Below are 56,054 nucleotides of genomic sequence, written 5' to 3'. Positions count from 1 at the left end.
CCAAGGTCATGCACGATATCGCCCAGCGCGCCATGCACCTGCACGGTGCCATTGGCGTCAGCACCGATCTGCCGTTCGTGGACATGATGAACTACGCCCAGGTCATGGCCATCGCGGACGGCCCCACCGAGGTCCACAAGATCACCCTCGCCAAGGAGATCCTGAAGACCTACGAGCCCGGCGATCCGGTGTACCCGAGCGGCTACCGCCCGGCGCTGCGGGAGAAGGCGCGGGAACTGGTGGCGCAGCGGCTCGAACACACCGTCGGGAACCTGTGAGCGCATCCCGCTGACCGAACCCCGTCGACCGAAGTCCGCCGATCGAAGCCCGTCGACCGAACCCCGCCGACCGAAGCCCGCCGACGGGAACGGCTGGCGGACAAGGGTTCCCGTCGGCGGGACCGGTCACGCCACCGGTGCGTGCTCGGCGGTCCCGGTGATATTGCGGGCCATGCCGCCGAAGATCACCGCGTGGAACGGGGCGATGGACCGCCAGTAGAGCTGTCCGGCGAACCCGTGCGGTTCGAAGACGGCGCGCTGCCGGTACACCGCACCGCCGCCGGCCCCCGGTGCGACCGACAGCTCCAGCCAGGCGCGACCGGGCACCCGCATCTCGGCGCGCAGTCGCAACAGCCGCGGACGCTCGATGTGCTCGACCCGCCACCAGTCCAGGGCCTCGCCGGGGCGCAGCCGATGCGGGTCGCGACGGCCGCGGCGCAGCCCCACCCCGCCCGCGAGCCGGTCGATCCAGCCGCGCAGCGACCACGCCAGCGGGAACGAATACCATCCGTTCTCGCCGCCGATCGCCTCGATCACCGCCCAGACCCGGTCGGGGTCGGCGGTGGTGGCGAGTTCGCGCACATCCGTGTACACGGTGCCGCCGGACCACTCCGGATCGGTGGGTAGCGGATCGGACGGCGCACCGGCATCCGACCAGCGGGTGGGCACGTCGAGATCCTTGATGCGGGCCAGCGCCAGTTCGACGGCACGGCGATAGCCGGTCGAGCCCTCCGGCGGCGGGGGGATGTGCTCGTCGATGGCGGTGTCACGGCACACCACGTCATTGATCAGCGACTCCATCAGCGGGACGGCGATGGAGCGGGGTACCGGGGTCACCAGATTCACCCACAGCGCCGACAGCCACGGTGTCAGCACCGGTACCGGCACGATGACCCGGCGCGTGAGTCCGGCGACGGCGGCGTAGCCGTGCATCATGTCCACGTAGGTCAGCACATCGGGACCGCCGATATCGAACGCGCCCGACACCGAGTCCGGCAGTTCCGCGGCGGCCACCAGATAGTGCAGGACATCGCGGACCGCGATGGGTTGGATGCGGTTGCGGGCCCAGCGCGGGGTCACCATGACCGGCAGCCGCTCGGTGAGATACCGCAGCATCTCGAAACTGGCCGAACCCGATCCGATGATTACCCCGGCGCGCAGCACCAGCGCCGGCGTCGACCCGGCCAGCAGAATATCGCCGACCTCGGCGCGGGAGCGCAGATGCCGTGACAGCCGCTGACCATCCGGGGTGATGCCGCCGAGATAGACGATGCGCCGCAGCCCGGCCCGGCCCGCCCCGTCCGCGGCGAGTTCGGCGGCGCGCCGATCCACCTCCTCGAAATCGGTGCGGTTGAGCGAATGGATCAGGTAGTAGAGGACGTCCTGGCCCGCGAGCGCGCCGTCCACCGCCTCGGCATCGGTGACATCACCGGTGCGCACCTCCACCCGATCCCGCCACGGCACCTCGGCGAGCTTCTCCGGACTGCGGACCAGCAGCCGCACGCTGTGGCCCCGGCGCAGCAGTTCCGGCACCAGTCGGCCGCCGATGTATCCGGTCGCCCCGAAGATCACACAGCGCACGCGCTCACCTCTTCCGGTCGGTCGTACTCCGCACGGTCGGTTGTTTCCGCTCAGGTGTGCACCGTCAGGTGTTCAGCTGCCAGACGGCCAGATTCAGCGCCGCCGCGAAGACGGTCCACAGCAGATAGGGTATGAGCACACCGGCCGCCCACCGCTGGTGGCGCGCGAACAGCACGATGGTGGCGACGATGGCGGCCAGCAGGACCAGGATCTCCGCGAAGGCCACCCCGCGCCATTCGGCCGCGAAGAACAGCGGCGTCCACAGCGCGTTCAGGATCAGCTGCACCACGAAGACGCCGAGGGCGACGCGCACCCGCTGCCACGGCTCCGCGCGCCACACCAGCCACGCCGCGATCGCCATGAGCGAATAGAGCAGCGTCCACGCCGGGCCGAACAGCCACGAGGGCGGTGCCCAGGCCGGTTGTTCCAGGGCTTCGTACTTGTCGGCGGTCGAGACCGCCGACAGATTCCCGACCGCGGCCGCCGCGGCGACCAGCAGCGCGATCACCGCCAGCCCGGCCACCTGCGCGCCGGTGCCGTAGTGCGCCGGTCCGGATCGACGGACGGTCGAATCACTCGTCCCCGCTCGGCTGTTCATGATCACTCCGTTCTGTCACCGCTCCTAACGGCGGCTTCCCTCGGTGTGGTGGTCGAAACCTGGGCGGTGTGCGCGTCCGGGCGGCTCGGCCACCAGATGCGCGCACCGATCAGCCGGAACAACGCCGGAATGACAACGGTGCGCACCACGAAGGTGTCGAGCACGATGCCGATGCCGACGACGATGCCGAGCTGGGTCAGGGTGATCAGCGGCAGTACCCCGAGCACGGTGAACACCGCCGCCAGCACGATGCCCGCGCTGGTGATGACCGCGCCGGTGGCCGAGACCGCGCGCACCATGGCGCGGGTGGTGCCGTACTCCGGCGTCTCCTCGCGGGCCCGGGTGACCAGGAAGATGGTGTAGTCGACGCCGAGCGCCACCAGGAACAGGAAAGCGAACAGCGGCACGTTCGTATCCAGCGCCGGGAAACCGAAGACGTGGGTACCGAGCCAGCTGCCCAGGCCCAGGGCGGCCAGCGCGCTCAGTACCGTCACCGCGACCAGCAGCAGGGCGGCCGGGACGGCGCGCAGCAGGGCGAGCAGGATCAGCAGCACCACGACCAGGATGAGCGGGATGACGACGAGCCGGTCACGTCCCGCCGTCCTACTCGTGTCCAGGGCCTCGGCGTCGCTGCCGCCGACCAGCGCCTGCGCGTCGGGGATGTCGGCGAGCCTGTCGCGCAGCGTGCGGACGAGTTCGGCCGAGCGGTCCGAGGCGGGCGGCGCGTCGAGCACCACCGACCAGCGGGTCAGGCCGGTCGGCGCGGTGCCGGTCGGGGTCGCCCGCACCACGCCGGGGGTCCCGGTCAGCGCCTCGCCGACGGCCGTGTCGGCCTCGGAGCGGGCCACCACCACGGTGGGGTCCGACGCACCCGCGGGGAAATGCCGGGCGAGAGTGTCGAATCCGTCGACGGATTCCGCGCGCACCCGGAACTGCTCGGTCTGCGCGAGGCCGACATCGACGGTGAACAGCCCCGCCACGCAGACCGCGAGCAGCGCCGTGGTCGCCGCCAGCACCGGCAGCGGCCGGTCGGTGACGCGGGTGGCGAGGGTGTGCCACGCGCCCCGTTCGGCGAGATCGGTGCCGTCGGGTCGAGGGACGAAGGGCCAGAACACCCGCCGCCCGCACAGGGCCAGCGCGGGCGGCAGCCCGACGAGGACGAAGGCCAGCGCCACCAGCAGTCCGGCCGCGGCCAGCGCACCCAGGCTGCGGGTGCTGGGCGCGGCGGCCACCAGCAGGACGATCAGGGCGGTCACGACGGTCAGATTGCTGGCCAGGATGGCGGGTCCGGCACGGCCGACGGCCCGCCGCAGTGCTGCGCGGTGGTCGGGCTCACGGCGTAGTTCGTCGCGGTAGCGGGAGACCAGCAGCAGTGCGTAGTTGGTGCCCGCGCCGAACACCAGCACGCTGGTGATGCCGGAGGTGGAGCCGTCGAAGGTGAGCCCGGTCCAGCGGGCCAGGCCGGTGGCGACGCTGATCGCGACCCGGTCGGCGAGTCCGATCACCAGCAGCGGAACCAGCCACAGCACGGGGGAGCGGTAGGTGAGGATGAGCAGCACGGCGACCACGCTCGCGGTCACCGCCAGCAGCGTGGTGTTCGCGCCCGCGAAGGAGTCGGAGATGTCGGCGGCGAAGGCGGGGCCGCCGGTGACCTCGAGGACCAGGTCGTCGGGCAGTCCGGCGCGGGCGTCCTGGCGCAGCCGATCGACGCGGTCGGAGAGCTCCGTGCCGCTCAGGTCGGCGGGCACCGGGATCGAGGCGAGAACGGCCGCGCCGTCGGGGGCGGGGACGAGCGCATCGGCCGGGGGAGCGCCGGAGGCGGTCGCACGAGCCACCGCGTCGGCCGCGGCGGCCCGATCGGACTCGGTCAGCGCGCCGCCGTCGGCGCGGGTCACCACGGCGATGGCGGCGGCGGTGTCCGCATCCGGGAACTGCTCCAGTGCCCGGTCCGCGCGGGCGGATTCCGCGCTCGCGGGCAGTGACCGCGGGGCGCTGCCCGCCGTGTCGTTCTCGCCGATGCCCGCCATGAGCGCTCCGCCGACGGCGATGAGCAGTATCGGCAACAGCCATGACCGGCGTGCCGTGACCAGTGTCGAGTAGCGATCCCAGATACCCACTCGACCAAATATCTCAGATTCTTAATTATTAAGCAATCGAGAGAACTGGTGAGCGGTTTAGGCTGACTCCGTGAGTGAGAGCGATTCGACCGCCATCCCGCGCGGATCGGCCGCGGCGGAGGACCGTGCGGCGCTGGAGACGGAGATCGGTGCGGACCTGCGCGCCCTGACCGCCGTGTCCGAGCAGCTGGGCCATGCCTTCGCGCGATCGGAGAGCTTGCGCCCCAACGACTTCCGGGCGCTGTTGCACGTCGCCACCGCCGAATTCGCCGATCGCCCGCTCACCCCCGGCCAGCTCGGGAAGCTCATGGGCATGTCCTCACCCGCGGTCACCTACCTGGTGGAGCGGCTGAGTGAATCCGGCTATCTGCGCCGCGCCGACGACCCGAGTGACCGGCGCCGAGTGATCCTGCACCACGACGACTCCGGCCGCGCGGCCGCCGAGAACTTCTTCCTGCCGCTCGGCCAGCGCACCCGCGCGGCCATGGCCGAGTTCTCCGACGCCGACCTGCACGCCACCCACCGCGTGCTCACCGCCGTCATCCACGCTCTGCGTGCGCATTTCGACGCCGTGACCGATCCGGCGGCCCGGTGAACAGCGCCCGGACACCGGCAAGCGACCACCCGATCTTCAGGTCCGGCTGAAGTCAAGGCCCCGTCCGGGCTCAGGGGTGGGTCCGACGGCGGGCAGGATGGCCTGGTCGACGATATCGGCGAGGGTCCGCTCGCCGGGCAGCGCGCCGGTGTCGAACGCGATCTTGAGCACCAGCGCCTCACCGATATCGAGGACCACGGGGGTGAGCCGCGCCGGATCGATTCGCCCGATGCGCGCGTAGTGATGCAGGACCGTGCTGGTGAAGCGGCCGCCCGCGGGCTCGAAGACATCCGAGTAGACGGCCTCGGCCAGCTCCGGATAGCGGGCGCGGTCCAGCAGAATCGCCGCGACGGCGCGCGCCGTCGGCGTATCCATCCAGTCGACCAGCAGTTTCAGTGCCGCGATCAGATCGTGGCGGAGATCGTCGGTGGCCGAGACCGTCTCGTGCGGGAATGCGGAGCGGACGGCATCCAGCAATACCGCCTGCGGACTGTCCCAGCGCCGGTACAGCGAGGTTTTCGCGATGCCGGAGCGCTGGGCGATGCGTTCCATGGTGAGCCTGCCGAGGCCGACCTCGTCGAACTCCTCGATGACGGCGGTGCGAATCGCCGCCACCACCTCGGCGTCGCTGCGGCGGCCGCGCGTGCTCGGCATGGTTGTCGGTCCTTCGTCGGGTCGGGAGGTACGTCCCGATGCAGACTAGTCGGCGGTGGTGGCCAGGGTGACGACCGCGGTCGCGTACGGGCCGAGCTCCAGGACGTCACCCGGATTGTCGCGGACGGCGGCCGGGCCCGCGCCTGTCCCGGTGTCCACGACCGCCATCGACCGCGGCCGGTCGGGTGCGGTGCAGTGGACCGCGATCGGATCGGGGTACTTGTTCACCAGCAGGACCTTCCGCTCACCGGCCGCGGTCCGGAAGGCTCGCGCGTGCAGGCGGCCCTCCGGTGCCATGGGGTGTCCGATCGCGGTGTCGAACAGCTCGTCGCCCGGACCGAAATGCTCCAGCAGGAGCTGGAGCACCCGGTAGCGGGCGTTGGGTTCGCCGGTGTTCCAGTCCAGCAGTGACGTTCCCGCGATCATGCCCGGATAGTCCATGAACTCGGCCACGCCGACGATATCGATGCCCAGCTCGGTCAGCCGCGACCACAGGTATGCGATCACCGCACCGCCGAGTGCCCAATAGTCCTGGGGGATATCGGGTTCGGTGCTCATGACGTCCGGTGCGAAGGACCCGATCTCGTTGATGAAGGTCTTCGTGTGCGGAGACAGCTTGCGGCGTATGGAATCGATCAGCCGCACCTGGGTGATGAACCCCTCCGCCTGAGCGAAGAAGGTGCCGCGCCATTCCTCGAACGGCGGATTCCGTTCGGCGCTGGTGGGATCGAGGATATCCGGGGTGGCGTAGAAGTGATACGACACGGCGTCGACCGGAATGCCGGCCCGGTGGTTCGCGGGATCCAGGAAATGCCAGAAGTACTCCGGATCCTGTGTCACCGGACTGAGTGACAGCCCGACGAACTTCATCTCGGGATCGAGTTCTCGCAGCCGCTCCACCACCGCGTCGTAGAGGCGGGTGTAGACCTGCGGTGACAACCGGTGACCGATATCGGGTTCGCAGAGCACCTCCCAGTAGGCGAATCGGTGTCGGCGCCCGGAGGTGTGGCGTACGCCGAACTGATCGGTGAATCCGCCTGCCAGATACCAGCGGCCGATGCGCTCGAAGTGGTCGGCGACCTCGGTGAGGGTGGGGTCGCGAAATTCGGTGCCCTGCTCGTAATCCCAGTGGATTGCCGCCGGATCATCCTGCAGCGCGACGGGTTGCGCGGTGTGGAACATCCAGGTGGGGATGGTCGCGAAGTTCGCCACCACGGGCCGTCCCGTGGTGGCCGACAGGCAGTCGTCCATGAACTGGTCGAGCTGCGCGAAGTCCCAGGAGGTGTGGCCGTCGACGGGCGGATACAGCTCGGGCACCGACAGTTTCGGCGAAGAGAACCAGGGCAGCAGCCGGACGTAATCGGCTTCCAGTGCGCGCAGTGCGGCGAAGGCCTTGTCGTGTAGGGGTTCACCGCGTCGCAGCGGCGGTGCGGTCCAGACGTGGGTGGTCAAGGTGGTGCATGAGGTGCCGCGGGTAGCGGTCCAGTCGATGGAGAGAGGGAGGGCAGCGGACATCGCCGGAATCCTTTCGGGGGGAACGTTCTCAGGATAGCTACAGTAACGTAGCTACGCAACTGTTTCTAAGAGTGGGTCCGCGTGAGGTGTGACGAAGGTGTGACGGTGCGTCCCGCAGGGGCGACCAGGCCATGCGGACCAGGTTGAATCGAGACAGCGACGGCGAACACGGAACTCGGAGGATGAAACATGGTGTCGGTACGCAGGCTCACTCGATCCCCCATCACCTGGGCGGTGGTGGCGGTCTTGGTGGTCGCGCTCGGTATCGGGCTGGCGTTGTTCCAGCCCTGGCGGTTGTTCACCAACACCACGGTCGAGGAGGCGGCGCCCACGGTGAACGCCCCGGTCACCCCTGGTGCGACGCCCGCGCGGCCGCGCACGCTCTACACCGGCGAGTTCATCTCGCACGAGCACGCCACCAGCGGCACGCTGCGGGTACTCGACCTCGGCAACGGTCAGCGCGTGCTGCGGCTGGAGGACCTCGATACCTCGGACGGGCCCGCGCTGTTCGTGTGGCTCAGTGACGCCCCGGTGCTGCCCGGGCGTGACGGGTGGGGTGTCTTCGACGACGGTGCGTTCGTGAGTCTGGGAAATCTGAAGGGCAACAAGGGGAGTCAGAACTACGAGATTCCCGCCGACGTCGACCTGTCGACGCTGCGGAGCGTGTCGATCTGGTGCGACCGGTTCAATGTGTCCTTCGGCGCGGCGGAGTTGCGCACCGCCTAGGCCCGGAGCAGCGCCGTGCGGAAGCGGGCGCGGTAGGCCGAGGGGGTGACGCCCAGGTGGCGCAGGAAGGCGCGGCGCAGTGATTCCTCGCTGCCCAGGCCGCAGCGGTGGGCGGTGCGGGCGATGGATTCGCCCGATTCCAACAGGGTCTGCGCCGCCTCCAGCCGGACCGCTTCCACGAAGGCGGCCGGGGTGGTGTCGAGATGTTCGCGGAACAGCCGGGTCAGGTGCCGGACGCTGAGGGCGGCGCGCGCGGCCATGGCGGGCAGGGAGTGGTCGGCGGCGGGATCGGCGAGGATGTCGTCGAGCAGGGCGCGCAGCGGATCGTGACGGGGGCGGGGCAGCCGCGCGGCCACCGAGAACTGGGATTGACCGCCCGGCCGCTGCAGGAAGACCACCAGGTCCCGTGCCACATCCCGGGCCAGCTCCGCGCCCTCGTCGGCCTCCACCAGTGCCAGCGCCAGATCGATGCCGGCGCTGACACCGGCCGAGGTGTAGACCGTGTCGTCGCGCACATAGATGGCGTCCGGCTCCACCGTCACCCGCGGGTGCGCGCGAGCGAGCGTGGCGGCGTGCCGCCAGTGCGTGGTGGCGCGGCGGCCGTCGAGCACGCCCGCCTGCGCGAGGGCGAAGGCACCGGTGCACACCGACGCGATCCGGCGCGCGCCGGCGGCGAAATCCGGTATGGCGGAAACCAGTTCGGGCGGTGCGGGAGCCTGCGGCAACCGCGCGGAGCCCGGAACCAGCACCGTGTGCGCGCCCCGGACATTGGCGTAGGAGGTGTGCGCCGTGAGACTCGTCCCCGCCGAGGTGGTGACCGGACCGCCGTCCGGCGAACACAGCACGAGCTCGTATCCGCCGCCCAATTCCAGTGCGGTGCTGAAGACTTCCATCGGGGCGGTGGCGTCCAGCAGGCGGACGCCGTCGTACACCGCCACCGCGATCGTGCGACTCACCCCCGCGAGCTTAATGGCCGAATCCGAGGGGTTCGCGGCCGGATGGCCATGGTGGCGGACCGGGTGCGCGGGCGAAGCTCGATCCATGACCACGATCGCCGATATCGCCATCCCCGACAGCGCCCTGGCCCGCGCGGCCACCGAACTCGTCCGCGACACCGCCACGCCGCTCCTCTACGACCACTCCCGGCGGGTATTCCTGTTCGGCGCGCTCCAGGGCCGCCGCCGCGGCCTCGACTTCGACGCCGAACTGCTCTATGTCGGCGCGCTGTTCCACGATCTCGGCCTCACCGACCGCTACCGCACCGACGACCAGCGTTTCGAGATCGACGGCGCGGACGAGGCGCGCAAATTCCTGCACGCCCACGGGATCGCCGACCAGCGCGCCGATCTGGTGTGGACCGCCATCGCACTGCACACCACGCCGGAGATCCCGACCCGCATGGCGCCCGAGATCGCGCTGGTGACAGCGGGAGTCGAACTGGATGTGCTCGGCATCGGCTATCACGACATCAGCGCCGAGCAGCGGGCCGCGGTGGTGGCCGCGCATCCGCGGCCCGATTTCAAACGACGGATTCTGGCCGCCTTCACCGACGGCATCGCGCACCGCCCGGCGACGACCTTCGGCAATGTGAAAGCCGATGTGCTGGAGCGCTTCTCGCCGGGCTTCGCCCGAGCGAACTTCGTCGAGGTGATCGAGGGCTCGGACTGGCCGGAGTGATCAGGCGCTGCGCGGGGCGATCCAGAGCGCCTCGGCGACCGCGCACGGCTGTCCGTCCGGTGTCGAGAGCGCCACGCCGACAGTGTGTTTGCGACCGTCCCGGTGCAACGCCCAGGCGTAGGCGATGTATTCGGCACCGGCGAGCACGGGTTGCGTCCGGGTGGCCGTGAGGGCTGCGGTGACCGCACCCTGGCCCATGCCCTGGAACACCCAGGCCGCGATACCGCCGGGGCAGTCGAGCGTGGACCACACGACCTCGGGCGGAAGTTCCCCGTGCTCGTCGGCCAGACCCGGATCGGGGGTCCAGGCGGCGGCCATGACCCGGCGGTCGGGGGTGGCCCACGGGAACAGCCGCAATCCGTGGCCGGGTTCGCACAGCACACCGCAGCCGTAGCAGTCGGTGACCTGGCGATCGGGAGAGGACAGCGCCGCTTCGGTGGCGCGCTTGGCCTCCGACCAGGAGGGCGCGTCCGGGGGAGCGAGGGTGAGCGCCGCGGGCGCGGCCTCGGCCAGCAGCAGGCCGCCGGCGTCGGTCAGCGCGGTGCGGTCGGGGTCGGCGGTGATGGTGACGGGCGCGCCGACCGGTACCGCCCGGCGGAAGTCGACCCGGACCGTATCGGCCCCGGCGTGCCGGGCCAGCATGCCCGCGACATAGCCGCCGAACGCCACCCGCGGATAGCCGTGGATATGTTCCGGAATGGTGAGGGTCTGCGGCTGGGCCATGCTCTCGATCAACCTCTCCCGGCCCCGGCGGGCCGTCGAACGCTATCGACGATACCGACGGGCCGGTGGGGCGCGGAGTCAGGGCAGTGGTTGTGCGCCGCGCTGGGCCAGCATGATGGTCATGATGCCCGCCTCCTGGTTCTGGGCGGTCATCATCGCCCGCGCCGCCTCTTTCACCGGACCCGAGGTGAGCAGTTCGTCGGCGGCCTTCGCCATGGTGACGCCGCCGAGATGATGGCGCAGCATCAGTTGCAGGAACAGGGTTTCGGCGTCGACCCCGCGGGCGGCGGCGAGGGCGTCGAGTTCGCCCCAGGTGGCCATACCGGGCATGAGTCCGTCGGAATTGGTGGCCGTGGTAGTGGGAACGGCCGAATGATGATGGGCGGCAGTGGTTTCGCCCTCGTGCATCCAAGCCATCGGCTCGCGTCCGCCGGGGGAGACGCCGGCCAGCCGCAGCCAGCCCAGCATGGTGCCGATCTCCACCCGCTGAGTGTCGGAGATCTGCTGCGCCAGTTGCCGAATCACCGGGTCGGCGGCCGGATCCAGCCGCTGCACCATGAGCAGCGCCTGTTCGTGGTGGGCCAGCATATCCCGGGTGAACCCGATCTCGACCGGATCCAGGACCGGGGGTGCGGTCCGGTCGTCGGGAATCAGGGTGGGGCGCAACGCCATACCGATCGCCACCAGCAGCAGCGCCGCCGCCACGTAGGCGGCGGCACGCAGCCGGTTCACGAGCCGACCACGGACTGCTGATCGGCGGGCGGGGTGTACACGCGCTCGTCGAGCTGCAACACCATGAATCCGTTGTCGTTGCAGCTGGTCCACAGCTGGCTGCCATGCCATTCCGGCGGCGCGAAGCACCAGTCGGTGGACAGGTCGCCGAAGGCCAGCATGCCCGAGCGCTGCGACAGCGCCTGCCCGAGATCGAACTGCCCCTCCAGGATGGCGCGCGCCGCCGACGGGAACTCCATGGCGGGCACGCCGATCAGCGAGGCCAGCGCGTGCGGGGAGTTCCACAGCTCCAGATTGCGCCCGGTGCGGGCGGGCGGATTGAAGTAGGCGATCTCGCGAATGGCGAACGGATCGCGCACATCGAAGACGCGGATGCCGGAGGACTCCCAGCCGCAGGCCAGCGCGGTGGGATTCGCGGGCCGGTCGGCGGCGCAGTAGTGGGCATCGTACGAGAACACCGAACCGCCCATCGACGACGCGACCAGGGAATCCTGATGCTGCGGCAGGTTGATCTCCAGCTTGATCTTGGCGGCCACCGTCGGCGCGGTCTCGTCGGCGATGTCGATGAGTTTCACGCCGCCGGAACCGCCTTCGTCCACCGTGAACAGGTACGGGCGTCCGTCGTAGGTGACCGGCACGCTGTGCTGGGTCGCCCAGCCGTCGGTCCAGAACACCCGGCCCAGATGCGGCACCTGCGGATTCGGGTCGCGGCGCTGCACGGCGCTGATATCGAGCACGGTGAAACCGCCGAGCGCGGACAGGTACATGCGATCGCCGTCGGGACTGATGCCGAACCCGTGCGCTTCGATACCGGTCAGTCCCTGCCAGATGACATGCGGATTCGCGGGGTCGGTCAGGTCGATGGCGCTCACGAAGCCGGGCGCGATACCGGAGGCCCAGTAGGTGCGTCCGTCGGGGGAGAACCCGCCCTCGTGGGTGGTGATCGGCAGCGGCATGAGCAGATTCGTGCCCGGTCCCGGATTCAGCAGGCGCGGATGCGCGCAGTCGGAGATGTCGTAGACCGACAGGTACCCCGCACCCTCCCCGATGGGAACCCCGGTGCCCACCAACAGCTTCCGCTCCGCATTGACCTTGAGCGACTCCCACGTCCCGGCCAGCATGGCCGGTTCGGTGAGGGTGGCGGTCACCACCGGGTTGGTCGGATCGGAGACGTCGAGCACCTGCACGCCCTGTGACGGCCCGAGAATATTGCCGGGGAAGAACGACCCGGTGTACGAGCAGTGCTCGAAGGTGGCCGAGGTGATCCCCGCTCCCCGCCCGACGTACCCGCCGACGAAGGTCATATTGCACCGGTACCCCTGCGCGCTGCGTCCACTGCTGCGGTCGGTGGCTGGAACGTCGCCCTGCAATCCGGGCTCCGGCATGGCCCCCGGTCCGCAGTCGGCACGCGGCACGGCCGTGCGTCCCACATCGAGGAACTCCCGCACCGCGTTCTGAATATCGGATTGCAGATCCGCCGACGCACCCCCGATCGGCAGCACGGCCGCCGCCAGCAGCGCCGCCGCCACCACGACGACAGGCTTGGACCGACGCACATTCGCCCACCGCGACATTGCGGTCACCCCGACCTTCTCCCGGACATCAGTGTCAGTGATTCGGGGCACATGCGAGCACGGACTGTGTCCCCGGATACGGTCATAAGTTAATGGACAATCTGACCGACCGGTAGGGTTCTCCCGCGAATTGGCGGCTCCGGTCAGCCCACCGCCGCTGCGCGAGATCGTATCCGTGGTGTCCCGGAGCTACCGTTCACGACATGACCGGGATCGTCGACTGGGCCGGAAGATGCCGCGGTGGATGTGCCGGAAGGTGCCGAGGTGGATGTGCCGATCCGCGTTCGTATCGACTGGGACCGGCTTATCCGGCTGTGACTACGCCGAAGAGGTCGACAGCAGGGTGTGGCAGCGGTCGAGCAACCGGGAGCGCAGCACCGCGGCACGATCGGCGATACCGGCTTGTGCGCGGACGTATTCGGAGCGGCCGGAAGGGGTTTCGATGGGGATCGGGGTGTAGCCGTAGGCGGTGAGGTCGTAGGGGCTGGCCTTCATGTCGAGTTCGCGGGCGGCGCAGGCCAGGGCGAAGCAGTCGAACAGGAGGTCGGAGTCGATGAGCGGGGTGAGTTTGAAGCCCCACTTGTAGAGGTCCATGTTGGCGTGCAGGCAGCCTGGTTGTTCGCGGGCGATCTGGTCGGCGCGGGTGAGGTGTTCGGCGTTGCGGGGGGCGGCGTCCGGGGTGAAGAAGCGGTAGGCGTCGAAGTGGGTGCAGCGCAGTTGCATGGATTCGACGACCGCGTCGGTGCCCGCGGTGCCGAGGCGCAGCGGGACCTGCTGGTGGCGGATGTCGTCGGTGCGGTACACCATGGCCCATTCGTGCAGGCCGAAGCAGGACAGTTGGGCGGGGCGAGCGGCGGTCGCCGCCAGCAGGTCCGCGACGAAGGCGATGGTGTCGCGGCGCTTGGCGAGAAAGTCGGGGGCCGCGGTCCACGCGGTGCCGTCACCGTCCGGTGCGGATAGCGGAATCGATTGGTAGCCACGGTAATCCGCGTACTCGGCGGCATCGGCGAGCGCCAGCTCGTAGCCCGGATGCCACCGCTTCAACTGCGCGGGCTTGTGCCCGTAATAGGTGAACAGGAAGTCGATCACCGGATGGGCGGAACCGGCCGCCCGCTGCCGCAGATACGGCCCGATCAGCGCGTCCACCCGGTCCCGGTGGGCGGCGGCGCGGTCGCGCCACTCGGTTCGCGGCAGGATCCGCGGCCCGAGCGCCCGTAGTTCACCGTCCGACATGCTCATTCCGCGAGCCGGTGGGTCGCGTCGCGGACGGTGCCCACGAATTCCTCCACCAGATCCTCCAGGGCCACGATGCCGACCGTGGTGCCGCGCCCGTCCACCACCCGGCCGAGGTGGGAGTTGGTGCGCCGCAACCGGGCCAGCGCCTCGAACAGGGTGGCCCCGCTGCTCACGCTGGGCAGCGGCCGGATATCGGTGCGCGGGATCGGGGTGTCGGGTCCGGCCTTGTCGTCGGCGACCAGGTCGAGCACATCCTTGACGTGCAGGTAGCCGACGAGGGAGCCGTCGGTGGCGCGCACCGGGTAGCGGGAGTAGCCGGTCTCGGCCACCGCGGATTCGATATCGCCGAGGGTGGTGCCGTCGCCGCGCAGCGGGGCGGACCGCACCTTGGCCAGCGGCACCATCACATCGGCGACCAGGCGGTCGCTGGAGCCGAGCGCCTGGGTGAGGCGGCGATGCTCCTCTTCGTCCAGCAGCCCCTCGGAATGGGATTCGCCGAACATCTCCGCCAACTCCACCGAGGAGACGGTGGCGTCGAGTTCGTCCTTCGGTTCGATGCGCAGCGCCCGCAGCGTGAGATTCGCCGCCAGGTTGTAGAGCGCGATGAGCGGACGCGCCAGCCGCAGCCACATCAGATGCACCGGAACCAGCAGCAGCGCCATCCGTTCCGGCCCCGCCAGGGCGATGTTCTTCGGGATCATCTCACCGAGCAGGATGTGCAGCACCACCACGACGGTGAGCGCCACGGCGAAGGCGATCGGGTGCAGCAGCTGATCCGGGACGCCGATCAGGTGGAACGGCCGCTCTAGCAGATGCGCCACCGCGGGTTCACCCACCCGGCCCAGCAGGATGGAGCAGATGGTGATGCCCAATTGCGCCGCCGCCAGCATCATGGACAGATTCTGCGCCGCCTCTATCACCGTGGTGGCGCTGCGCTTGCCCTGTGCCGCAAGGGCTTCCAGCCGGTCGCGGCGGGCGGAGATGAGCGCGAACTCGGCGCCGACGAAGAACGCGTTGCCGAGCAGCAGGAAGACGGTGAGCAGTACCGCGAGCCAATCACCCATGTCGCTGCTCCCAGTTCGCGAGGCCCTCGGCGTCGACCGGGCGCAGCAGCACGCGGTCGATGCGATGGCCGTCCATCCGCTCCACCTTGGCGATCCAGCCGCCGCGGGTGTGTGGTTCGAAGGCATTGTCGGAGTGGGGGAGCAGCACCTCGTCCCCGGCCGCCGGTATCCGGCCCAGCTGGGTCAGCACCAGCCCGCCCAGGGTCTCGTACTCGCCCTCGGGCGCGTGGTATCCGGTGGTGGCCGATACCTCGTCGATGCGCAGCAGGCCCGAACAGTTCCAGCCCGCGGCGGTGCGGCGCACGTCGAGTTCCTCCTCGTCGTGCTCGTCGCGCACATCGCCGAGGATCTCCTCGATGAGGTCCTCCATGGTGACGATGCCCGCGGTGCCGCCGTACTCGTCGACCACCAGGGTCACCTGCATACCGTCGGCGCGCACGCGTTCGAGCACCTCGTCGCCGTCGAGGGAGGCGGGCACGATTGGCACCGGCTGCGCGATGGTCTTCAGCCGGATGCTGCGCCGGGCCCGCACCGGGTGCAGGAACGCCTGTTTGATGTGCACGATGCCGAGCGTGTTGTCCAGATCGCCGTCGATGACGGGGAACCGCGAATAGCCGGTGCGGCCCGCGGCGGCGATGAGGTCGGCGATGGTGTCGTCCTGGTCCAGGGTTTCGATCTTCACGCGCGGGGTCATGAGCTCCTCGGCGGAACGTTCACCGAAGCGCAGTGACCGGTCCACCACCTGCGCGGTGCGCTGGTCGATCGCGCCGTGCAGGGCCGAGGTGCGCACCAGCGACCCCAGTTCTTGCGGTGAGCGCGCCGACCGCAGCTCCTCGGCCGGTTCGATTCCCATCCGGCGCACCGCCCAGTTCGCGGTGCCGTTCAGGAAGTTGATCATCCACCGGAAGACGGCCGAGAACGCCACCATGGGCCCGGCGGTGAAGCGCGCGGTTTCCAACGGTGCGGCGATGGCGATGTTCTTGGGCACCAGCTCGCCGTAGATCATGGACAGCGAGGTGGCCAGAATCAGCGCCAGCGCCAGCGAAATGCCGTGCGAGATACCCGAACTCAGGCCGATGGCGGTGAACAGCGGTTCCAGCAGCCGCGCCAGCACCGGCTCGGCGATATAGCCGGTGATCAGCGTGGTGATGGTGATGCCCAGCTGTGCGCCGGAGAGCTGGAACGACAGGGTGCGATGCGCCTGGCGCACCTGCCGGGCCGGGCGGTCGCCCTCGCGGGCGTGCGCCTCCACGGTGGAGCGTTCCAGGGCGGTGAGCGAGAACTCGGCGGCCACGAACAAGGCCGTCCCGGCGGTCAACGCCAGGAAACCGAGCAGAGCGAGCAAGGTGAACACGGTGGACACGGTCAGCACCACCGAGCAGTCGGTGCTGGGAGAGCGATGGCGCCGGGTTTGTCACCCGGCTCGGTAGACGAGCCCTCCTGAGCGGCGCCCTCGGACGCGGGTGACAACTGGTTCCTTTCGCAGATCGAATACGGGGTGCGGGGCCGGTGCGGGTATGCGAGATCGCCGCCGCGGCGACCCCGGCTGCCCTCATGCTACCGGCAGCACAGGTCGGTGAGCGCGTCGGACGCGCGAGACCGGGCGGTCCCGGAGTTCGTCTCCGGTGGCCGCCCGGTGTGCGGCGTGTGAGTCGACAAGCGTCGCGGTGTCGGCGTGTCGTTTCGGGGCAGACAGCCGCCCACTCCGGGTCGCTGGGTCGCGCGGGTACCGGCGGTCCGCGCCGTCACCAGCCGGACGGCAGCGGGCGGCCCTCGGCGAAACCGGCCGCCGACTGCACGCCCAGAATGGCTCGCTCGTGGAACTCCGCCAGGTTGCTCGCGCCCGCGTAGGTGCAGGAACTGCGCACACCGGAGGTGATGTGGTCGAGCAGATCCTCCACGCCGGGACGCTCGGGATCCAGCCGCATGCGCGAGGAGGAGATGCCCTCCTCGAACAGCGCCTTGCGGGCGCGGTCGAAGGCGGAATCCGCGGCGGTGCGGGCGGCGACGGCGCGCTTGGACGCCATGCCGAAGCTCTCCTTGTAGCGGTTGCCGTCGCGGTCGATGCGCAGATCGCCGGGCGATTCGTAGGTGCCCGCGAACCAGGAGCCGACCATCACGTTGGCCGCGCCGACCGCGAGCGCCAGGGCCACGTCGCGCGGGTGGCGGACACCGCCGTCGGCCCACACGTGCTTGCCGAATTCCTTGGCGGCGGCGGCGCATTCGGCCACGGCCGACAGCTGCGGGCGGCCCACGCCGGTCATCATGCGGGTGGTGCACATGGCGCCGGGGCCGACACCGACCTTGATGATGTCCGCGCCCGCCTCGATGAGGTCGCGGGTGCCCGCCGCGGAGACCACGTTGCCCGCCACGATCGGCACGCCCAGATCCAGTCCGGAGACCGACCGCAGCGCCTCCAGCATCTTGCCCTGGTGGCCGTGCGCGGTATCCATGACCAGCACGTCGGCGCCGGCGTCGACCAGGGCCTTGGCCTTGGCCGGGATATCGCCGTTGATGCCGACCGCGGCGGCGATGCGCAGCTTGCCGTGCGCGTCGACCGCGGGCTGGTAGATGCCGGTGCGGACGGCGCCGGTGCGGGTCATCACGCCCGCCAGGCTGCCGTCGCCGTTGACCAGCACGGCGATGGTCGAGTGGTTGTGCTCGAGCAGATCGAAGATGTCGCGCGGCGAGGTGGCGGCGTCGGCGGTGACGAAATCGGTGTCGGCGACGGTGCGCAGCCGCGCGAAGCGGTCCACGTCGGCGCAGGAGCCCTCGGTGACCACACCGACCGGCTTGCCGTCCTCGACCACCACGACCGCGCCGTGTGCGCGCTTGTGGATGAGGCCGAGCGCGTCGGACACCGAATGCTCCGGGCTCAGCACCACCGGCGTGTCGGCGGTGAGCGAGCGGCTCTTCACGAAGCCGATGGTCTCGGCGGCGGCCGGGATCGGCAGATCCTGCGGCAGCACTACGAGTCCGCCGCGGCGCGCCACGGTCTCGGCCATACGCTTGCCCGCGACGGCCGTCATATTGGCGACGACGACGGGAATGGTGGTGCCGGTCCCGTCGCTGGTGGACAGGTCGACATCGAATCGCGACGTCACATCCGTCCGGCTGGGGACGAGGAAGACATCGTCGTAGGTCAAGTCGTAGGGCGGGTTATGCCCGGGGAGGAACTGCACGGTTCTGTTCGCCTCATAGGTTTGACGTCGGGATTTGCGGTCGTGGCCATGCTACGGAGGCAGGTTTGGGGCACAAATCACTCTGGCGGTGCTTCAACCTGATGTCACACATGCAGCGGTCCAGTGTACCGGGTGATGGTCGTGTTTCCGGCTGTGCCGTATGACACGTCGCGGATCGCCTCGGCGACGCGTGGGTCGCCCCGGCCGGTGTCGGAGCCCGGTGCGTGACGATTCGGGCGACCGCCGCCGTCGCAACACCCTGAGCGACCAGCCAACGCCTTGTTCGTCGTGCCGCCGTCGATGACGGCCGCGGTCTGTCCAGCGCGGCAAGGTCCGTGGGCGCTCGCTCGAGCGCCGGCTGGGGCCCGGAGGGGTGGTCGAGTGGGGTGCTGCCGGGCGTGGCGACGACGCGCCCGGAACGGCGCGTCCGTCACCGCGGGTATGGCGCTCGCGACCGTGCCGTCAGCGGCTCCGGCGAGCGGATCCGGGCTTGCGCTTCTTGGTGTGGACGCGACTGCCCGAGCGCGAGGTGGGGCGGGGGCGGCGCGGCTCGCTGGGCGGAACCTGTTGGGGTGCGGTGGTTTCGGGCGCGGCCGGGTCCGAGACCGGGACGCCGGACGGGCGGCGCGCGCCGATGAGTTCGGCCAGGCGGCGGTCGCCGGGGCGGGCGTCGATATCGGTGACGGACACGCCCGCCGCGGACACGATCGCGGCCCACGGCTCCTGGTCGGCGGGGGTGACGATGGTGACCACGGTGCCGGTCGCGCCCGCGCGGGCGGTGCGGCCCGCACGGTGCACGTAGTCCTTCGGGTCGGCCGGTGGATCGACGTGCACGACGAGATCGATGCCGTCCACGTGGATGCCGCGCGCCGCCACATCGGTGGCGACGAGCACGGGCGCGGTGCCGTCGGCGAAGGCGGCCAGGGTGCGCGTGCGCTGGTTCTGTGCCTTGCCGCCGTGCAGCGCGGCGGCCGCGACGCCCGCCTCGCGCAGGCGGCGGGCGAGTTTGTCGACGCCGTACTGGGTGCGCACGAACAGCAGGGTGCGACCCGCGCGGGCGGCGATCTCGGCGACAACCGCGTACTTGTCGCCGCGGCGCACCCGCACGGCGTAATGGCCGACCGCGCGGTCGTGTTCGGCGACCGCCTCGTCACCGGGACGGTCGGACGGAACCCGGCTGCCGTCCGTCGCTCGCGGTGGTGGTCGGTCACGGTCGGCGTAATGGCCGACCGCGCGGGGACCGGCGGTCGGAGAATCGGCTTCTTCGCCCGGGTGATTCGGTGTGTCGGACACATTCCCCGCGCGCTCCGCACGTCCGGTGCCCGGGAGGTCGTGCGAGTGACGGTCGCCGTGCCCGGTTCCCCCGGGCCGCCCGGAGACCGTGTGCCGCACGGGATCTCGCAGATAGCGCTCGACCAGTCCGTCCACGGCGTGGTCCAGGGTGGCGGAGAACAGCAGTTTCTGCGCGTCCTCGGGGATCCGGTTGAGTACGGCCGTCAGTTGCGGGAGGAAGCCGAGTTCGGTCATGTGGTCGGCCTCGTCCACGGTGATCGCGCGCACCTCGGACAGGTCCACCGCGCGGCGGCCGATCAGGTCGGTGAGGCGGCCGGGGGTGGCGATGAGCAGGTCGACGCCGCGGGCGAGGCGCTCCTCCTGGCGTTTGATCGGCAGCCCGCCGACGGCGGAGGCGAGGCGGATGCCCTGCGACAGGGCGGGTTCGTCCAGCGCGGCTTCGATCTGCTGCGCCAATTCCCTTGTGGGCGCGAGGATCACACCGCGTGGACGGCCGGGACGGGCGGGTGCCCCGGACAGCCGAACCAGCATCGGTACACCGAAGGCGAGCGTTTTGCCCGAACCCGTGGCGGCCCGGCCCAGCACATCGCGTCCCGCCAGCACATCCGGGATCACCACACCCTGGATGGGGAACGGCCGCTCGATCCCGTCGCGGCGCAGCGCGTGCACGAGCACCGGCGGCAGACCCAGATCGGCGAAGGTCAGCGGCCGGGAGACGACCGCGTAACGCACGGTCTCCTCGGCCCGCGCGAAGCCCGGATTCCGATCACGGGCGGCGGTAGCGCTGGGCTGGGACACCGTCGGATCGGCCGTCCGGCTGTCCGCGTACGGGGTATCGGAGGCAGCGGATTCGCGGGCGGCGGTGTCGTCGGGTGTGGCGGTGTCGTCGGGTGTGGCGGTGTCGTCGGGTGTGGCGGTGTCGTCGGGTGTGGCGGTGTCGGTGGATGCGGCGGTGTCGGTGGATACGGCCGTGTCGGTGGATACGGCCGTGTCGGTGGACGCTGCGGTGTCGGGCGGCGTGGGGGCATCGGATCCGGCGGCTTCGGATGCGGTGCCCTCGTGCGCGGCGGCCCGGTGGGCGGCGGGGTCAGGCACTGATCAGCAGCCTGTGCAGCTCGGTGAGCCACGGAATGGCGACCGCGAGGGTGGGCACCACCAGGATGGCGGCGGCGGCCAGGTACGCGGCGGCGGCCTCGCGCACACTGCCGAGCGGTCCGGCGAGGCGCTGGATGCGGATCAGCGTGGTGGGTCCGCCGACGGCCATCGCACCTTGCGGGGCAACCGAATTCGAGCAGGCCACCAGCGCGCGCGCCAGCGGCGTCGCCCCGGTGACCTTCACGGCGGAGTCGTCGGCCAGCAGTTCGATGAGCAGCTTCACCGAATCGAGCGCGGATTTGGAGCGCACCACCCGCGGGAACGCCTCGTGCGCGGCGGTGAACGCCTCCAGCACGAGGTCGTGGCGGGCACGCAGGTGCGAGCGCTCATGGCTGACGATCGCGGTGAGCTCCGCATCGGACAGATTGGTCACGGTGCCCTGGGAGAGCACCACGCGCTGGCGGATGCCCGGCAGACAGTAGGCGATCGGCTCGGCGGCGGCCAGCACCCGGATATCCGCGGCCTTGCGCTGCACACTGGGCTGATCGAGCAGGTCGACGAGCATGCGATGGCGGGCGCGGCGGCGGCGGGTGTGGATGCCGACGCGGATCACCGACCAGATGAGCCGACCGCCGATCATGAGGGTCAGCGCGAAGACGGTGACATAGGCCAGCCACAGCGGCAGCCCCAGCACATCGATCTCGGCGTAGGGCGAGGTGGTGGGCCGCCCGTCCGGGCCCGGCACCAGCAGTCGGCTGGCGATGGCCAGCCCGGAGCCGAAGGCGCTGAGCACGGCGGCCAGCGCGATGGCCTGCCAGAGCACCAGTGCCGCACGGGGATTGCGATACGGCCAGGTGGCTCTGCTGAGCAGCGCCGGAGCCGGTCCCGCCAGAAACAACGCGAGACCGGCGAAAACCGGCGCGGTTACATCCATTCCTCAGCTCACTACGTTGTGGGGGCTAGGCGCCGAGGCAGGTGCGGCGATCAGACTCCCGTATCGTCGGTCGGCTTCCTGCGTGCTGCCTCGTTCGCTTCGAGCTTAGCGAGTGCGTCCCGCAATGCGGCAGCCTCATCCTTGCCGACCTGTTCGACGAAGTGTACGAGAGCCGCGCGGCGGCTGCCTACTTCGTCGGCCTGCTGCAATGCGTCCACCATGAGCGAGGCCACGAGTTCGTCGCGAGTATGCACGGGGGCGTAGCGGTGTGCGCGGTCGTCGCGCTGCTGCACCACCAGGCTCTTCTTCGCCAATCGCTGGAGCACCGTCATCACCGTGGTGTACGCGAGTTCGCGGCGCTGTGCGAGAGCTTCGTGGACTTGCCGCACCGTTTGTGGTTCATCGGCCGACCACAGTTGGTCCATGACCGCTTTCTCGAGTTCACCAAGACCTGCCATTCCCCAATTCTACGGAGTCAACGACGCGCACGCGTACTACAGGTTGTCGTAACCGGGTGATAGCCGGTGTGGTATTGGTCATACCGGCTCTCCCTGTGTCGCACCGCGTCCCATGCGCACGACGGCGCCGAACTACTGGCATTACGGCTTCGAGCATTGCATTCTCTAACTAGGTAAGCCTAACCTATCTTTTCGATTCGGCCTGTTTGTTCACGGAGGAGGAGGTTCGCGTGCCCGAACCCATGACCGTATGCCCGCTGCGTGATTCCCAGCTCGTCTTCGAGCGGACCTGCGCTCGGCTGCGCGCCCTGCAACCGGAACACCCGCGTGTCTACGCCGTGGCGGCCATGGCCGATCAGGGCAAGCGGCGCTGGTGGCGCCTGACCGACGGTGTTCGCGAGGGCCGCATCGAACTCATGTACCGCCGCCACGCCGCCGAGATGACGAACGCCGACATCGCCGCCGAGGTCGTCGCCACCGCCCTCATCCATGCCGTGGTCGGCCGGGTGGTGGCCCTGCTGGTGGCCGAGGGTCGCGCCTGGGATCCGGGTCTGGAGAACCTCTGGATCCACACCGACAACGACGGCGGCATCGACTGGGCGGGCTTGGCCGACACCACGATTCGCGTCATCGACGGTGACCGTCTGGACGGCGAGCCCGGCGTGGTCACCCTGCCCTGTGAGCGCGCCATGTACGTCTGGCTCGCGCATCGCCTGGAGCCCGCCCTCGACCTGATCCAACAGGCCATCTCCCGCTGCGCGGCCCTGCCCGCCCGCCGCTTCTGGAGCCTGGTCGGCGAATCCATCGTCGGCGCGGCCACCTACGTCCCGGCCCTGGCCAACACCTCCTCGACCGATGGCGCCCGCCGCGGCCAACAGCTCCTGGCCGCTCTCGAGGAACGCGGACTTCCGGTCCGCAGAACCTGTTTCGTCCGTTAGCCCCCCGCGGGTCGGTCGGCGAGGTGGGCGCGGATGAGCGCGGCGACCCGATGCGGGTGTGCCGTCATGACGAGATGGCCGGACGGGCGGACGACGCGGTGATGTCCCCCGAGTTGCCGGGCCAGCGCGCGGTGCCGCCGCGGCCAGCCGGAGAGCCGGTGGCGCTGCGCCGTGACCACGAGCGACCGCGCGGTCGGGAGCGGCGTGTGACGGCGCAGGTCGAGTAGGTCGGCGGCCCAGCGCGGGTAGGCGTTCCATTCGGCGAGGCACCGGTCGATGAAGTCGCCGTCGCGCAGTGCCGCGACGACCGCGTCCACGTGCTCCGGCGGCAGCGCCGGATCCAGCCACCGTTGCCCCGGGCCCAGCAGCGCCGCCGCCAGCCGGGTGCGCGCGGCGCGGCGGGTCGGCCGGAGTGCTCGTCCAGCAAGGGGTTCGGCGTATCGCCGGGGGCGGCCCTCGACGCTGGGGTCCAGCACGCGCATTCGATGGGCGCGTTCGTCGCCGAGGCGTACGCCCGCTCACATCCCGGATACGCGCACGACCTGGTGCTCTCGCGGATATCGATCCGAGCGGCGAACACGAGAGTAGCCGCACGATAGCCAGGGCGGAGTGGGGATGAATGCGCGGTCGACTACCCCGACGACCGGTTTCGCCGTACCTCCCGCACCCGCCAGCGGCGCTCGACGCCACCGCGAGAGCAGCGTGTTCGAGCTCTTTACCTGCACTGTTCCAATTCTGCAATACTATGACCCGTGAGTGAGCGTATGGAGCGGTTTCTGCGGTGGCGCGACGAGGTGGCGAGCGGTGACAGCGAGCGCGCCATCGCGGCGCGCATGGGCATCGGCAACAACCGGGTCGGCCGCCATCTGCGCGAGAGCGATCCACCGGTCGCCGAAACCGTCATCGACTTCGCTCGCGCCTATGGCGTGAATCCGGTCGACGGCCTCGTCGCGGCGGGGTTGCTGACCCGCGACGAGGCGCTGCGCGCGGCGGCCAGCGAACCGCTGCGGACCGCGTCGCCCCTGCAATTGCTCGAGGAACTGACCCGACGGGAGAAGGAACGGTTGCACGCGGAGCGCGAAACCGACGAAGCGCCGGCCGTGAAGCGGCGGCGCTGGCGCCGTGATCTCGGCGAAGGGCTGCTCACATGAACGCCGGAATCATCGAATACCTCATCGCCTGCGTCATCGCCCTGTGCACCATCGCGCTGCGCCTCACCGTCTGGCGGGCGCGGCCGGGGTCGCGGCCGTTCACCATCGCGTTGACCCTGCTGCTGCCCGGTATCGTGCTGCGGCATCCGCTGCTACTCGAAAGGGACTGGCTGCCACAGGGTTCCATCGCCGGCACCTATCTGACCAACTTCACCGACCTGGTCGGCGACCTGTTGATCGTCGCCGCCGGCGCGTACCTGTTCACGGTGGTGGCGCGCGCGTGGGGTCGGGAGGAGTTGCGGCCCTGGATCACCCGCGCCTTCACGGCCGGGGCGGTGGCGATGCTGGTGCTCTGGGCGGTCTCCGACGCGCCCCGAACGCAGACGAAGTACGTCGGGTATCTGGGCGGGTCGGCGCAGGCGTACTCGTACCTGGCGGCGTCGCTCGTTCTCGTCGCGAATCTGGCCGTGCTGCTCTCGGTGGCCGTGGCGCGCTTGCCGCGCGGTCTGCGGCTGTCGCTGCTCCCGCTCGGGCTCGCCGCCCTGCTGGGAGTGACCGAGAGTCTGCTGCGCATCGGCAGCCACGCCGCACCCGATGTCTTCGCCGACCCGCGCGACATCGTCGGATGGCAGTTGTCGGTGGCGATGATCCTGCTGTACTCGCTCTCCGGCCTGATCGGGCACGTCGCCTACGGGCGGGTGGTCGCCGAATCCGAGCGCTCCGCGCACTGATCCGCCTGGTTGCAATAGTCACACAATCTGTTGCAAAAATGGGTTGCACTGATGTTCGGCTTTCCGGAGCATGGTGGTTGAAAGGATGGTTTCGATACACATGCGACGAATACGATTCCCGGAACTCGGACTACCCGGCCGGGTGGAGTACCTCCGTGTCGACGAGCAGTCGGGCGAACTGCTGGATCGACGGGAAATCAGCGCCCGCGGCACGGTCGAGGTCCCCGACGACGCGATGCTCACGTACGCCGCCGACCACTGCCCGCCCGCCGATCTCGCTCGGGTCAGCCGCGACGCCTTCGCGACCATGATGCTGACCGGCGTCGACGACGAATTGCTCGGCGTGGTGGGCACCATGGCCAACGTCCAGCACCTGGAACTGTGCGGGGATTTCACCGACACCGGAACACGCGCGTTGGCCTGGACCGCGGATATGTTCGTGCTCGAACTGGACTCGCCGCATATCGGCCCCGACCTTCATCTGCCGGGCGGGACCATCTGCCTGATCGCGATGCGCGGCGACCGCCTCGACGACCGCGTGTTCGACCTCGTCGCCGCGCGGCAGCCCTTCTCGGTGGAGGTCGCCGGCGCCGCGATCACCGGCGCCGGGCTGGGTGCGCTGGCCGCGGTACCGGAACTGGAGGAGGTGCGGCTCAGCGGTCGCAACCTGCGGGCCGCACATCTCACCGCCTTGGCGGCGACGGCTGTCACCGCACTGTCGATCGAGCCGGACCGGATCGACCCGAAGTGGGCCGACGCCATCCTCGGCCTGCCCGGGCTGCGCACCGTCGAGGTGGGTCAGCTCGATCCCGCGCCACTGTCGTCGGACGCCGTCGCGCGGCTGCTCGCCGCGGGCTTGGAGGTCAACGGCATTCGGGCCGGGGCGGCGGAGCTCGCGGCGACCGCGGCGGAACTGGCCGTCGGTGACGATCATCCCGACGACGCGGAGCCGGACCGGACGATGCGGGCCGCGTTGCGGCCGGTCGACGACGAAGCCGAATTCGACGCCCTGTTGGCCGGTGACGCACCGGTGTTGGTGCAGTTGACCGCGACCTGGTGTGGGCCGTGCAAACAATTGCGGCCTGTGCTGGAGGGGGTGCTGTCCGGCTTCGAGGGGCGCATCACCGGTGTGGTCGTGGACATCGACCGAGCGCCGTGGGCCGAGCGGTTCGACTTCCGCAGCGTGCCCGCCGTCCTCGCGTTCGCGGGTGGTCGCGAGATGGTGCGGTTCGTCGGCGTCCGTTCGGCCGCGGACATCACGGCCCTGCTCACGGCCACCGTCGGGCTCGATCGGGTTTGACACGGGGCGGGACCGGCCGCCGGATATGTCTTGATGTTGCAATAGTCACGCGCGATGTTGCAATATCGCATTGCGAAGTGTGTTTCAAAACTGGGACAATAGTTCTTGTGAATGAAACACAGTGGCCATCGGGCCGACATGAAGCGACCGACAGGGCACGCCGCCGCCAACCGCTGCTGGCCGCGCTAGCGGCCACCGGTGTGGTGGTCGGGCAGGCGATCGGCGCGGGTGCGGTCGCGGCCGATCCCGCATCGGCGGATGCCCCCGGTGCGGGAACATCCGCAACGAATACGCCTGGCGACGGCGGTAAACCCCGCGAGAGGCCCGCGACCGACGCGCAGGTTCCCGATCGAAAGGTTCCTGATCGGCAGGGCGTCGACCAGCGGGGCTTCGACAAGGACGGCTACAACAGGGACGGCTACGACAAGGACGGTTTCGATCGACGCGGATTCGACCGCCACGGCTATGACCGATTCGGCTACGACCGCAAGGGTTTCGATCGCAACGGGTTCGACCGCGCCGGTTACGACCGTCAAGGCTACGACCGCCACGGCTACAACCGTGCCGGTGTGGACCGGCAGGGTAAGCCCCGCACCACGCCGCGGCCCGCGCCGCCGCGCCCGCGGCAGCCGACGCCTCCGCCCGCTCAGCAGCCCGCGCCCCCGGCACAGCAGCCCGTCCCGCTACCGGAGTACGCGGAGCAGTTCCTCCGGCAACTCCCCGAACCGATCGCGAATATCGTTCGCCCGGTGATCGTGTGGGCCTTCCAGACGCTCCCGTTGCCGCGCTGATCCCCGGGCGGACCCGTGCCATTTCCGCTCCCGCCGACCGGGTTCGGTCGGCGGGAGCACCCGTCCGCACCACGAAGGAAAGCTTTTCCTATGAACAATCAACCGGCCGTACGCAATCGGCGTCACGGGGCAGCGATCGCGGTCCTCGCCGCCGCCGCCCTGCTGAGCCCGGCAGCGGCCCTCCTGCTGATCTTCACCATCTGGTGAGACGTGGTCGTCGGCAATCGCATTCGGGGTGCGTCCTCGACATGACGGCCCGTGCCCTTAATCCATTCTCATAGCCAAGGAGAACCGACCTATGCCCGTACGAACCGCCCGGGCGATATCGCTGGCCGCCGTGGCGTCGACACTGTTCGTCTCGGTGCTGTCCGCATGCGCGGCTCCCTCGACCGGGCCCGGCGACACCGGGAGGCAGCATGGAATCGACTGGCGGCCCTGCCCGGTCGGCGAGTTGACCACACGCGAGTGCGGCACCGTCTCGGTGGCGGTCGATCCGGCCGACCCCGATGCGGGCACCATCGACCTCGCGGTATCGCGCCTGCCCGCCAGTGCGCCCGCCGAGCGTATCGGGGTATTGGTGACCAGTCCCGGTGGGCCCGGGATATCGGGACTGCGGTCGGCGGTGGCACACGGGCTGTTCCTGCCCGAGCGACTGCGGCAGCGGTTCGATGTGATCGGTTTCGATCGCCGCGGCGTGGGGCAGAGCGCGAAGGTCGAGTGCGCTGCGGCGGAAGAGGAGTCGGACGAGCCCAACGAGCTGGATGATCAGGCCGTGACTCCGGACCTCACCGCGACCGAGGCGGCGGCCCGTGCGTACGTCGGTGCCTGCGAGCGGCGCATCGGACCGCTCATCGGCCATCTCGGTACCGCGGACGTCGCCGCGGATCTCGAATCCATCCGCATCGCACTGGGTGAGGAGCGGATCAGCCTGCTGATGTCCTCCTATGACACGTTGCTCGCGCAGGCGTACATGGCGCGGTATCCGCGGCAGGTGCGGGCCGCGGTGCTCGACGGCGCTCTCGATCCCGATCGCGACGGCCCGGCCTTTGTCGCGGGCACCTCGCACGCGCTCGAGGACCTGGTGGGCGATCCGCCCGATCGACCGCTGCCCACCCCTTCCGCCGAGCTGGTCGACGCCGTCGCGGCGCTGCATCCGGGGCCGCCGGATATGGGGCTCAACTTCGGCAACCACTGTGCCGACTTCGCCTGGCCCACCGATATCGGTCAGCTGGTCCGGCGGTTGACGGAGGTCGGCGGATGGAGGTCGGTGCGGGAGGGCTACGGGGCCTGCGCGTTCTGGCCGCGGGGAGAGGCACTGGGCCCGCTGCGGCCGGGAGCCGATGCGGTGGCGCCGCTGGTCGTCAACAGCCACGGCGATGTGCGCACGCCGGCCGCGGGCGCGCGGGCGGTCGCCGACCGCTTCGGCGGGACGCTCGTGCTGGTGCCCGGCACCGCGCACGGCTTGGTCGGGTCCGGCTACGGCTGCGCGGAAGCCGCCGCCACCGAATACCTGCTCGACCCCACCGCACCCGTCTCGCCACCCTGCTGACCGCATCCGTCGTTCCGGATCCGCGGCCAGACCCCCCCTACCGGGCGCATTCCTGCGCGAATACATCGACATCCTGTACGAGCGCCGATGGATCCAGATCGCCGCCCGCGTCGTTCTGGCCGCCCTGCCGATCCTGCTGACCGTCGCGCGCGCACCGCCTGGAACCCGCTCTCCTGGAGGAACGCGGGCCGCCGGTACGCGGGACCTGTTTCGCGCGGTAACCACCGGCCGCCGCGTGCCGCGCAAGATCGCGGTCAGATTTCCTCGAGGCCGATGCGGTGTCGGCTCGCGACACTGAGCCGGGTGCGGGGAGCGACGGCTTCCCGCACCGGAACGAAGGAGCGAACGATGTCGGCAGAGGACAACAAGGCAATTATCAGAAGGGTTTTCGACGAATTCGTCAACCAAGGAGATTTCTCCATACTCGACGAGATCTACCGCGACGACATCATCGATCATCAGCCCCTGCCGGGTGCGCCGGACGGACTGGAAGGGGTGCGCTACACCATCGCCGGACTGCGCCGGGGCTTCCCCGACCTGAAGGTCACCATCGAGGAGATGAGCGCGCACGCCGATCACGTCGTCATCCACAACACCTGGCGGGGCACGCATCAGGGCGAATTCCTCGGCCTGGCCCCCACCGGCAAGCGCATCGCTTCCAAGGGCGTGGTGGTGTGGCGGCTCCAGGACGGGCGCATCGCGGAGCGCTGGGGCATCGGAGTGGACGGCAATATGCTGGCCCAGCTCGGCGTGGGTTCGCTGGGACCGCGGTCGAGGGCCCGGGTGCGGGCGGTGGATGTGCCCGCGGTGCGGACCTGCCCCATCCTGCCGGGTCGGCTCGACCGGTGGCGGGAGGTGCAGCGGGAACTGGGCGGCGATCGCGTGGCCCGGTATCGCGCGTCGCGCAAGGCGGCGGGCATCTCGCGGGAATTGATGTGGTGCACCGGCACCGGGCAGGATGTGACGGCGATCTATCACCTGGAGGCGGCTGATCCGAGCCGGGCGATGCGGGTGCTGAGTGGTTCGTCGGACCCGTTCGACGTCTGGCTGCGCACCAGCCTGACGGAGATCCACGGCCGCGATCCCTACGGCGACGGGTCGGCGGTCGGCGAACTCGGCCACGGCTGGCAGCGCTGAGCCGGGCCTGTCATACGCGAGAACGCCGGTGCCGTAACGGCACCGGCGTTCTCGTTCGTGCGCTACTTGCGGGCGACGCCCAGATACAGCGACGAGGTGTCGGAGGTGAGTTTGGCCCGGAGGCTGCCGTCCTTGTTCTGCCCGCGGATGGCAATGCCCTTGGCCGCGCCGATCGGGGCGAACCCGGCCGAGGTCAGATAGCCCTTCATCTCGGCCGGGGTGATGAAGTCGTTCCAATCGTGCGCGCCCTTGGGCACGATGCCCAGCACCCGCTCCGGCAGCCAGATCATCATGATCCGCGACATGAAGGTCCGGTTGATGGTGTCGTACATGAACAGGCCGCCGGGTCGCAGCACCCGGTGTATCTCGGCCACCGCCGCGCGCGGACTCTGCACGTGCTCGAGGACGTCGACGCAGGTGACGATGTCGAAGGCGGCATCGTCGAAGGGCAGCGCCTCGGCCGCGCCCACCCGGTAGTCGATGTCCTTGCCGGTCTGCTCGGCGTGCTGCCGCGCGGCCGCGACCAGTTTGGGGGACACGTCGACGCCGGACACCACCGAGCCGCGGGCGTGCAGGAATTCGGTGGTGTAGCCGCCGCCGCAACCGACGTCGAGCACGCGCACCCCCTTCCAGCCGTCTGCGGCGTAGGGGTCGAAGTAGGCGAAGCGCAGCGGGTTGAACGATTTCAGCGGGTTCATCTTCGAGTCGGTGTCCCACCAGCTGTCCGCCCAAGCCGAGAAGAAGTGCTGGTCGGATTCCACGCTGTCGGTCATTGCGGCTCCTGTCGAGTGTCGTGATGTGCCGAGGGTTCGAGGGTGCGGCCGTGCACCGGGGGATAGCGCAGGGCGTAGGCGACCTGGTCCTGTTCGGCGGCGCGGAACGCGAACAGATCCCAGCCGGCCGCCATGAACTCCTCGCGCGCCCGGATGGCGAGCGGGTGCTCCCACGCGCCCATTCGGCCGATCCGCCAGGCCAGTCGCTGCATGGCGGCGGTGCGCGGGATTCGTTCGCGCTCGTAGGCGCGCAATGCCGCCTCGACGTCGGTGGCGTCGGCCAGCCGCTCGGCGAGTACCAGGGCGTCCTCGATGGCCTGGCACGCGCCCTGACCGATATTGAAGGTGATGGGGTGGGCGGCGTCGCCGAGCAGGGTCACCCGCCCCTCGCCCCACCGGCGCAGCGGCGGCCGATCGACCACATCGTGGCGCAGGATGTCCGCGGCCGGGGTCGCGGCCACCAGCCGAGCTACCGGATCGGGCCAATCACGGTGGCGGCGCAGCAGTTTCGCGGTCGGATCGCCCTCGTCGCGGCCGCCCGGCGCGCCGTTCGCGACGCTCATCCAGTAGGTGCGGCCCGGCGCGGTGTCGTAGTAGGTGAAGCGGGTACCGTGGCCGAAGTAGGCGCGAAAGGTACCGGGGGGCACCATATTCGGACCCACCGCGGCGGTGCCGCGCCAGGCGATGTACCCGGTGAACCGTGGCGGCCGGTCACCCGCCAGCTGCCGCCGTACCGCGGAGTTGACGCCGTCCGCGCCGATCAGCACGTCACCGCGCTCGGTGCCCCCGTCTGCGAATTCCACGGTCACCCCGGCGTCGTCCCGGTGGAAGCCGACGACTTCCGCGCCGGTCCGGATCTCGGTGCCCGCCAAGGCGTCGCGCAGGATCGCGTGCAGATCCGAACGGCCGATGGCCACCGTGGGCATGCCGTAGCGCCGAGGGAAGCGCCCGACCGGCCATGTGCCCAGCCGCCGATCGCGATGGGTGCGGAACTCGCACACCTGTTGCGCCGGGGCGATGTCGAGCACGCGCTCGGCGACGCCGAGGCAGTCCAACCCGATCATGCCGTTGGTCCAGATGTGCAGTCCGGCGCCGCCGTCACGCAGCCGCGTGGCGCTTTCGAAGACCGCGGTCTCGATACCGTGGCGGCGCAGGGCGAGAGCGGCAGACAGACCGCCGATGCCGCCGCCCGCGATGAGGGCCCGTCGGATCCCTCTGGTCATGGTGGAACTCCTGTCGCCACTGCGGAATGACGCCTTCATGGTCTCCCGCGCGGCCGGAAAGAACCTCGAGCACAGCATGATTCGAGCTGACCGTGCCAGCCTCGGTGTAGTTTTCGGTTCAGCTCCGTGACAGATCTCGACCGGAGAATCGGGATGCGGTGATCGCGAATTCGCCGCACTCCACCGAGTTTTCGCACCCCGGGAGACAATCGTGCACACCCTCAGTTACGTGGCCGCGACCTTGGCCGTCATCGGATGCGCCGTGACCTACGGCACCGATACCTTTGCCGCCGTCGTGTGGCGGACATCCTTGCGGCATCTCGACGAGCGGGCGCTGACCCACCTGGTGGGCTATGTGCACTACTACGGAGACCGCAGGCTGCCCATACCGGGTGGTTTCGGCATGGCCGCGGCCGCGGTCGCGCTGGTATCCAGTATCGTCGCCGGGCGCACCGAGGCCGCGGTGGCGGGCGGTGTCGCCGTCGCCATGCTGGCCGCGTGGATGGTGCTCTACCTGCGCGTCGCCAAACCGGTGAACGAGGCGTTCAGCGCGGCGGCGCTGAACGGGCGGACCCTGGAGCGGGCGCGCGAGTTGCAGGCGCGCTGGGACAGCGTGATCAATCTGCGGGTCGGCATCCAGATGGTGGCGCTGACCGCGCTGTGCGCGCAGCTTTTCCTGCCTTGAGCGGCACCGGGCACACCGCCCGCGAACGACGAGCGCCCGGTCGGATCATCCGGCCGGGCGTGATGGGCAGCGGGCGTGGCGGTCAGGATTTGCGGCGGATGAGATTGACTCCGTCGCCGATGGTGAGCACCACCGAGTCCACCCGCGGGTCGGCGAGCACGTGCGCGTTGAATTCCCGGATCAGCTCCGTGGATTCGTCGAACGGGGGAGTGGCCACCGTGCCGAACCAGAGCACATTGTCGGCGAGGATCACCCCGCCCGGCCGCAGGCGGGGCACCAATTCCTCGTAGTAGGCGATATAGCCGGACTTGTCGGCATCGATGAAGGCGAGGTCGACGGTGAACTCAGGATCCAGGGACCGGACGGTGTCCAGCGCCGGACCCAGCCGCAGTTCGATCCGGTCGGCCACCCCGGCGCGTTCCCAGGCCGCGGTGGCGGTGGGCACCCAGTCGGGATTGATCTCGCAGGTGATGAGCCTGCCGTCGGTGGGCAGCCCGCGAGCCATGCACAGCGCGGAATAACCGGTGAAGGTGCCGATCTCGACAACCCGGCGGGCGCCGGTCAGCTGGGTGATCAGGGTGAGGAACGCGCCCTGGTCCGGTGCCACCTGCATGATCGCCGCGCCGCCGAGCCGTTCGGTCTCGGCGACCAGGCGTCGCTGCGCCTCGTCGTAGAGCGAGGTGTGCCCGGTGACGTAGGACATGAGTTCCTCGGTCATGCGTACGGTCTTCACGGGCGGCTCGTTTCGGTGGGCAGCCAGTTGCCGTGAAAGCCGTTGGGCACCCGCGCGGGCAGCGACACGGTGGCCGCGGTCTCCATGGTGCGTGCGTCCAGGATCAGCAGTGAGCTGCGGTCGGTGGCGCTGTCGTAGGAATAGCCCATCAGCACGCCGTCGTCCTCGTCGGCATCGGGTGCGGTGGGCACGAAGACGAATTCACTGCCCTGGCGGCCCTTTCCGAGATCCTTCACGACGGTGGTGCCACGTTCGAGGTCGTGCTTGTAGAGCGCGCCCGCGGGTGCCCCGCCGCCGCTGGCCGCCATGGTGTATCCGTAGCGGTGCCGACGGCCGACCAGCCGCTCGTCGATGCGCGGGAACTCCTGGGAGCGGTCGTCGAGACGGGATTCGCGCAGCGTGCCCGCCGCGATGTCCACCACCCAGCGGTCCAGGGTGGTCGCCCCCTCGTCGGGGCCGTTGCGGTCGGTGACGAACATGCGCGGATGTCGGACCACGTCCAATACCACGGTCTCGCCGTCCTCGTAGGCGTTGAGCGGGTGGAAGACGTAGCAGGGCGCCACGTCGAACCAGCGAATCCGCTCGGGGCCGCTCTCGCGCGGTAACAGACCCACCCGCGCCGGGTGCGCCGGATTCCAGCGGGCGGGCAGCCGGTCGTTGGGGCGCATCCGCGCACCGATCATGGCGGTGACCGGATCCGGCACCCGCACCCGGCCGATGAGCGCCGACAGCAGCAGCGCCGTCGGGTAGCGCAACGGTGCGGGCAGCACCATGGCGGCGGCGTCGTGCGGATCGAAGGTGACCGGGAGGTCGTAGAGCACCACGTAGTTCTCGGTCAGCGAGAAGTCGTGCATCATCGGCACCCCGCGAATGGGGATGTCGACGATGCGCCGGGCGCGCCCGGCGACGTCGATCACGGAGTACTGCACGATGTCGCCGCGGCCGAAGAAATGCGTGACGGCGTGCAGCTCACCGGTTTTCGGGTCCACCTTGGGATGGGCGGTGTAACCGCCCGGTAGGGTGCCGTCGAAATCGCAGGCGCCCAGCGTATTCAGCTCTTCGTCGAGTTCGTAGTTGGCCATGCCGCCCTCGATGAGCGCCAGGGTGCGCCCGCCGTGCTGGATGACGTTGGTGTTCGCGCCGAGCAGTTCGATGCCCCCGCGGTGGCGCGGCGCGCCCGGCGGCGCGGCGCGGACACGTCGGTTGCGGTACCACTGCGCGCGGCCGTCGCGCAGCCGGACCCCGTGCACCATGCCGTCGCCCATGAACCAGTGGTAGGTCGCGGGGTCCAGTTCGGACACGGGATTGGGGCCGTTGCGCACGTAGCGGCCGTCGAGGTGTTCGGGAATGGTGCCGGTCACCTCGAGGTCGGTGACGGTGAGTTCCTCGGTGACGGGGGCGAAGTTTCCTTCGAGGTAGGGGTTGCTCATGGCCGATCCCTTTCCGGGACAGGGGGTGTCAGAGATCGAGTTGCGCCATGGCGGGCGCGGGGTAACGCTCCCCGGCCGCGACGCCCTTGGGCGCCAGCCGCTCGATGGCCGCCAGTTCGGCGGGTTCCAGGGCGATGTCGGCGGCGGCGACGTTCTGCGCGAGATGCGTACGCGTGGTGGTGCCCGGGATCGCGACGATGTCGGTGCCCTGCGCGAGCACCCAGGCCAGCGCCAATTGCGCTGGCGTCACGCCCTTCTCGGCCGCCAGTTCGCGCACCTTGTCGACGACGGCGAGGTTCTTGGCGAAGTTGTCGCCTTGGAAGCGCGGGGACAGGCGTCGGAAGTCGTCCTCGGCCAGATCGTCGAGGCCGCGGATGCCGCCGGAGAGGAAACCGCGTCCGAGCGGGCTGTAGGCGACGAAGCCGATACCGAGTTCGCGGACCGTGGCCAACACGCCGTTGTCCTCGACATCCCGGGTGAACAGCGAGAATTCGGTCTGCACCGCGGTGAGCGGATGAACCGCGTGCGCGCGTCGGATGGTGTCGGCGCTGGCCTCGGAGATGCCCAGGTAACGCACCTTGCCCGCGCGAACCAGTTCGTCGAGGGCGCCGAAGGTCTCCTCCACCGGCACCCGCGGATCCACCCGGTGCTGGTAGTAGAGGTCGAGATGGTCGACCCCGAGCCGGGTCAGGGTGCCCTCGACACAGGAGCGCAGGTAGTCGGGGCGGCCGTTGATCTGCCAGGTGAGGTTGCCGTCCCGGTCGATCTCGTTGCCGAACTTCGAGGCAAGCGCCACGTCCGCGCGCCGCCCGGCGATCGCCTTGGCGATCAGCAGTTCGTTGTGGTGCGGGCCGTACATGTCGGCGGTGTCGAGCATGGTGATACCGCTGTCGAGCGCCTGCCTGATGGTGGCGATGCTCTCGGTCTCGTCGGCGTGGCCGTAGGCGACGCTCATGCCCATACAGCCCAGGCCCAAGGCGGAGACGGTGAGTCCCCGGCTGCCCAGCGCGGTTGTTCGCATCGGTGTCTGCTCCTGCTGATTCGGTGTGGCTGAAGGGGTTTCGAAGGTCTCAGGCGGCGACCGCGCTGATGAACAGCCCGATCAGGGCGATGCCCTGCAGGACCGAGCGCGGGTTGATGACGGAATCCCAGGTCCGCTGGAGCGCGCGGGCGTCGGGCGGGGTGCTGCCGGCCTCCGCGGCCGCGGTCAGTGCGGCGTTGATCGGTGCGCTGATTCGCCCGTAGATGGCGAACCACACCACGAGGGCCGCCACGGCCGTGCATCCGGCCGCGACGGAGACGGCGCCGGCGCCGGTGACGGCTGCGGTGGCCGCGGTGGCGATGGTGGTCAGGAGCCCGATCGCACCCGGGAATTTGAGACGGCGATCGCCGTAGAGATGGATGTAACCCATTGCGGCGGTGAGTACTCGGTCGTCGACGCGGGCCATGGCCGAGCGCTGCACCAGTGCGCAGAACACATCGGTTCCGTAGATGACCCCGACGGCGAGAACGGCTATTCCGGCCAGCACCTGATGTGCCACGACGGCTCCCTCATCTGAACATCGTTCGAGAACGGCTCTGACTGTCGCTAGCAATGATAGGACTATTGTCAACGACACGTCCAGTGTCATCGATAGGGTTACTTGCGATCGATAGGATGTGGGCATGACGGTTCGGGAGCGGCGGGAACGGGAGCGGGCCAGCAGGCGGCAGTTGATCATCGACACGGCGCGGCAGCTCGCGGAGGACGAGGGGTGGGGTGCGGTCACCACGCGCCGGCTCGCGGAGTGCATCGAGTACAGCCAACCCGTGCTGTACAGCCACTTTCCGAGCATGGAGGCCATCGTGCAGGCCGTGGCGGTGCAGGGCTTCGCCGATCTGGCGGAAGAACTGGGTGCGGCCCGTGCCGGCGCCGAGCGATCGGCGGGGCGGTTGCGGGCGGTCGCCCGCGCCTACCTGGATTTCGGCCTGCGGCAGCGGGCGCTGTACGACGCCATGTTCGTGCGGACCACGGACCTGGCGTTCGGCAGTGCGGAGACGCCGGAGCCACTGCGCCGGGCCTTCGGCGAATTGCGTTCCGTCATCGCCGAATTGGCGGGGGAGGACGACGCCGATTCCGATACCGAGGTGTTCTGGGCGGCCTTGCACGGACTGGTCACGCTGGCACGCAGCCGACGGCTGCGCACCGATGCCCAGGGGTTGCACCTGGGCGTGCTGCTGGACCGCTTCACCCGGCTGTGGGATCCGCGTACCGCTCCGGCAGGTTGAGCCAGCGGGTCAGGTCGACCAGCAGTTCGCGGCCGCGCTCGGCACCGCCCTTGACGCGGCCGTCGAGTACCAGGCTGACCAGGCCGTGCAGGTGCGCCCAGAGCAGATCCGCCCCGGCGTCGGCGTCGTGGGTGTCGGCGCAGAGATTGGGGATGCCGGTGGTGGCGGTCTCGCGCAGAATCTCGAAGCAGGCGCGGGCCGAGGCCGGCGCGTCGGGTGTTCCGAACGGTACGTCGGGCAGGCTGTGCATGAGCCGGTACAGGTGCGGGTCGTCGAGCGCGAATTCCCAGTAGGCCACGGCGACCGTGAGCAGGGGGCCGCCCTCGGTGCGCTGGATATCCGGACAGCGCGCGCGCCCGAGCCGGTGGGCGAGTTCGGCGAACCCCACGTCCACCAGTTCGACCAGCAGTGCGCGTTTGCCTGCGAAGAACTGGTAGACGATCGGCACCGTGTAGCCGACCCGGTCGGCAACCGAGCGCACGGTCACGCTGTCGTAGCCGCCCGCCTCGCGCGCGAGTTCGCGTGCCGCCGCGAGCAGTTCGGACCGCAGCCGTTCGCGCGCCTCGGCGCGCTCGTCCGCGGTGCCCTTGATTCGTTTGCCGTCGCGTGGCACTGGCCGCTCTCCTCTTCGAATTTCTAACAACGGTAGACAATCATCGCACGGCCCTCTACAGTCAATTTCTAACGTTGATAGAAACTAGCAGTGACAGGACAAGGAGTATTCCGATGCGAGTGTTGGTAACCGGTGTCTCGGGGACCATCGGCAGTGCGGTGGCGCGCGCCCTCACGGGTCGCGGCCACACCGTGATCGGCACCGTGACCGGTGCCGATCGGCCGGTGCCCGACGAGGTGGAACCCCTGGTGGCGGATCTGTTCGACCCGGAGGCCCTGGCCGAGACGCTGCCCGGTGTGGACGCCGCGGTGCACACCGCCTCCAGCAATGACGAGCGTTCCGGTGAACTGGACAACGCGGTGATCACGGCGGTGCTCAGCGCCTTCGAGGGCACCGGGAAGGGGTTCGTCTACACGAGCGGGCTCTGGCTGCACGGCAACACCGGCGACACGCCGGTGACCGAGCAGTCGCCCTTCGATCCGCCCATGGTGGTCGGCTGGCGTCCGGCGGTGGAGGAACGGTTGGAGCGGGCCGCGGCCGAGCGGGGCGTACGCACGGTGCGCATTCGCCCGGGGCTGGTCTACGGCGGCGGGCGCGGCTACGTGCCGATGCTGCTGAGCCCGCAGGACAGTGCCGAGGGCGCCGTGGTGCGGCATTTCGGCGACGGCTCCAACCGCTGGTCGGTCATCCACGCCGACGATCTGGGTGAGTTGTACGCGCTGGCCGTCGAATCCGCGCCGGCGGGCGCGGTGTATCTGGGCACCCTGGACGAGTCCGTGCGGGTGCGCGACGCCGCGCGGGTTGCCGCCGAGAAGAGCGGTGCGGCCGTGCGGGACTGGGATCCCGAGGACGCCCGCCAGTACTGGAGCGTCATGGTGGACGCCTTCCTGCTGGACCAGGTCGCCACCTCGGCCAAGGCCGCGAAGGAACTGGGCTGGACGCCCACGCAGCCCTCGCTGTTGGCCGAACTCGCGGCCAACTGACCGGCTACCCGTGCCCCGGAGGATACGATGTACGAGATCGACAGCGTCGCAGACGAATTCGACTTCATTGTGGTGGGCGCGGGCACGGCCGGATGTGTACTCGCCGCCCGCCTCAGCGAGCACCGGCAGCTGCGGGTGCTGCTGCTCGAGGCGGGCGGCCCGGACGATGATCCGGAATTGCGGGTGCCGCTGCACTCGGTGCGCCAGTTCGGCTCCGAGGTCGACTGGCGGCTGCACACCACACCGCAGGCCGGATTGGCCGGGCGCGTCATCGACTGGCCGCGCGGGAAGGTGCTGGGCGGGTCGTCGACCATGAACTTCCAGATGTGGGTGCCCGGCCAACCACACGACTTCACCCACTGGGCCGGAGCCGCCGGACCCCTGTGGTCCTGGCAGCGGGTCGCGCCCTACCTGCGTCGCGCCGAGCGCTGGGCCGGTCTGCCGGAGAACGGCATCACCTATGGCGATTCCGGCCCGCAGTGGATCTCGCCACCGGCCGACCCGGACCCGAGTACCCGGGCATTCCTCGCCGGGTGCAGGGCGGCGGGACTGCCCGAGATCGCGGGCGGGCTCGGGCATCTCACCGCCGCCGGATGCGCCCTGACCCCGGTGACGCAGCGCGGGGGACGGCGGTTCAGCGCTGCCGACGCCTACCTGCGCCCGGCGCGCGAGCGCGCCAACCTGGTGGTCCGCACCGGAGCTCTGGTGCGACGGATTCACCTCGACGAGCACGACCGGGCCGTCGCCGTCGAGGTGGACGGGCGGCTGCTCACGGCGCGCCGGGAGATCGTGCTGTGCGCGGGCGCGATCGGGTCGGCGCAGCTGCTGCAGCTGTCCGGGATCGGAGCGGGGGAGCGGCTGGCCGCGGCCGGGATCCACCCGCGGGTCGAACTCCCGGGTGTGGGCGCGAATCTGCACGATCACCTGATCGTGAACCTGCCCTACGCGGTGCGTGGCGAGGACCGCTTCGCCGACATCGACGGGGCGCGGGCGCGAGCGGAGTTCGAGCGGGAGCGGCGCGGACCGCTCACCTCGAATATCGGTGAGGCCGTGGCGTTCTTCGGCGATGCGGCCGCACCCGACCTGGAACTGATCTGGTCGCCGATCGCAGTCGGCGAGCAGGGTTTCGTCTCCGGTCGCACCGTGAGCGTGGTGCTGCTGCAACCGGAGAGCCGGGGGCGGCTGGACATCGTCGACACCGATCCCGAGCGGATACCCCGCCTCGACCCCGCCTACCTGAGTGCGCCCGCGGATATGACCGCGCTGATCCGGGGTTACCGCTTCGCCGACGCGGTCATGGCGACCGAACCGCTGCTGGCCACGGTCGGCGCGCCGCTGATGCCGCTCCCGGTCACCGATGACGGCATCGCCGACTTCGTGCGGACCACCGCGACCACGGTGTTCCACCCGGTCGGCACCTGCCGGATGGGCATGCCGGACGATCGGCTCGCGGTGGTGGGTCCGACACTGCTCGTCCACGGTGTGGCCGGGTTGCGGGTGGCCGACGCGTCGGTGATTCCGCGCATTCCCCGCGGGCACACCAACGCACACGCGCTGATGATCGGAGAACGGGCGGCGGCGCTGCTGGTCGGCGACCCGGCGCGGCGCGATGCCGAGGACGGGGTGGCGAGCCGATGAGGCTCCCCACCCCGAGCGCCCGACCGCGCGGGGCCGACCAGAGCCGATCCGATCAGAGCCCGATCACCCCGCGCGGCAGCCTGACCACCTCGGGCCGCGGCGACATGGTCCGGGCGTAGAGGCGATTGAGCCTCGGCACGACATAGCGGTCGGCGCCGGGCACGGTATCCACCAGGTGGATGTCGGAGAGAAGTTCGAGCCGCAGTTCGGTCTCGTCCTCGCTCAGACGGAGGGAGGTGGCCACGGTCGGGATGTCCATCGGACGGTCGGGCAGATTGGCGAGTTTCAGGTAGAACGAACGGGTTTCGTGATCCATGGCATCGAAGGTCTCCGCTATCCGCGCGCCGGCGTCATGCTCGCCGTCGGAGAGTTCGCCGAACAGCCGGTCGTCGTCGCGCAGCCGGGACAGCAGCCGTGACACGGTCCAGTGCTGCCGCATGATGAGGCGTCCGCCGACGATACGCAGCAGCAGCGGTGATCCCCCGCAGAATTCGAGCAGTTCCGCCGCCGCCTCCGGTTCTCGGTCCAGTCGCGCACCCACCAGTCGGCGCAACATGGTGGCGGATTCCTCGGGCGACATCGCGCCGACACGAATTACCGGAACTCCGGTGGGCACGGAGGGGCGGCGACGGCAGGTGACGATAACGCCGCAGTTTCCGGTTCCGGGCAGTAGCGGCGACACCTGAGACGCATCGGCGGCATTGTCCAGGACGACGAGGGTACGAGAATTGGCGAGCAATGCGCGATACATATCCGCACGTTCGTCGAAGTCGTCCGGTATCTCCGGGCGGGAGACACCGAGAGCGCGCAGGAATCGCTCCAGCACGGTCGCCGGGGCGAGGGGCGTCGAGCTTGTTCCGGCGAGGTCCACGAACAATTGACCGGATGGAAAGGAGGGACGCAGTTGATAGGCCGCTCGGATCGCGATGGTCGTCTTTCCGAATCCCGCGGGCCCGTAGAGCACCGATACCGATGGCAGCAGTGGACCGTCGCCGGGAGTCAATGCGGCGCGCAATCGGCCGAGGTGCTGTTCGCGGCCCACGAAATCGGGCAGATCGATGGTCAGCAGATTGGCGCTGCGAAATGTCGTCGCGGTCGCGGTCGCGTCGGGCGGGGCGGGTTGCCCGGTGGACGCCGGGCCGTCGGCGTGCGGACCGATGGTCCGGCCCTGGAGGATGTCGCGGTGCGCCGCCCGAAGCTGCATACCGGGATCGGCGCCGATCTCGGCGGACAGGTGCTGGCGGATCTGCTCGAACAGCTGCAGGGCCTCTGCGCTGCGACCGTCGGTGTAGAGCGCGATCATCAGGTGCGCCACCACCGATTCCGACAGCGGGTTCTCGACGTACGCCTGGCGGAGCGGGTCGATGACCGCTCGGGGGCGGCCCAGTCGCACTTCCAGGTCGGCCCACTCGACCAGGGCTTCGTGCCGCAGCTGTTGCAGACTGTGCCGCATGGCCGCGGCCCAGCGTCCCCCGATGCCGGACAGCGGCACCCCGCGCCACAGTGCGTTCGCGCGGGCCATCAGGGCGCTGCGCTCGGCCTCGGAATGCTCCGGCTGGCGAGCCTGGTGCAGCAGCTTGCGGAAGAGGTAGAGGTCGACCTGTTCGGGCCGGGCCTGCAGGCAGTATCCGCCGGCGACCCGTTTCAGGCTGGGCGTCAGCTCGTCGTCGCCCGCTGTCGCGAGCTTGCGGCGCAGCCGCGCTATGTAGGTGTAGATCAGATTTCTGACATCGACCGGCGGCCGGTCGCCCCACACCCGCTCGACCAGGACGTCGAGTGGTACGGGCCGGTCCAGGTCGATGAGGAGTGCGGCGAGGATGGCCCGCTGTTTGGCTGGTCCGAGATTTATCGATTTCCCTTCGACGCGCAGGTCTATCGGTCCGAGAATACTGAACAACGCACTTCCCCCATGCAATGGTGGCGAATTCCCGACTCAGTGAAGATTCATAATCAATGGGCTGGAGATCTGCGAATTGTTACCACCTGTTGAACACTGGATAAACACGGCATGTAGCATTCTACGGCGAATTGCAACGGGGATTCAGCACCCCGGATTTCGGGGCATTGCCGATACTTCCGAGAGTGTACTCGCACTTCGGAGTAGCTGGCGTTTCAGTGAATTGGGTCACACTGGCCTGGCAATGTCCTCGCTGCAATTGTGAGGCTTGCTGGAAGATCGCCAGAATTAGTTGTCGGATCATTCAATCGGATGCGGCTCGAAATATCCGACGGTGAACTCCGCGCGGTGCCGGGCGCGGGCATGCTCGAGACCCCCTCCCAGAAAAATTCAAGGTCACTCGTCCAGCATCGAGAGTGTTCGAGAAGAGCTGGGTCAGGTAGGGGTTATGTTCCTGTACGAAGAGATCCGAGCACCACTGCGCGAACCGTCGCCCGCGGTGGATGGAATGAGCGCGGCGGCCGCCGACCTGGCCGCCGCCCGTGCCGCGGCGTACGCCCCGGCGGACGATGCGGCCGACCGTCGCCACCGCGAGCGCGGCAAACTCGACGCACGCACCCGCATCGAGCACCTGCTCGATGACGGAACCTTCAGTGAGATAGGCATTTTCGCCGAGCATCGGGCCGTCGGATTCGGCATGGAGGACTCCCATCCCGCTGGTGACGGCGTGGTGGTCGGCTGGGGCCGGATCGACGGTCGCCGGGTCTTCGTCTTCGCCCACGACGCCCGGGTGCGGGGCGGGGCGCTCGGCGCCGTATTCGCCCGCAAACTGCACCAGCTGTTCGATCTCGCCGATGCCTGCGGCGCGCCCATCATCGGACTGAACGACGGTGGGGGAGCGCGCATTCAGGAGGGCATCGACGCTCTGGCCGGTTTCGGCGGCCTGTTCGCCCGCAATGTGCGCGCCTCCGGCGTGGTGCCCCAGATCAGCGTGATCCTGGGTTCCTGTGCGGGTGGAGCGGTGTACTCCCCGGCACTGACCGACTTCACCTTCATGGTCGAGGGCACCGGCACCATGTTCATCACCGGCCCGGACGTGGTGCGCGAGGTGACCGGTGAACGGGTCAGCCAGGAAGAGCTGGGCGGGGCCGCGGTGCACGCCGAAACGACCGGGGTGGCCGCGTTCGTCGCGGCCGACGAACGGAGCTGCTTCGAGGATGTCCGTACCCTGCTCGGCTATCTACCCGCGAACAATCAGGAGACGCCACCGGAAGTGTGGACGCCCGACCCCGTCGATCGCCGCTGTGCGGAACTGGCCGCCATCGTGCCTGCCGACGACCGCGCGCCCTACGATATGCGCCTGGTCATCGCCGATATCGTCGACGACGGCGAGTACCTCGAGATCCACGAGCGCTGGGCGCGCAATATCATCTGCGCGCTCGCCCGGCTGGACGGCAAGGTGGTCGGCATCGTCGGCAACCAGCCCGCCGTACTGGCCGGGGTGATCGACATCGACGCCTCGGAGAAGGCGGCACGCTTCGTGCGGATGTGCGACTCGTTCAATATCCCGCTGGTCACCCTGGTCGACGTGCCGGGCTTCCTGCCCGGCGTCGGTCAGGAGCACGACGTCATCATCCGGCGGGGCGCGAAACTGCTGTACGCCTACTGCGAGGCGACGGTGCCGCGAATCCAGGTCATCCTGCGCAAGGCGTTCGGCGGGGCCTACATCGTGATGGACTCCAAGTCCATCGGCGCCGACCTGTCCTTCGCCTGGCCGACCAACCAGACCGCGGTCATGGGTGCGGAGGCCGCCGCCAATATCGTCTTCCGCAAGCGCATCGCCGCCGCAGCGGATCCGGATGCCATGCGTCGCAACCTCATCGAGGACTACCGGGACGAGCTCATGCATCCGCTGGTGGCCGCGCGCCGCGGCCATGTCGACGACGTGATCGATCCCGCCGACACCCGCCGCGTCCTGATCGGAGCACTGGACATGCTCTCCGCCAAGCGCGCCCACACTCCCATCCGCAAGCACGGAAACATGCCGCTGTGAGCGCGCCCGACATCGTGATCACGCGGGGCAACCCCGACGACGCCGAGATCGCCGCCCTCGTCGCGGTCTTCGCCGTGCTGGCCGCGGGTGGCACCGCAACCGACCGCCCCGCGCGCCAGCGGCATTCGAACGCCTGGCGGCGCAGTCGCGGCAGCGGCTATCACAAGGCCCCGGCGGCGTGGGCGGTTGCCGCCCGTATCCACCCCCATCCCGTCCGCATCGCGCGGCGGGCAGAGGAGCAGCGATGACATCGACCATGACGAGTTCGACCGTGCCGACGGCCATGCCCGGCGGCACGACCCTGGCCATGTTTCCCGGTCAGGGATCACAGCGCGCCGGGATGGCGGCCCATCTGCTCGAGCACCATCCGACCGTGGCCGAACCGATCTTCCGCGCCGCCGACGCCGCGGCCGGATTCGAGCTGACCCGACTGTGCGTCTCGGGCGGCAAGGGTGATCTGACCCGTACCGACATCACCCAGCCGGCCGTGCTCGCGACCAGCCTCGCTACCTGGGAGATATTGCGCGCCGAGGGATTTCGGCCCCGCGCTGTGGCCGGGCACAGCCTCGGTGAGTTCACCGCGCTGGTGGCGGCCGGGGTGCTCAGCATGGATTCGGCGTTCGCCCTGGTGCGTCGGCGCGGTGAACTGATGGCCCGGGTGGCCGAGCGCACCGAGGGCGGCATGCTGGCCGTGATCGGGCTGCCCGCCGCGGCGGTGGAACGCGCCTGCGCCGAGCACACGGGCACGGGGGTCGCCGAGGTGGCCAACTACAACGACGCCGACCAGACCGTGGTGTCGGGGCACCGCGCCGCGCTCGCCGAGGTGGCGGGGGCGGTGCGCGCGGCCGGTGCGCAGAAGGTCGTGCTGCTGGAAGTCGGCGCGCCCTTCCACTGTTCGCTGATGTCGGCGGCCGAGGCGGAGTTCGCCGACGAGCTGGCCCGGCACAACTTCGGACCCGCCCGGCTGCCGGTGATCAGCTCGGTCACCGGCGCGGTGCTGGCCTCCGGCGCCGATGCCCGCGGGTTGCTGCGCCGGCAGCTGGCCTGCCCGGTGCGCTGGACCGAGGTACTCGCCGCCGCCGAACGGCACGGCGCCACCGCCTATCTGGAGGTGGGTCCCGGCCGGGTGCTCACCGGCTTCGCCAAGCACACAGTCGACAACCGCACGGTGCTCAGCACCGGCGACGCGCGCCGCATCGACGCGGCGATCCGTGAGATTCGCGATCAGGAAGGAACCCTGTCATGACCACCGAGACCTCCGCGCAGACCCTCGCGGCCGTCCAGCAGTCCGTCGCCGAGGCGGTCGGCCTCGACATCGACGAGGTGGAGCCCGATGCCACCGTGCTGGGCGAGCTGGGGGCCGAATCCATCGACCTGCTGGACATCCTGTTCCGGATCGAGCGCAAGGTCGGGGTGAAGATCCAGGCCGCCGAGATCGCCGAGCTGCTGCAGGGCGATCTGACCGACGAGGAGTGGGAGGACGCCGATGGCGTGCTCACCGCCGCGGGACTGGCGCAGCTGGCCACCGTCCTACCACAGATCGACCAGGCGGAGCTGGCGGGCAAGATCACCGCTGACCAGGTGATGACCCTGTTCACCGTGCGTAACCTGGCCGAGATGACGTCCGCGCGCGCGGCGCTCGCGGCGGACGTGAGCTGAGATGACCGCCGGGCGGGTGGAGACGGCCCCGGGAGCTCGCTCCCGGGTCGGTATCGGGGTGGATATCGCCGCGGTGGAACAGGTACGGACGCTGCTGTCCGACCAGCCCGCGCTGGCGGCGGAGATCTTCACCGACCGCGAACTCGCCTACGCGCACGGGCGTCGCCGCCGCGCGGAACACCTGGCCGCGCGGTTCGCCGCCAAGGAGGCGGTAGTCAAGGCGTTCGGAGCCGGAATGCCTTGGCGCGATATCGAAGTCGTCAACTCCACCAGTGGCCGGCCGCGCCTGCGGCTGTCGGGGGTGGCGGCGACGGCGGCCGCGGCGCGCGGGGTGGAGGCCATGGACGTCTCGCTGTCCCACAGTGGTGGCTTCGCCATCGCGGTGGTCGTGTTCACCTTTTCCGAGGAGGAGTCGATATGACGCTGTCCGACCGAGTCGCCCTGGTCACGGGTGGTTCGCGGGGTATCGGGCGGGCCACCGCCCGGCTGCTCGCCCGGCGGGGCGCCGCGGTGGCGGTGAACTACCGCAGCGCCGACGACGCGGCGAAGGAGGTGGTCGAGGAGATCACGGCGGCGGGCGGCCGAGCCGTCGCGCTGGCCGCGGACGTCTCCGACCCGGAGCAGGCGCAGGAGCTGGTAACACGCTGCGTCGAGAGCCTCGGCGGTCTGCACATCCTGGTCAACAATGCCGGAATCGCCAGGGACGGGCTGATATTCGATATGGACCCGGACGCGTGGCTGGATGTGATGCGGGTCAACTTCGGTGGGGTCTTCAACTGCACCCGGGCCGCCATGGCGCACCTCATGGGCCAGCGTGACGGTGTGATCGTCAATGTCTCCTCGGTCATGGGCGATCGGGGCTGGATCGGCCAGTCCAACTACTCCGCGTCCAAAGGTGCCATCAACTCCTTCACCTATTGCAGTGCCGTGGAACTCGCGCGCTTCGGGGTCCGGGTCAATGCCGTATTGCCGGGCTTCTCGCCGACCGAGCTGATCGGCGATCTGGTCGAGGGCGGCGGGGTCAAGAAGCTGGAACGCCAGATTCCGATGCGTTCGCTGGCCGAGATCGAGCAGATCGCGGAGGTGATCGCCTTCCTGGCCGGGCCGGGGGCGAGCTACATGACCGGCGCGCTGGTGCGCGCCGATGGCGGATTCGGTGCACAACTCGGCCTCGGGCGAATGGCCTGAGCGCGCGAAAGGCAAGGCAGAACAATGCGATTCCATCTGATCGACCGGATCGACGACTGGGTCGGCGACACCGGCGCCCGCGCCCGGAAACTCACCTCGGTCACCGAGGACTACTGGCTGCGTGACGATTCCGGACGCCTGACGATGCCATCCACCCTGGTGTTGGAGGCGGTGTGCCAGACCGCCAGCTGGCTGGTGCTGCTCAGCAGCGGATTACACCGCCGTGCCACCCTGCTCGGCGTGGACGAGGTGGTCTGCCACGGCGACGTGGTGCCCGGTGACGTGCTGCACCTCGAGGTGAGTGTTCGGTCCGCCGCCGACACCGCCGCCGTGATCGACGGCGCCGCCCGGGTGGACCGGCGGCCGGTGCTCACCGCTTCCGGAATTCTGTGCGGCATATCCGACGCCGATGCCCTGGAACACGCGGAGGCCATCGAACGCATGGCCCGGCTGTTGCGCGGACGGGAGCTGGTGGCATGAGGCGGGTCGTGATCACCGGTATCGGGGCGGTGACGCCGCTCGGCCTCGACGCCGCCACCACCTGGCGCAACCTGGTCGCAGGAAATAGCGGCGTCGGTCCGCTGACCGTCTTCGACAGCACCGGGTTCCCGGTCCGCATCGCCGGGCAGGTCCGCGACTTCGAGCCCGCTCGGCGGCTACCCGCCACCGCCAAGTGGCGGCAGCTGTCGCGGGCGGGGCAGTTCGGTGTGGCGGCCGCGGCCGAGGCGCTGGCCGCGTCGGGCGTGCCCGCCTCGGATCCGCCGGGCGACGCGCGCGGGGTGGCCATGGGCGGCAGTGTGGGCCGCCCGGACCTGCGCCTACTGGTCGATATCGGCCGGGCCCGCGAGACCACCGGCCGCCCGGACGTTTCGAACGACAGGCGCCCAGCCTCACCCTGACCGGCAACCAGAACCTGCCGGTCGCCGCCATGGCCCGGATCCTCGACGCGACCGGACCGATGGTCGGCATCAGCACCGCCTGCTCCGGCTCGGGCCACGCCATCGGTGAGGCATACCGGCTGATCCAGGAGGGTGATGCCGACCTGATGCTGGCCGGTGGCTACGACTCCCTCACCAGCTGGCTCGACGTGCTCGGGTTCAGCCTGCTGGGTGCGCTCGCCACCGGCTACGAGGACGATCCGACGCGGGCCTCCCGGCCTTTCGACGCCACCCGGTCCGGATTCGTGCTCGGTGAGGGCGCGGTGGTGTTCGTCGTGGAGGAGTTGGAGTCCGCCCGCCGCCGCGACGCCCCCATTCTCGCCGAGATCCTGGGCTACGCCGCCACCCTCAATGCCTGGCGCATTACCGACTCCCCGCCGGACGGCAATGGCGCGGTCCAGGTCATGGAGGGCGCGATCGCGGAATCCGGGGTGGGTCCGGAAGGTATCGACTACGTGGTGGCCCACGGCACCAGCACCCCAGGCAACGACGAGTCCGAGACCGTGGCCGTCAAGAAGGTCTTCGGCGACGACGCCTACCGGCTGCTGGTGAGTTCACCCAAATCCATGGCCGGGCATCTCACCGCCGCGGGTGCGGCCCTGAACGTGCTGGCCGCCGTCGGAGCGATCCGCCACTCGCTGGTGCCGCCCACCGTCAATCACCAAACGCCCGGTCGGGGAATGGATCTGGACTACGTGCCCGGCACTGCCCGGCCCGCGGTCGTGCGGGCGGCGCTGATCAACGCCTTCGCCTTCGGCGGCACCAACACCAGTCTGGTGATCGGCGGTGCGCCGTGACGCCCCCGCTGCTGGACCGGGTTGAAACGACCGAACCCGGACGCCGCGCGGTCGCACTGGTGAACGTGCCCATGACGATGCCGGTCTTCGACACCCACTTCCCGCGTTTTCCGGTGCTGCCCGGCGTGCTGCTGCTCGACCGCGTGTACGCGGTGGCCACGCTCATCGCGCCGCCCGGCCTGGTGCGGCCGGTCCTGCTGCGGGGCGCGCGCTTCCGCCGCTACATCGAGCCCGGCGACCAGATCCGCATCACCGTCGCGGCCACCGAGGCGGCCGCGGATCGCTTCGACTGCCAGGCGGTGGCGGAGGTGGACGGCCGCCGTGCCGCCACCGTGGCGCTGCTGCGCCTCGGCCCGAGCACAGAGGATTTCCATGACTGAACGACGACGGGTGGTGGTCACCGGCATCGGGCTGCTGACCGCCCTCGGACCGGACGCCGCCCGCACCTGGAGCGGACTGTTGGAGGGGCGCAGCGGAATTCGCGTGCTATCCGCCTACGATCCGAGTCCGCTGCACACCCGGCTGGGCGCCGAGATCGACGGCTTCGATCCGCTGCGTTACGCCTCGCGCAAGGCGCTGCGCATGCTCAACCGCGGTGACCAGCTCGGCTTGGCGGGTGCGAGCCTGGCGCTGGCGGACGCGGGACTGGACACCGAGACCGAACTGGGACCGCGCGCCGGACTGTATCTCGGTGGGAACAAGGAGATCTCGCGGCTCGAGGACCTCATCGCGAACATCACCCGCATCCACCGCCCGGACGGGGAACCGGATCTGGAGCGGCTGGGTCGGGAGGGTGGATCCATCATGGCCCCGCTGTTCTTCGTCGAGGGACTGCAACCGGCGGCGGTGTTTCATGTCTCGCAGCGCTTCGGTATCCGCGGCCCCAACTCGTTCTACGCGGGTACCGCCGACAGCGGCGCCACCGCCATCGGCCGGGCCATGCGGGCGATTCGCCGGGGGGAGGCCGATCTGGCGCTGGCGGGCGGCTACGACGACGCCACCAACTGGTGGCCGATGTCCAAACTGGACGGCGTCGGCGTGCTGTCCACCGACAACGACCGGGGGGCGGCGGCGTTCCGCCCCTTCGATCGGCAACGGTCGGGATCGATCCTGGGCGAGGGCGCGGCGGTGCTGGTCCTGGAGGAACGGGGCGCGGCGCGGGCGCGGGGCGCACGCGTCTACGCCGAGCTCACCGGCTTCGGCGCGGGCAACGAATGCCATCGACCGCCCGCACCGCATCCGAGTGGCCGCGGGCTGGCGCGCGCGGTGACTCACGCGCTGCGCGACGGGCGCGCCGCTCCCACCGACATCTCCTACGTCGCGGCGCACGGCTGCGCCACCCGTGATGGCGACACCAGCGAGACCCGCGCCCTGCACACCGCTCTGGGCGCGCACGCCCGCGCGACGGCGGTGAGCAGTATCAAGCCACAGACCGGGCATCTGGTGGGTGGTGCGGGCGCGGTGAACGCCGCGGTGGCCGCTCTCGCGCTGTACCACGGCGTGATACCGGGCACGGCCCATCTCGACGATCCCGATCCCGACTGCGACCTGGACTACGTTCCCGACGGTCCCCGAGAACGACAGCTGACCGGTGCGCTCGCGCTGGCCCGCGGTTTCGAAGGCCAGGCGGTCGCCCTGGCCCTCAGCACAGCGAGGTGAATCGACCATGAACGCTCCCAAGCGAATAGTCGTCTGTGGTGTCGGCGCGGTGACCGCACAGGGGCCGGGTGTCGAGGCCATGTGGCGCGGATTCCTGGCCGGGACGGTGGCCATCCGCCCGGTGCGCGGACTCGACCTGACCGGCTGTCGCACCCGGCTCGGTGGTGAGGTGACCCCGTGGCGCGACCAGGACCGGGACCCGGACGAGAATGTGGATCCGGCGGTGGAATTCGCGCTGGCGGCGGCGGCCGAGGCGATCGGCAACGCCGGGCTGCGGCCGCGGCGGTCCGGGGCCGACGCGGACGGTGTCCCGGCCACCCGTTGGGGTGCGGTCATCGGCACCTGCAATGGCGGCCTGCGCAGCCTGGAGCAGGCGTGGCGGGCGGAACGGGACGGGCGCGTCCCGCCGTGGCGGCAGTACCTGATGATCCAGCCGCAGACCATCGCCGAGGCGGTGGGGGCGGTGTTCGGGATGCGCGGGCCGGTGTTGTCGGTGAACACCGCCTGCGCGGCCGGTGCGCATGCCGTCGCCCACGCCGTGGAACTCATCCGCGCCGATCGCGCCGATGTCATGGTGGTGGGCGGCAGCGACGCGTTCAACGAGACCGTCTTCGCGGGCTTCCACAGCCTGGAAGCGCTCTCACCGGTGCCCGCGGCACCGTATTCCAAGGATCGGCAAGGGCTTTCACTCGGTGAGGGCAGCGGCATGCTGGTGCTGGTCGAGCATGCGGTGGCGGTGCGGCACGGCCTGCCGGTGCTGGCCGAGGTGCTCGGTTACGGGCTGTCCGCCGACGGCCACCACCCCACCGCGCCGCATCCGGAGGGCGAGGGCGCGGCGCGGGCGCTCACCGCGGCCTTCGCCGCCAGTGGCGTCACGCCCGCCGACGTGCGCTACGTCAACGGCCACGGCACGGGCACCCCGAAGAACGATTCGGCGGAGAGCAACGCCGTGCGCCGGGCGTTCGGACCGGCAGCGGAGAAGGTGGCGCTGAGCAGCGTCAAATCCATGATCGGCCACCTGCTCGGTGCGGCCGGCGCGGTGGAGGCGATCGCGACCGTGCTCGCGTTGCGCGACCAGATCGCCCCGCCCACTGCCGGATTCACCGGACCCGATCCCAAATGCGGGTTGGAGGCGGTGCCCAATGTCGCGCGGCGGCTGCCCATGGATGTGGCGATGTCGAACAACTTCGCCTTCGCCGGAGCCAATGCCACGGTGGTGTACGGGCGGGAAGGCCGGGTGGCGTCCCCGGCGTCTCGGACCGGAGTGGATCGCGTGGTCGTCACCGGTATCGGGGTCATTCTGCCCGGTGCGACCTCACCGGAGGAACTGGTGCGCAGGTACCGGTCCGGATCGGAACCGCGTTCCCGTGAAGTGGATTTCGCGATGGCGCCGCTGGACTTCGACGCCTCGGCGCATCTGACGGCCAAGCAGCGACGGCGGATGGACCGGCTGGGGGTGCTCGCGGTGGCGTCCAGCGCGATGGCGCTGGAGCACGCCGGACTAGATCCGGCCGCACACGACCCCGACCGGGTGGGCGTGGTGCTCGGCACCGGGCTCGGCCCGGTGGAAAGCCTGGAGCGGTTCACCGTTCCGGTGCTGGAATCCGGTGTGACCGATGGGAATCCGGCGGTTTTTCCGAATACCGTCTACAACGCCGCCGCGGGCCAAGTGTCCATGTTGCTGGGCGTGCGCGGCCCCACCTCGACGCTCACCGCCGCACATGCGGCCGGAGCCAGTGCCCTGGGCGTCGGCTACGACCTGCTGCGCTCCGGTGCCGCCGACGCACTGCTGTGCCCGGCCGCCGACGTGCTCGGCCCCTTCGCGCGGCGGGCCTACGAGCGCATCCCCCTGTTCGCCACCGCCGGCCGGTCGGGTTACCTGCTCGCAGAGGGGGCGGTGACCCTACTGCTGGAACGGGAGTCGTTCGCCCGCGACCGCGGTGCGCGGGTGCTGGCGACCTTCGCGGGCTACGGCACCGCCTTCGACGGCGCGGGCATCGGGCGCTGGGACCTGCGCGGTGGCGGCGTCGAGCGGGCCATGCGGGCCGCCGCCGCCGAGTGCGGGCTGGAATCCGGTGCGGTCCAGGCTATCTGGGCCAATGCCGGCGGCCTGCCCACGGTCGACGATCCGGAGCTGGCCGCCATCGAGCGGTTCCGCTCCGACACCACGCGCGTCGAACAGCCCAAGCGGGTACTCGGCGAACCGGTCGGCGCGGGAGCCCACCTGTGCGCCGCCCTTGCCTTCGCGGAGCCCACGCGCTTCGACGGCCCGGCGCTGGTCAACAGCTCATCGCTGGGCGGCACCCATCTCAGTCTGGTCTTCACCCCGGGAACGGAGTACACGCCATGACCGACCACCAGGTCACCATTGCGGGGACGGGTTCGTACCTGCCCGGCGACCCCATCGACAACGATCAGCTCGAGAAGCTCGTCGGCACCCTGCCCGCGGAGGTGCTCGACGGCATCCAGGTACGGCACCGGCACTGGATGATCGATCCGTCCGACGGCACGCACCTGACCGGCAACAGCCGGATGGCCGAGGCGGCCGCACGGCGCGCCCTGGACCAAGCGGGTATCGAGCCGGCGGAAGTGGACCTCATCGTGGTGTCCACGGCCAGTCCGGAATTCCATCTCCCGACCTCCGCCAGCTATGTGCAGGAGCACCTGGGCCTGGAGCGCTGTGCGCTGATCGAGGTGCGCGCCGGCTGCGTCGGCGCGGTGCAGGCTCTGGATATCGCGTTCCGCCAACTGGCGGACGGCACCCATCGCACCGCCGTGGTGATCGGCACGGAGGCCATCTCACCGCTGCTCGCCCCGATGTTTCTGGGCCGCGATCCCGATGCCGTGCGCATGCGGGATCGGCTGACGCTGTTCAACTTCGGCGACGGAGCCGCGGCCGTGGTGCTGCGCGGGGGGAGCGGCGCCGGAGTACGCCGCTACGGCTATGTGAACGCCTGCCTGGGCGGCCACCGCGCGCCGGGTATGCGGGTGATCGGCGGCGGCACCGATATTCCGGTGCACGAGCAGCGAAAGCGCAAGCGGCTCATGGATATCGCGCTGGACGCCAATGGCGTGGCCGAGTACGGCCCGCGCGTGTTCGTCACCGCGCTGCGGGAATTGCTGGATCGTTCCGGCCTGCGCCTGGACGAGATCGGGGCGTGCGTCCTTCCGGAGGGCAACGCGGAGTACTTCACGCGGGAATTCGCCGACGCCGGGCTGTCGCAGGCCGATTTCGATCTGCTGCAAACCCTGGTCGTCGAGAACCTCGCCGACGTCGGCGCGACCGGATCGCCCGCGGTGCTGCTGGCCCTGGACGACGGCCTGCGCACCGGGCGGGTGCGCGCCGGCCAGAACGTCATGCTGCTGGCCATCGAGGCCAGCCGCTATGTGTACGCGGGCCTGACGCTGCGCTGGCCGGAAACCATCGGGAAATAGGAGACCACCATGGTGCGATCGACAGCGGCCCGCCGCCTGTTCACCAGCGAATCGGTGACCGAGGGCCATCCGGACAAGATGTGCGACGCCATCAGCGACGCGGTGCTCGACGCGCTGCTCGCCGGCGACCCCGGCGCGCGGGTGGCGGTGGAGACCATGGTCACCACCGGACAGGTGCACGTGGCGGGGGAGGTCACCACCACCGCCGTGGTGGATGTGCCGCGCATCGTGCGCGACACCGTCCTCGGGATCGGATACGACAGCTCCACACGGGGATTCGACGGTGCCACCTGCGGGGTGAACGTGTCCATCGGCAGCCAGTCGCCGGATATCGCGCAGGGGGTGGACCGTGCCTACGAGGCGCGGGTGGACGGACGCGACGACCTCGTCGACCGGCAGGGCGCGGGCGATCAGGGCTTGATGTTCGGCTACGCCTGTGCCGACACCCCGGAGTTGATGCCGTTGCCGATCGCGTTGGCGCACCGGCTCTCCCGTCGGCTGGCCGAGGTCCGCAAGAGCGGCGTGGTGCCCTATCTGCGCCCCGACGGCAAGACCCAGGTCACCATCGAGTACGCCGGGGACCGGCCGGTGCGGCTGGAGACCGTGGTGATTTCCGCACAGCACGAACCGGGCATCGCCCCCGAGGGTGAGCTGGCCGCCGATCTGCGCGCCCATGTGCTCGACCATGTGCTGGCCGGGCTCGGCGTGGCCGATCTGGACATCGGGGAGGTGCGGCTGCTGGTCAATCCGACCGGCACCTTCGTGCTGGGCGGTCCGATGGGCGACGCCGGCCTGACCGGTCGGAAGATCATCGTCGACACCTACGGCGGCATGGCCCGCCACGGCGGTGGCGCGTTCTCCGGCAAGGATCCGTCCAAGGTGGACCGCAGCGCCGCGTACGCACTGCGCCGGGTGGCCAAGAACGCCGTCGCGGCGGGTCTGGCCGACCGGCTCGAGGTGCAGGTCGCCTACGCCATCGGCAAGGCCGCGCCGGTCGGCCTCTTCGTCGAGACCTTCGGCACCGAGAACTATGATCCGGCGCATATCCAACGGGCCATCGAGTCCGTGTTCGATCTGCGGCCGGCAGCGATCATCCGAGATCTGGACCTGCTGCGCCCGCTCTACCGCCCCACCGCCGCCTACGGGCATTTCGGGCGCGTCGACGTGGATCTGCCGTGGGAGCGCACCGATCGGGTGGCCGAACTGAAGGAGGCGGTGGCGTGATCTTCGTATCCGGTTCCATCGCCACCGACCACCTCATGCGCTTCCCGGGGCGATTCGCCGAACAGTTACTGCCCGAACACCTTTCGCACGTGTCGCTGAGTTTCCTGGTGGACGACCTGGTCGTCCGGCGCGGCGGCGTCGCCGGGAACATCTGCTACGCGCTCGGCCGCCTCGGCGACCGGCCGCTGCTGATCGGTGCGGTGGGCGGCGACTTCGCCGAGTACGGTCGCGCGCTCGCGGCGACCGGGGTCGACCTGGGCGGCGTGCGCACCCACGACGATCTGCACACCGCGCGGTTCGTCTGCACCACCGATGCCGATATGGCACAGCTGGCCAGTATGTACCCCGGAGCCATGGCGCGGGCCGCACGCATCTCGGTGGCCCAGCTGTCGGCGCGCTACGGTCGGCCCGGATTGGTTCTCATCGGGGCCGACGACCCGGCGGCCATGCTGCGGCACACCGAGGAGTGCCGCGAGTACGGTCTGCCGTTCGCCGCCGACCCGTCCCAGCAGCTCGCCTACCTGGACGCCGGGCGTATCCGCGCCCTGCTCGACGGTGCGGACCTGCTGTTCACCAACGAATACGAGTGGGGCCTGCTGCGCACCAAAACCGGTCTGGCGGAGGCGGATATCGCGGCCATGGTGCGCACTTGGGTGACCACGCTGGGCGAGCGCGGCGTGGAGATCGTCGAAACCGGCGGTCCGAGCGTGCGGGTGGCCGCGGTGCCGGAGACCGCCAAGGTGGACCCCACCGGCGTCGGGGACGGCTTCCGTGCGGGATTCGTCTTCGCGCGTGGCCGCGGCGCGACCGTGGAACGGGCCGCCCAACTCGGCTGCCTCGTGGCCGTACTCGTCCTGGAATCGGTGGGGCCGCAAGGCTGGTCGTGGCGCCCCGATACCGCGCTGGAACGCCTCGCCGCCGCCTACGGCTCCGACGCGGCCGACGATCTCGCCGCGCTGCTGACCGATACGACCGCCGACCGGGACCGAAAGGTACTGTCGTGACAATTGCGAAAGGACTGCGCGAGACCGCGACCCCCGATGTCCGCAACGGGATCGATTACAAGGTGGCGGACCTGTCACTGGCCGAGTTCGGCCGCAAGGAGATTCGCCTGGCCGAGCATGAGATGCCGGGCCTGATGGCGTTGCGTCGCGTGTACGCCGACGTGCAGCCGCTGCGGGGTGCGCGGATCTCCGGTTCGCTGCACATGACCGTGCAGACCGCGGTGT

The 56,054-nt window shown here is 69.9% G+C and carries 56 protein-coding genes (1 of these 56 running past the window's edge); 31 read left to right on the top strand and 25 right to left on the bottom strand.

Annotated elements, in window-relative coordinates:
• Positions 1–278, top strand: the 3' portion of a protein-coding gene (locus QJS31_RS24060; protein WP_039813352.1) for an acyl-CoA dehydrogenase family protein. Its footprint begins 1,012 nt before the window's first position; only the last 278 of its 1,290 coding nucleotides appear in the window; its start codon lies beyond the left edge, outside the window; its stop codon occupies positions 276–278.
• A 126-nt stretch (positions 279–404) separates the two neighbouring features.
• Here the strand turns inward: QJS31_RS24060 and QJS31_RS24055 are convergent, their stop codons facing one another.
• The 3 genes from QJS31_RS24055 to QJS31_RS24045 all read right to left on the bottom strand — a co-directional run bounded on the left by QJS31_RS24055 (position 405) and on the right by QJS31_RS24045 (position 4,484).
• A complete protein-coding gene (locus QJS31_RS24055; protein ID WP_306357756.1) occupies positions 405–1,859 on the bottom strand; it encodes an SDR family oxidoreductase in 1,455 nt (484 codons plus the stop codon).
• A gap of 64 nt (positions 1,860–1,923) precedes the next feature.
• Positions 1,924–2,457, bottom strand: coding sequence for a TspO/MBR family protein (locus QJS31_RS24050; RefSeq protein WP_306357755.1), 534 nt, complete (start codon positions 2,455–2,457; stop codon positions 1,924–1,926).
• A gap of 2 nt (positions 2,458–2,459) precedes the next feature.
• Positions 2,460–4,484, bottom strand: coding sequence for an MMPL family transporter (locus QJS31_RS24045; RefSeq protein ID WP_372341636.1), 2,025 nt, complete (start codon positions 4,482–4,484; stop codon positions 2,460–2,462).
• 160 nt (positions 4,485–4,644) lie between these two features.
• Between QJS31_RS24045 and QJS31_RS24040 the strand changes: the two genes are divergently transcribed.
• A complete protein-coding gene (locus QJS31_RS24040) occupies positions 4,645–5,169 on the top strand; it encodes a MarR family winged helix-turn-helix transcriptional regulator (RefSeq protein WP_282781512.1) in 525 nt (174 codons plus the stop codon).
• A gap of 36 nt (positions 5,170–5,205) precedes the next feature.
• Here the strand turns inward: QJS31_RS24040 and QJS31_RS24035 are convergent, their stop codons facing one another.
• Positions 5,206–5,823, bottom strand: a complete 618-nt coding sequence (locus QJS31_RS24035; RefSeq protein WP_282781510.1) for a TetR/AcrR family transcriptional regulator — start codon at positions 5,821–5,823, stop codon at positions 5,206–5,208.
• A gap of 45 nt (positions 5,824–5,868) precedes the next feature.
• On the bottom strand, positions 5,869–7,338 hold the full coding sequence (locus QJS31_RS24030; RefSeq protein ID WP_306357753.1) for a hypothetical protein: 1,470 nt from the start codon (positions 7,336–7,338) through the stop codon (positions 5,869–5,871).
• Between the two features lie 189 nt (positions 7,339–7,527).
• Between QJS31_RS24030 and QJS31_RS24025 the strand changes: the two genes are divergently transcribed.
• A complete protein-coding gene (locus QJS31_RS24025; protein WP_306357752.1) occupies positions 7,528–8,064 on the top strand; it encodes a DM13 domain-containing protein in 537 nt (178 codons plus the stop codon).
• On the opposite strand, the gene QJS31_RS24020 is transcribed toward QJS31_RS24025, so the two are convergent.
• Positions 8,061–9,020: a GlxA family transcriptional regulator gene (locus QJS31_RS24020; RefSeq protein ID WP_306357751.1), complete on the bottom strand. Its 960-nt coding sequence runs from the start codon at positions 9,018–9,020 to the stop codon at positions 8,061–8,063. The genes QJS31_RS24025 and QJS31_RS24020 overlap by 4 nt on opposite strands.
• 85 nt (positions 9,021–9,105) lie before the next feature.
• On the opposite strand from QJS31_RS24020, the gene QJS31_RS24015 reads away from it, so the two are divergent.
• Positions 9,106–9,741, top strand: a complete 636-nt coding sequence (locus QJS31_RS24015; RefSeq protein ID WP_282781503.1) for an HD domain-containing protein — start codon at positions 9,106–9,108, stop codon at positions 9,739–9,741.
• On the opposite strand, the gene QJS31_RS24010 is transcribed toward QJS31_RS24015, so the two are convergent.
• From QJS31_RS24010 to QJS31_RS23965, 10 genes are all read right to left on the bottom strand, one after another.
• Positions 9,742–10,464 (bottom strand): hypothetical protein, encoded by a 723-nt coding sequence (locus QJS31_RS24010; RefSeq protein WP_282781501.1) that lies wholly within the window; start codon positions 10,462–10,464, stop codon positions 9,742–9,744.
• 78 nt (positions 10,465–10,542) lie between these two features.
• Complete coding sequence (locus tag QJS31_RS24005; RefSeq protein WP_306357824.1) at positions 10,543–11,136, bottom strand: DUF305 domain-containing protein; 594 nt, start codon at positions 11,134–11,136, stop codon at positions 10,543–10,545.
• 56 nt (positions 11,137–11,192) lie between these two features.
• Positions 11,193–12,770 carry an LVIVD repeat-containing protein gene (locus tag QJS31_RS24000; protein ID WP_282781498.1) on the bottom strand — a complete coding sequence of 526 codons (1,578 nt, stop codon included), beginning with the start codon at positions 12,768–12,770 and terminating at the stop codon, positions 11,193–11,195.
• 318 nt (positions 12,771–13,088) lie between these two features.
• The gene (locus tag QJS31_RS23995) at positions 13,089–14,009 is read right to left on the bottom strand and encodes a 3-methyladenine DNA glycosylase (RefSeq protein ID WP_306357750.1); all 921 of its coding nucleotides are present in this window, start codon (positions 14,007–14,009) and stop codon (positions 13,089–13,091) included.
• Positions 14,006–15,070 carry a hemolysin family protein gene (locus QJS31_RS23990; protein WP_143980725.1) on the bottom strand — a complete coding sequence of 355 codons (1,065 nt, stop codon included), beginning with the start codon at positions 15,068–15,070 and terminating at the stop codon, positions 14,006–14,008. Before QJS31_RS23990 ends, QJS31_RS23995 begins: the two co-directional genes overlap by 4 nt.
• Complete coding sequence (locus QJS31_RS23985; protein WP_306357749.1) at positions 15,063–16,433, bottom strand: hemolysin family protein; 1,371 nt, start codon at positions 16,431–16,433, stop codon at positions 15,063–15,065. The genes QJS31_RS23990 and QJS31_RS23985 overlap by 8 nt, the downstream gene beginning before the upstream one ends.
• 382 nt (positions 16,434–16,815) lie before the next feature.
• Complete coding sequence (locus tag QJS31_RS23980; RefSeq protein WP_029930606.1) at positions 16,816–18,252, bottom strand: GuaB1 family IMP dehydrogenase-related protein; 1,437 nt, start codon at positions 18,250–18,252, stop codon at positions 16,816–16,818.
• 462 nt (positions 18,253–18,714) lie between these two features.
• Positions 18,715–20,640, bottom strand: a complete 1,926-nt coding sequence (locus QJS31_RS23975; RefSeq protein ID WP_306357748.1) for a DEAD/DEAH box helicase — start codon at positions 20,638–20,640, stop codon at positions 18,715–18,717.
• Positions 20,633–21,574, bottom strand: coding sequence for a M56 family metallopeptidase (locus tag QJS31_RS23970; protein ID WP_029930604.1), 942 nt, complete (start codon positions 21,572–21,574; stop codon positions 20,633–20,635). The genes QJS31_RS23975 and QJS31_RS23970 overlap by 8 nt, the downstream gene beginning before the upstream one ends.
• Positions 21,575–21,624: 50 nt before the next feature.
• Positions 21,625–22,032, bottom strand: a complete 408-nt coding sequence (locus tag QJS31_RS23965; RefSeq protein ID WP_282785379.1) for a BlaI/MecI/CopY family transcriptional regulator — start codon at positions 22,030–22,032, stop codon at positions 21,625–21,627.
• A 230-nt stretch (positions 22,033–22,262) separates the two neighbouring features.
• On the opposite strand from QJS31_RS23965, the gene QJS31_RS23960 reads away from it, so the two are divergent.
• A complete protein-coding gene (locus QJS31_RS23960; RefSeq protein ID WP_306357747.1) occupies positions 22,263–22,970 on the top strand; it encodes a hypothetical protein in 708 nt (235 codons plus the stop codon).
• Here QJS31_RS23960 and QJS31_RS23955 read toward each other — a convergent pair.
• On the bottom strand, positions 22,967–23,446 hold the full coding sequence (locus QJS31_RS23955) for an alpha/beta fold hydrolase (protein ID WP_306357746.1): 480 nt from the start codon (positions 23,444–23,446) through the stop codon (positions 22,967–22,969). The two genes, QJS31_RS23960 and QJS31_RS23955, sit on opposite strands and share 4 nt — an antisense overlap.
• Positions 23,447–23,722: 276 nt before the next feature.
• Between QJS31_RS23955 and QJS31_RS23950 the strand changes: the two genes are divergently transcribed.
• The 6 genes from QJS31_RS23950 (at position 23,723) to QJS31_RS23925 (ending at position 29,629) form a co-directional block, all read left to right on the top strand.
• Positions 23,723–24,121: a hypothetical protein gene (locus QJS31_RS23950; RefSeq protein WP_282785376.1), complete on the top strand. Its 399-nt coding sequence runs from the start codon at positions 23,723–23,725 to the stop codon at positions 24,119–24,121.
• Positions 24,118–24,852 (top strand): hypothetical protein, encoded by a 735-nt coding sequence (locus QJS31_RS23945; protein WP_282785375.1) that lies wholly within the window; start codon positions 24,118–24,120, stop codon positions 24,850–24,852. The genes QJS31_RS23950 and QJS31_RS23945 overlap by 4 nt, the downstream gene beginning before the upstream one ends.
• A gap of 100 nt (positions 24,853–24,952) precedes the next feature.
• Positions 24,953–26,152, top strand: coding sequence for a co-chaperone YbbN (locus QJS31_RS23940; RefSeq protein ID WP_306357745.1), 1,200 nt, complete (start codon positions 24,953–24,955; stop codon positions 26,150–26,152).
• Positions 26,153–26,259: 107 nt separating this feature from the next.
• The gene (locus QJS31_RS23935) at positions 26,260–26,943 is read left to right on the top strand and encodes a hypothetical protein (protein ID WP_306357744.1); all 684 of its coding nucleotides are present in this window, start codon (positions 26,260–26,262) and stop codon (positions 26,941–26,943) included.
• Between the two features lie 298 nt (positions 26,944–27,241).
• A complete protein-coding gene (locus tag QJS31_RS23930; protein ID WP_282786394.1) occupies positions 27,242–28,492 on the top strand; it encodes an alpha/beta hydrolase in 1,251 nt (416 codons plus the stop codon).
• A 348-nt stretch (positions 28,493–28,840) separates the two neighbouring features.
• The gene (locus tag QJS31_RS23925) at positions 28,841–29,629 is read left to right on the top strand and encodes an ester cyclase (RefSeq protein ID WP_306357743.1); all 789 of its coding nucleotides are present in this window, start codon (positions 28,841–28,843) and stop codon (positions 29,627–29,629) included.
• Positions 29,630–29,691: 62 nt separating this feature from the next.
• On the opposite strand, the gene ubiG is transcribed toward QJS31_RS23925, so the two are convergent.
• Positions 29,692–30,402 (bottom strand): bifunctional 2-polyprenyl-6-hydroxyphenol methylase/3-demethylubiquinol 3-O-methyltransferase UbiG, encoded by a 711-nt coding sequence (gene ubiG, locus QJS31_RS23920; RefSeq protein ID WP_306357742.1) that lies wholly within the window; start codon positions 30,400–30,402, stop codon positions 29,692–29,694.
• On the bottom strand, positions 30,399–31,625 hold the full coding sequence (locus QJS31_RS23915) for an FAD-dependent monooxygenase (RefSeq protein WP_282781996.1): 1,227 nt from the start codon (positions 31,623–31,625) through the stop codon (positions 30,399–30,401). The genes ubiG and QJS31_RS23915 overlap by 4 nt, the downstream gene beginning before the upstream one ends.
• Before the next feature lie 211 nt (positions 31,626–31,836).
• On the opposite strand from QJS31_RS23915, the gene QJS31_RS23910 reads away from it, so the two are divergent.
• Positions 31,837–32,310, top strand: a complete 474-nt coding sequence (locus QJS31_RS23910; protein WP_282781997.1) for a DUF1772 domain-containing protein — start codon at positions 31,837–31,839, stop codon at positions 32,308–32,310.
• An 82-nt stretch (positions 32,311–32,392) separates the two neighbouring features.
• On the opposite strand, the gene QJS31_RS23905 is transcribed toward QJS31_RS23910, so the two are convergent.
• Genes QJS31_RS23905 through QJS31_RS23890 form a run of 4 tightly spaced genes read right to left on the bottom strand, consistent with a single transcriptional unit; the run spans position 32,393 to position 36,014 of the window.
• On the bottom strand, positions 32,393–33,043 hold the full coding sequence (locus QJS31_RS23905; protein WP_306357741.1) for an O-methyltransferase: 651 nt from the start codon (positions 33,041–33,043) through the stop codon (positions 32,393–32,395).
• A complete protein-coding gene (locus QJS31_RS23900; RefSeq protein ID WP_306357740.1) occupies positions 33,040–34,473 on the bottom strand; it encodes a carotenoid oxygenase family protein in 1,434 nt (477 codons plus the stop codon). The genes QJS31_RS23905 and QJS31_RS23900 overlap by 4 nt, the downstream gene beginning before the upstream one ends.
• 28 nt (positions 34,474–34,501) lie before the next feature.
• The gene (locus tag QJS31_RS23895) at positions 34,502–35,494 is read right to left on the bottom strand and encodes an aldo/keto reductase (protein ID WP_282782003.1); all 993 of its coding nucleotides are present in this window, start codon (positions 35,492–35,494) and stop codon (positions 34,502–34,504) included.
• A gap of 49 nt (positions 35,495–35,543) precedes the next feature.
• Entirely contained in the window at positions 35,544–36,014 is a 471-nt protein-coding gene (locus QJS31_RS23890; protein WP_282782005.1) for a DUF1772 domain-containing protein, read from the bottom strand.
• Positions 36,015–36,138: 124 nt separating this feature from the next.
• Here QJS31_RS23890 and QJS31_RS23885 point away from each other — a divergent pair, with 124 nt between their 5' ends.
• Positions 36,139–36,741, top strand: coding sequence for a TetR/AcrR family transcriptional regulator (locus QJS31_RS23885; RefSeq protein ID WP_282782007.1), 603 nt, complete (start codon positions 36,139–36,141; stop codon positions 36,739–36,741).
• Here QJS31_RS23885 and QJS31_RS23880 read toward each other — a convergent pair.
• On the bottom strand, positions 36,701–37,354 hold the full coding sequence (locus tag QJS31_RS23880; protein ID WP_282782009.1) for a TetR/AcrR family transcriptional regulator: 654 nt from the start codon (positions 37,352–37,354) through the stop codon (positions 36,701–36,703). The genes QJS31_RS23885 and QJS31_RS23880 overlap by 41 nt on opposite strands.
• Before the next feature lie 113 nt (positions 37,355–37,467).
• Here QJS31_RS23880 and QJS31_RS23875 point away from each other — a divergent pair, with 113 nt between their 5' ends.
• Together QJS31_RS23875 and QJS31_RS23870 are read left to right on the top strand one after the other, a co-directional pair.
• The gene (locus QJS31_RS23875; RefSeq protein WP_282782011.1) at positions 37,468–38,337 is read left to right on the top strand and encodes an NAD-dependent epimerase/dehydratase family protein; all 870 of its coding nucleotides are present in this window, start codon (positions 37,468–37,470) and stop codon (positions 38,335–38,337) included.
• 27 nt (positions 38,338–38,364) lie between these two features.
• A complete protein-coding gene (locus tag QJS31_RS23870; protein WP_282782012.1) occupies positions 38,365–39,975 on the top strand; it encodes a GMC family oxidoreductase in 1,611 nt (536 codons plus the stop codon).
• A gap of 52 nt (positions 39,976–40,027) precedes the next feature.
• Here QJS31_RS23870 and QJS31_RS23865 read toward each other — a convergent pair whose 3' ends face one another.
• Complete coding sequence (locus tag QJS31_RS23865; RefSeq protein WP_282782014.1) at positions 40,028–41,872, bottom strand: BTAD domain-containing putative transcriptional regulator; 1,845 nt, start codon at positions 41,870–41,872, stop codon at positions 40,028–40,030.
• 448 nt (positions 41,873–42,320) lie between these two features.
• Between QJS31_RS23865 and QJS31_RS23860 the strand changes: the two genes are divergently transcribed.
• The 16 genes from QJS31_RS23860 to QJS31_RS23785 all read left to right on the top strand — a co-directional run.
• Positions 42,321–43,925 (top strand): acyl-CoA carboxylase subunit beta, encoded by a 1,605-nt coding sequence (locus QJS31_RS23860; protein WP_306357739.1) that lies wholly within the window; start codon positions 42,321–42,323, stop codon positions 43,923–43,925.
• Positions 43,922–44,173: an acyl-CoA carboxylase subunit epsilon gene (locus QJS31_RS23855; RefSeq protein WP_282782017.1), complete on the top strand. Its 252-nt coding sequence runs from the start codon at positions 43,922–43,924 to the stop codon at positions 44,171–44,173. The genes QJS31_RS23860 and QJS31_RS23855 overlap by 4 nt, the downstream gene beginning before the upstream one ends.
• Positions 44,170–45,171: an ACP S-malonyltransferase gene (gene fabD, locus QJS31_RS23850; protein ID WP_306357738.1), complete on the top strand. Its 1,002-nt coding sequence runs from the start codon at positions 44,170–44,172 to the stop codon at positions 45,169–45,171. The genes QJS31_RS23855 and fabD overlap by 4 nt, the downstream gene beginning before the upstream one ends.
• Positions 45,168–45,584: an acyl carrier protein gene (locus tag QJS31_RS23845; RefSeq protein ID WP_282786262.1), complete on the top strand. Its 417-nt coding sequence runs from the start codon at positions 45,168–45,170 to the stop codon at positions 45,582–45,584. Before fabD ends, QJS31_RS23845 begins: the two co-directional genes overlap by 4 nt.
• Before the next feature lies 1 nt (position 45,585).
• On the top strand, positions 45,586–46,005 hold the full coding sequence (locus QJS31_RS23840; protein ID WP_282786261.1) for a holo-ACP synthase: 420 nt from the start codon (positions 45,586–45,588) through the stop codon (positions 46,003–46,005).
• Positions 46,002–46,772 carry an SDR family NAD(P)-dependent oxidoreductase gene (locus QJS31_RS23835; protein WP_282786260.1) on the top strand — a complete coding sequence of 257 codons (771 nt, stop codon included), beginning with the start codon at positions 46,002–46,004 and terminating at the stop codon, positions 46,770–46,772. The genes QJS31_RS23840 and QJS31_RS23835 overlap by 4 nt, the downstream gene beginning before the upstream one ends.
• 24 nt (positions 46,773–46,796) lie before the next feature.
• Positions 46,797–47,252, top strand: a complete 456-nt coding sequence (locus QJS31_RS23830; RefSeq protein WP_306357737.1) for a 3-hydroxyacyl-ACP dehydratase FabZ family protein — start codon at positions 46,797–46,799, stop codon at positions 47,250–47,252.
• Positions 47,249–47,671 carry a beta-ketoacyl synthase N-terminal-like domain-containing protein gene (locus tag QJS31_RS23825; protein ID WP_306357736.1) on the top strand — a complete coding sequence of 141 codons (423 nt, stop codon included), beginning with the start codon at positions 47,249–47,251 and terminating at the stop codon, positions 47,669–47,671. The genes QJS31_RS23830 and QJS31_RS23825 overlap by 4 nt, the downstream gene beginning before the upstream one ends.
• 29 nt (positions 47,672–47,700) lie before the next feature.
• Positions 47,701–48,507 (top strand): beta-ketoacyl synthase, encoded by an 807-nt coding sequence (locus QJS31_RS23820; protein ID WP_306357735.1) that lies wholly within the window; start codon positions 47,701–47,703, stop codon positions 48,505–48,507.
• Entirely contained in the window at positions 48,504–48,887 is a 384-nt protein-coding gene (locus QJS31_RS23815; protein WP_306357734.1) for a 3-hydroxyacyl-ACP dehydratase FabZ family protein, read from the top strand. Before QJS31_RS23820 ends, QJS31_RS23815 begins: the two co-directional genes overlap by 4 nt.
• Positions 48,880–50,166 carry a beta-ketoacyl synthase gene (locus tag QJS31_RS23810; RefSeq protein WP_306357733.1) on the top strand — a complete coding sequence of 429 codons (1,287 nt, stop codon included), beginning with the start codon at positions 48,880–48,882 and terminating at the stop codon, positions 50,164–50,166. Before QJS31_RS23815 ends, QJS31_RS23810 begins: the two co-directional genes overlap by 8 nt.
• Before the next feature lie 7 nt (positions 50,167–50,173).
• Positions 50,174–52,516 carry a beta-ketoacyl-[acyl-carrier-protein] synthase family protein gene (locus QJS31_RS23805; RefSeq protein ID WP_306357732.1) on the top strand — a complete coding sequence of 781 codons (2,343 nt, stop codon included), beginning with the start codon at positions 50,174–50,176 and terminating at the stop codon, positions 52,514–52,516.
• A complete protein-coding gene (locus tag QJS31_RS23800; RefSeq protein WP_282779715.1) occupies positions 52,513–53,601 on the top strand; it encodes a 3-oxoacyl-ACP synthase III family protein in 1,089 nt (362 codons plus the stop codon). Before QJS31_RS23805 ends, QJS31_RS23800 begins: the two co-directional genes overlap by 4 nt.
• Positions 53,602–53,610: 9 nt before the next feature.
• Positions 53,611–54,825: a methionine adenosyltransferase gene (metK, locus tag QJS31_RS23795; protein ID WP_282779717.1), complete on the top strand. Its 1,215-nt coding sequence runs from the start codon at positions 53,611–53,613 to the stop codon at positions 54,823–54,825.
• Between the two features lie 35 nt (positions 54,826–54,860).
• Positions 54,861–55,829, top strand: coding sequence for a carbohydrate kinase family protein (locus QJS31_RS23790; protein WP_306357823.1), 969 nt, complete (start codon positions 54,861–54,863; stop codon positions 55,827–55,829).
• On the top strand, positions 55,826–56,054 hold a 229-nt coding region (locus QJS31_RS23785; RefSeq protein WP_306357731.1), incomplete at its 3' end, for an adenosylhomocysteinase. The genes QJS31_RS23790 and QJS31_RS23785, both read left to right, overlap by 4 nt.

Source organism: Nocardia sp. CC213A (assembly GCF_030766805.1).
Taxonomy (GTDB): domain Bacteria; phylum Actinomycetota; class Actinomycetes; order Mycobacteriales; family Mycobacteriaceae; genus Nocardia; species Nocardia otitidiscaviarum.
The sequence above is the reverse complement of the archived record's forward strand: the minus strand, read 5'-3'. Positions and strand labels throughout refer to the sequence as shown.

What these genes read in the sequence shown, in the direction of transcription:
- QJS31_RS24050 (WP_306357755.1), bottom strand. Translation starts at nt 2,457, where the DNA reads ATGAACAGCCGAGCGGGGACGAGTGATTCGACCGTCCGTCGATCCGGA.
- QJS31_RS24045 (WP_372341636.1), bottom strand. Translation starts at nt 4,484, where the DNA reads ATGGCGGGCATCGGCGAGAACGACACGGCGGGCAGCGCCCCGCGGTCA.
- QJS31_RS24035 (WP_282781510.1), bottom strand. Translation starts at nt 5,823, where the DNA reads ATGCCGAGCACGCGCGGCCGCCGCAGCGACGCCGAGGTGGTGGCGGCG.
- QJS31_RS24030 (WP_306357753.1), bottom strand. Translation starts at nt 7,338, where the DNA reads ATGTCCGCTGCCCTCCCTCTCTCCATCGACTGGACCGCTACCCGCGGC.
- QJS31_RS24025 (WP_306357752.1), top strand. Translation starts at nt 7,528, where the DNA reads ATGGTGTCGGTACGCAGGCTCACTCGATCCCCCATCACCTGGGCGGTG.
- QJS31_RS24015 (WP_282781503.1), top strand. Translation starts at nt 9,106, where the DNA reads ATGACCACGATCGCCGATATCGCCATCCCCGACAGCGCCCTGGCCCGC.
- QJS31_RS24010 (WP_282781501.1), bottom strand. Translation starts at nt 10,464, where the DNA reads ATGGCCCAGCCGCAGACCCTCACCATTCCGGAACATATCCACGGCTAT.
- QJS31_RS24005 (WP_306357824.1), bottom strand. Translation starts at nt 11,136, where the DNA reads ATGGCGTTGCGCCCCACCCTGATTCCCGACGACCGGACCGCACCCCCG.
- QJS31_RS24000 (WP_282781498.1), bottom strand. Translation starts at nt 12,770, where the DNA reads ATGTCGCGGTGGGCGAATGTGCGTCGGTCCAAGCCTGTCGTCGTGGTG.
- QJS31_RS23995 (WP_306357750.1), bottom strand. Translation starts at nt 14,009, where the DNA reads ATGAGCATGTCGGACGGTGAACTACGGGCGCTCGGGCCGCGGATCCTG.
- QJS31_RS23990 (WP_143980725.1), bottom strand. Translation starts at nt 15,070, where the DNA reads ATGGGTGATTGGCTCGCGGTACTGCTCACCGTCTTCCTGCTGCTCGGC.
- QJS31_RS23970 (WP_029930604.1), bottom strand. Translation starts at nt 21,574, where the DNA reads ATGGATGTAACCGCGCCGGTTTTCGCCGGTCTCGCGTTGTTTCTGGCG.
- QJS31_RS23965 (WP_282785379.1), bottom strand. Translation starts at nt 22,032, where the DNA reads ATGGCAGGTCTTGGTGAACTCGAGAAAGCGGTCATGGACCAACTGTGG.
- QJS31_RS23945 (WP_282785375.1), top strand. Translation starts at nt 24,118, where the DNA reads ATGAACGCCGGAATCATCGAATACCTCATCGCCTGCGTCATCGCCCTG.
- QJS31_RS23940 (WP_306357745.1), top strand. Translation starts at nt 24,953, where the DNA reads ATGCGACGAATACGATTCCCGGAACTCGGACTACCCGGCCGGGTGGAG.
- QJS31_RS23930 (WP_282786394.1), top strand. Translation starts at nt 27,242, where the DNA reads ATGCCCGTACGAACCGCCCGGGCGATATCGCTGGCCGCCGTGGCGTCG.
- QJS31_RS23925 (WP_306357743.1), top strand. Translation starts at nt 28,841, where the DNA reads ATGTCGGCAGAGGACAACAAGGCAATTATCAGAAGGGTTTTCGACGAA.
- ubiG (WP_306357742.1), bottom strand. Translation starts at nt 30,402, where the DNA reads ATGACCGACAGCGTGGAATCCGACCAGCACTTCTTCTCGGCTTGGGCG.
- QJS31_RS23915 (WP_282781996.1), bottom strand. Translation starts at nt 31,625, where the DNA reads ATGACCAGAGGGATCCGACGGGCCCTCATCGCGGGCGGCGGCATCGGC.
- QJS31_RS23900 (WP_306357740.1), bottom strand. Translation starts at nt 34,473, where the DNA reads ATGAGCAACCCCTACCTCGAAGGAAACTTCGCCCCCGTCACCGAGGAA.
- QJS31_RS23895 (WP_282782003.1), bottom strand. Translation starts at nt 35,494, where the DNA reads ATGCGAACAACCGCGCTGGGCAGCCGGGGACTCACCGTCTCCGCCTTG.
- QJS31_RS23885 (WP_282782007.1), top strand. Translation starts at nt 36,139, where the DNA reads ATGACGGTTCGGGAGCGGCGGGAACGGGAGCGGGCCAGCAGGCGGCAG.
- QJS31_RS23875 (WP_282782011.1), top strand. Translation starts at nt 37,468, where the DNA reads ATGCGAGTGTTGGTAACCGGTGTCTCGGGGACCATCGGCAGTGCGGTG.
- QJS31_RS23870 (WP_282782012.1), top strand. Translation starts at nt 38,365, where the DNA reads ATGTACGAGATCGACAGCGTCGCAGACGAATTCGACTTCATTGTGGTG.
- QJS31_RS23860 (WP_306357739.1), top strand. Translation starts at nt 42,321, where the DNA reads ATGTTCCTGTACGAAGAGATCCGAGCACCACTGCGCGAACCGTCGCCC.
- fabD (WP_306357738.1), top strand. Translation starts at nt 44,170, where the DNA reads ATGACATCGACCATGACGAGTTCGACCGTGCCGACGGCCATGCCCGGC.
- QJS31_RS23845 (WP_282786262.1), top strand. Translation starts at nt 45,168, where the DNA reads ATGACCACCGAGACCTCCGCGCAGACCCTCGCGGCCGTCCAGCAGTCC.
- QJS31_RS23840 (WP_282786261.1), top strand. Translation starts at nt 45,586, where the DNA reads ATGACCGCCGGGCGGGTGGAGACGGCCCCGGGAGCTCGCTCCCGGGTC.
- QJS31_RS23835 (WP_282786260.1), top strand. Translation starts at nt 46,002, where the DNA reads ATGACGCTGTCCGACCGAGTCGCCCTGGTCACGGGTGGTTCGCGGGGT.
- QJS31_RS23830 (WP_306357737.1), top strand. Translation starts at nt 46,797, where the DNA reads ATGCGATTCCATCTGATCGACCGGATCGACGACTGGGTCGGCGACACC.
- QJS31_RS23825 (WP_306357736.1), top strand. Translation starts at nt 47,249, where the DNA reads ATGAGGCGGGTCGTGATCACCGGTATCGGGGCGGTGACGCCGCTCGGC.
- QJS31_RS23820 (WP_306357735.1), top strand. Translation starts at nt 47,701, where the DNA reads ATGGCCCGGATCCTCGACGCGACCGGACCGATGGTCGGCATCAGCACC.
- QJS31_RS23810 (WP_306357733.1), top strand. Translation starts at nt 48,880, where the DNA reads ATGACTGAACGACGACGGGTGGTGGTCACCGGCATCGGGCTGCTGACC.
- QJS31_RS23805 (WP_306357732.1), top strand. Translation starts at nt 50,174, where the DNA reads ATGAACGCTCCCAAGCGAATAGTCGTCTGTGGTGTCGGCGCGGTGACC.
- QJS31_RS23800 (WP_282779715.1), top strand. Translation starts at nt 52,513, where the DNA reads ATGACCGACCACCAGGTCACCATTGCGGGGACGGGTTCGTACCTGCCC.
- metK (WP_282779717.1), top strand. Translation starts at nt 53,611, where the DNA reads ATGGTGCGATCGACAGCGGCCCGCCGCCTGTTCACCAGCGAATCGGTG.
- QJS31_RS23790 (WP_306357823.1), top strand. Translation starts at nt 54,861, where the DNA reads ATGCGCTTCCCGGGGCGATTCGCCGAACAGTTACTGCCCGAACACCTT.